This is a genomic window from Streptomyces sp. NPDC002870 (genome assembly GCF_042888505.1).
Taxonomy (GTDB): Bacteria; Actinomycetota; Actinomycetes; order Streptomycetales; family Streptomycetaceae; genus Streptomyces.
Genome location: NZ_JBIAPW010000040.1, coordinates 1 through 56886, shown reverse-complemented (window position 1 = coordinate 56886; position 56886 = coordinate 1). Strand labels below are relative to the sequence as shown.

Sequence of the window (56886 nt, the reverse complement as noted above, 5' to 3'; positions counted from 1 at the left end):
CGAGCAACATCGATCTCTCGGCCGCGGAAGTGCAGTTGGTGAGCGAGGTCGCGCGCGAGTCGACGCTGCAGCGCGCCCTCAAGCCGCTGATGTCGGACTACGACTACATCGTGATCGACTGTCAGCCGTCGCTGGGCCTGCTCACGGTGAACGCGCTGACCGCCGCGCACAAGGTGATCGTGCCGCTCGAGTGCGAGTTCTTCGCGCTGCGCGGGGTGGCGCTGCTGACCGAGACGATCGAGAAGGTCCAGGAGCGGCTCAACCCCGACCTGGAGCTCGACGGCATCCTCGCCACGATGTACGACTCGCGCACGGTGCACAGCCGTGAGGTGCTGGCGCGGGTGGTCGAGGCCTTCGACGATCACGTCTACCACACGGTGATCGGGCGGACTGTGCGCTTCCCGGAGACGACGGTCGCCGGTGAGCCCATCACCACGTACGCATCGAACTCCGTCGGCGCCGCCGCGTACCGTCAGCTCGCCAGGGAGGTGCTCGCCCGGTGTCACGCCGAGTGAGTCTGCCCGGGGCCGACGAGCTGTTCCGTACGACCGGGGGCATGGCGCTGCAGGCTTCCTCCCCTGCGTCGCAGCGCCGCAAGGCGAACGGCGAGCCGAGGGTGCCGGCGCCCGCGGGGGAGAGCGATCCGGTCGGCGACGGCGCGGCCGAGCCGTCGGCGTCCGCCTCTTCCTCCACCACGTCGTCGGAGGAACACTCCGCGGCGGACGCGGACTCCTCCGCGGAGGGGCGCAGCCGGGGGGCGGAGGCCGAGGCCGCGGCGAAGGCCCGCCGCACGCAGGAGGCGGCCTCCTCGGGAGCCGCCGCCGTGTCGCCGACCGGCCAGACGCGCCGCCGGGGGCGTGGCGCGAACCGACGGCCCAGCGGCCGCGAACGGCACGACGAGAAGATCACCGTCTATGTCTCGGCCGAGGAACTGATGGACCTCGAGCATGCGCGGCTGGTGCTGCGCGGCGAGCACGGGCTGGCCGTCGACCGCGGGAGAATCGTCCGCGAGGCGGTGGCGGTGGTACTGGCGGATCTTGAGCAGCGCGGCGAGGCGAGCATCCTCGTACGACGACTGCGCGGGCGCTGACGGTAGCCTGCGCGCTGCCCTGCCTGCTCCTTTTGCCCCTGGACCGCGATGCCCCCGACCGATGACTCCGCCATTCCCCCGCCTTCGGGCGGGGGCCCCGGCGCGCTCCGCTCACCGCGCCGCTCGCTGGGCCGCGGCCCGGGCGCGGGCACGCCGGACGCTCCCGGCGGGCCCGAGGCGGGCCTGTGGCCCGAAGCCCTGCGCGAGCCGGCGACGGGTGCGCCGGATGCTCCAGGCGCGACCGGGGCCACCGAGCAGACCGCCGTCGGCGAGCCCGAGGCGCGGTCGGAAGCGGCCGAGACCAGTCCGCCGGACGCGGCCGAGGCCGCACGGCCCGAAGTCCTGCGCGAGCCGGAGGGCCTGCCGGACGCTCCCGGCGAGGTCGAGCCCGCGGCCGTACAGCCGGCAGCCCCCAGCGAGCCGGAGGCTGACGCTCCGGACGCTCCAGGCGGGCCCGAGCCCGAGGCCGTACAGCCCGCAGCCAAGAGCGAGGCCGAGCCCGTCGAAGGCGTCCCCGCCGAGCAAGCCGTCGACGACGGTCGGTTCAAGGTGCGGCTGGCCAACTTCGAGGGGCCCTTCGATCTCCTGCTGCAGCTGATCTCCAAGCACAAGCTCGACGTCACCGAGGTCGCCCTCTCCAAGGTCACAGACGAGTTCATGGTGCACATCCGGGCCATGGGCGACGACTGGGACCTCGACCAGACCACCGAGTTCCTCGTCGTCGCCGCCACCCTGCTCGACCTCAAGGCGGCCCGGCTGCTGCCGACCGCCGAGGTGGAGGACGAGGCCGACCTCGCGCTGCTCGAAGCACGGGATCTGCTCTTCGCGCGACTGCTGCAGTACCGCGCGTACAAGCAGATCGCCGAGATCTTCAGCGCGCGGCTGGACGAAGAGAGCAGGCGGTATCCCCGTACCGTCGGACTCGAGGCCCAGTACGCCGAGCTGCTGCCCGAGGTCGTCATCAGCATCGGCGCAGAGGGCTTCGCCAAGCTCGCTGTGAAGGCGATGCAGCCCCGGCCCAAGCCGCAGGTGTACATCGACCACATCCACGCCCCCCTCGTGTCCGTGCGCGAACAGGCCGAGGTGGTCGTGTCGCGGCTGCGGGAGGCCGGTGAACTCAGCTTCCGGGAGCTCGCCGCGGACGCGCCCGACACCCTCACCGTCGTGGCGCGCTTCCTCGCGCTGCTGGAGCTGTACCGCGACAAGGCCGTGGTCCTTGAGCAGGACGACGCCCTGGGGGAACTCGTGGTCAAGTGGACCGGCGGCGAGTCGGGCGCGACCGTCACCGATGAATTCGATTCTGAGGTTCGCGAGAACCAGGAGGAGGAGAAGGCGTGAGCGATCTCAAGCCCGCGCTCGAAGCGGTCCTCATGGTCGTCGACGAGCCGGCCACCGAAGAGCACCTCGCCAAGGTCCTGGAGCAGCCGCGCCGGGCCGTCGCCGACGCGCTGCGGGAGCTGGCGGACGAGTACACCGTCCAGGGCCGCGGCTTCGAGCTGCGGCTCGTCGCGGGCGGCTGGCGGTTCTACTCGCGGGCCGAGCACGCCGACGCCGTGGAGCGCTTCGTACTCGACGGGCAGCACGCCCGGCTCACCCAGGCCGCCCTGGAGACCCTCGCGGTCGTCGCGTACCGCCAGCCGGTCAGCCGATCGCGCGTCTCGGCCGTGCGCGGAGTGAACTGTGACGGCGTCATGCGCACCCTCCTCCAGCGCGGTCTGGTCGAGGAGGCGGGCGCGGAACCTGAAACAGGTGCGATCCTGTACAGGACGACGAACTACTTTCTGGAGCGGATGGGCCTGCGCGGCCTGGACGAGCTCCCGGAGCTCGCGCCCTTTCTCCCTGAGGCGGAGGCGATCGAGGCCGAGACGCAAGAGGGTGTGCCGTCGTTCGATCCGGACGCACCGGACACCGACGCAGACGACAAGACGGAATTTTGATGCGAAGCAGCGGCAGGAACAGCGGAAGCGGCAACCGGGACTCCCGGGGCGCCGGCGGCAACCGGGACTCCCGGGGCGCCGGCGGGAACCGGGATTCCCGGGGCGCCGGCGGGAAGGGGCGCGACGACAAGCAGGGGCAGCGCCCCCGCCACCCCCGCCCCGAGGAGCGCCGCTACGACGTGGGCGGTTCCACCGAGGAAGGCGGCGGCCCCCGCAAGGGCCGTGGCGCGTCCGCGCGCGGCGGCGCCAAGGGCGGCCCGAAGCCTGCGCAGAAGCCTCAGGGTTCCCGGCGCAGCGCACCGGCCCGCCCCCGTGAGCTCGACGCCAAGATCGAGCAGCGCAACCGGGACAGGTACGCAGAGAAGCCGCAGATCAAGACCCCCAAGACCTTCCCCGGCGCCGAGCAGGAGGGCGAGCGGCTGCAGAAGGTGCTGGCCAGGGCCGGCATGGGCTCCCGCCGCGCCTGTGAGGAGCTGATCGAGCAGGCTCGTGTCGAGGTCAACGGCAAGATCGTCGTTGAGCAGGGCCTGCGGGTGGACCCGGACAAGGACGAGATCAAGGTCGACGGGCTGACCGTCGCCACCCAGTCGCACCTCTTCTTCGCGCTGAACAAGCCCGCCGGTGTCGTGTCGACGATGGAAGACCCGGACGGGCGCCAGTGCCTCGGTGACTACGTCACCAACCGCGAGACCCGTCTCTTCCACGTCGGCCGGCTCGACACCGAGACCGAGGGCATCATCCTGCTCACCAACCACGGCGAGCTGGCCCACCGGCTGACCCACCCCAAGTACGGCGTGAAGAAGACCTACCTCGCCGCCATCCAGGGTCCGCTCCCGCGCGAGCTGGGCAAGCGGCTCAAGGACGGCATCCAGCTCGACGACGGCTATGCCCGTGCCGACCACTTCCGGGTGGTCGAGAACACCGGCAAGAACTACCTGGTCGAGGTGACGCTGCACGAGGGCCGCAAGCACATCGTGCGCCGGATGCTGGCCGAGGCCGGCTTCCCGGTCGACAAGCTCGTACGGACCTCCTTCGGGCCCATCCCACTGGGCGACCAGAAGTCGGGCTGGCTGCGCCGCCTGACCAACACCGAGGTCGGCATGCTGATGAAGGAAGTCGGCCTGTAGTCACACCACTTCTCGCACGAAGCCCGCGGTCACCTTCGGCCGCGGGCTTCTCGCGTCTTGTAGGACAGGCCTGTTCGTATTATAGTCAACATGACTATTAAGGGGGTGGGCGTGAGCCTCTCGGACATCGTCGAACCCCTCCTCGCCCGCCCGCACATCGCCACCCCCGCCGTGTCCGGCTGGTGGACCTGGACCCACGGGGGTGGACCAGGCTCCGACGCCCCGCTCGCGGCGGGGGTGGTGGGGACCCTCGCGCCCCCCGTTCCGGAGAACCGATGATGCAGGGCTACGACCCCGGCGCCTTCCCGCCCTTCGCGGTCACCGTCGACCTCGCCGTCTTCACCGTCCGCGAGGGACGGTTGCACGTCCTGCTCGTGGAGCGGGGGGAGGACCCGTACAAGGGCGCCTGGGCGCTGCCGGGCGGCTTCGTACGGCCCAGGGAGTCCGCCGGGCAGGCCGCGCGCCGCGAACTGGCCGAGGAGACCGGCCTGTCGCGGGAGACCGTCGCCGACCTTCACCTGGAGCAGCTGCGGACCTACAGCGACCCCGACCGCGACCCGCGCATGCGGGTCGTGTCCGTCGCGTACACCGCGCTGCTGCCGGATCTCCCCGAGCCGCGCGGCGGCGGGGACGCGGCGCAGGCCCAGTGGATGCCGCTCACCGCCGCCCGGCTCGCCTTCGACCACGACCGGATCCTCGCCGACGCGCACGAGCGGATCGGCGCCAAGCTCGAATACACCTGCCTGGCCACCAGCTTCTGCCCGCGCGAGTTCACGCTCGGCGAGCTGCAGCAGGTGTACGAAACGGTCTGGGGCGTCGACCTCGACCGGCCCAACTTCCGGCGCAAAGTCCTCACCACACCCGGCTTCGTCGAGGCGGTCGAGGGCCCGCCGCGCCGCACCGGCGGCCGCGGGAAACCGGCCGCACTGTACCGGGCGGGCTCCGCCTCGGCCCTGCACCCTCCACTCCTGCGACCGGAAGGACGCCAGGCATGACCGCCATGTGGACCACGAGGACCATCACCAAGCAAGCGGCCACCGGCTCGCTGATCGGGCTCGCACTCGGGGACGCGCTGGGCTTCCCGACCGAGTTCAACGACGTGCCCCAGATCCTCGCCAAGTGCGGTCCGTGGCGGGAGACGGACCTGCCCAGGCCCGCGATCGTCACGGACGACACCCAGATGACGCTCGCCCTGGCGCGCGGCATACGCACCGCGATGGACCGCGGACTGCTCGTCGCCTCCCGGCTGACCCCACCGGTGCGCGAGGAGTTCGTCGGCTGGTACCACTCCCCGGAGAACAACCGCGCCCCCGGCCGCACCTGCATGTCCGCCTGCCGGATCCTCGACAGCGAACGGCCCTGGCAGGAGGCCAGCCAGATCGGCTCCAAGGGCTGCGGCGCCAATATGCGGGTCGCGCCGATCGGTCTCGTACCGGGGCTGAGCGAGGAACAGCGGGCGGGCGCCGCGCAGTTGCAGGCTGCGCTCACCCACGGCCATCCGACGGCGCTCGCGGCGAGCGACCTCACGGCGCGCGCGGTGTTCCTGCTGGCGCAGGGCGCGGAGCCGATGGGTCTGGTCGGCCAGCTGCGTTCGTACGCGTACGAGATGCGCAGCCACTACTACCACCACTGGCTGGGCAATCTGTGGACCTACTCCCACGACCCGACGCCCGAGGCCTTTATCGCACGGGGGTGGGACGAGTGCCTGCAGGTCCTGGAGCGGCTGGCGACCGCGGTGCGCACGGCCAACCCGGAGACCGACCCGTGCCTGGCCACGGGCGACGGCTGGATCGCAGAAGAGGCCCTCGCCACCGCCCTGCTGTGCTTCCTGCTCTTCCCCGAGGAACCGGTCATGGCACTGCGCCGGGCCGCCTGCACCAGAGGCGACTCGGACTCGATCGCCTGCATCGCGGGCGCGCTCGCCGGCGCGCATCTGGGGGCGGGCGCCTGGCCCAAGGAATGGTCCGAGCGGATCGAGTACCGCAGCGATCTTATGTCGCTCGGCGCCCTCTGGGACTCTTGATCCATGAGTGACCCGCTGACTCACCCACCGACTCACCCGCTTAACGATCCGCTGGACATGGAGCTCGGCTCCATCGTCGACGAACAGTCCGACCCGCTGCTCTTCGTCACCGTCTCAGGGGCGCATCTGTACGGATTCCCGTCCCGGGACTCGGACGTGGACCTGCGCGGAGTCCATCTGCTGCCCGTAGAGGAGCTGCTGGGGCTGAGCGAGCCGGACGAGACCCGGTCCCGGATGTGGGACCGGGACGGCGTCGAGATGGACCTGGTCACACACGACGTACGCAAGTTCGTACGGCTGATGCTGCGGCGCAACGGCTATGTGCTGGAACAGCTGCTCTCACCCCTGGTGGTGCACACCTCGGACGCGCACGCGGAGCTGGCCGCGCTCGCCCCGGGCGTGCTCACCAGCCACCATGCACACCACTACCGGGGGTTCGCGAACACCCAGTGGCGGCTCTTCGAGAAGACCGGGGAGCTCAAACCGCTGCTGTACACCTTCCGTGCGCTGCTCACCGGCATCCATCTGATGCGCAGCGGCGAAGTGCAGGCTCATCTGCCCACCCTCCTCGGAGAGGTCGACGCCCCAGGTCATCTGCCGCAGCTGATCGAGGCCAAGGCGGACGCCGAACACGGCCCCGCATCCGGCGTCGACCGGGGTCGGATGCGCGCCGAGGCCGAAGCGCTGCACGGGGTCCTGGAGGAGGCGCGGCTGAACTCGCGGCTACCCGACGAGCCCTCCGCGTACCACGCCCTGCGCGACTTCGTGGTCCGCGTACGCCTGGAGCGCTGACGCCCGGCGGGCGCGGAACAGGAAGTCCTCGACCCGCGCCCGGTCGGGCTCGGCCGGCAGCGGTGAGCCCGGCGCCGCCGCGTCGGCCTCGTCCGCGAGGCGCGTCATCCATGCCTCGACCCGCGGCCACGGCACTTCGCCCCGCTTGACCGTGAGCAGCCGCTCCCGGTCGGCGCCGACGTCGATGACCAGCTCGCCCGTACGCAGCAGATCGCGGCAGCAGCCGAGTAGCCGCAGCAGATGCATGGCGTGCTTCCAGCGCGGGGCGCCGTGCTGACGGAAGTCCGCCTCCAGTTTCTTGCGCTGGCCCACCGCGTACCGCACGAACGTCTGGTGGGCCTGCCGGGACAGGAACGCATCGCGCAGAGCGAGCAGTTCCCGGCCGGTGTCGTCGACGCGCTCGACGAGGGGGGAGTGCAGGCACTCCAGGACATTGGGGTTGGCGCGCAGCGCGAGCTCCAGGAAGCGCTCCAGCTCCCAGGAGAACTGCTCGTGGGCCGGGCCGTCGAGATGCGTCGGAGGCTTGTCGAAGCGCCAGTAGAGCGGGGCAGGGGCGAGGAAGACCCCGCGACGGTCGGTGTCGCTGCCGTCCGTGGCCAGCCCGAAGGCGCGCGAGCCCATCACACAGGAGTAGACCGTGTGGTCTCGGACGAGTGCTTCGGGCGTCGCCTCGGGCGTCATGCGCGAGAGGGTACGTGAGGGGGTCAGACCAGCCGGATGGTGTCCCCGGAGACGGTGATCTGCTTCTCGGGCAGCGGCTTGGTGGCGGGGCCCTCGGCGACCGAGCCGTCCGTGATGCGGAACTTGCTGCCGTGGCACGGGCAGTCGATGGTGCCGGCCGCGATCGTCCTGACGAGGCAATTCTGGTGGGTGCAGAGGGCTGAGAACGCCTTGAACTCACCTGCGTTCGGCTGGGTCACGACGACCTTCTGGTCCACGAAGACCCTGCCTCCGTCGACCGGGATGTCGGCGGTCTTGGCGAGCTCATCACCGGCCGGTGCGCTGGTCGTGCCCGCGGTCGAGGTCGGCTGCTCGGACGCGGAGTCGCCCCCGCCCCCGTCGCCGCAGCCCGACACCAGAGCGGCGGCGCCCGCCGCGCCCGCCGCCAGAAGCGTCCTTCGTCGCGCGTCCATGGCTGTCTCCCTGTTGTCGTGATCTTCAGCCGGATCACCGAGCATCTTGGCGCTCAAAGCGCCGAAGGCGAAGCAAGCCGGGCAGCGTGTGCCGGATCAGGCGCGCGCTGTACGTCCGACAGCCCAGTCCGCGCGGGACCCAGGCCCGGCACCCGGCCCTGGGTCCAGCCGGCCGGCCGTCAGGCCCACCGGAACGACATGAAAGAGCATGCCGCCAGTTGTAGCGCGGGGCCGCCCCGCGCCGGGCCGTCCAATTGGCAGCACTGTCCGCTCTGACTGGCATTGGGGGTATTTGCCGACCGGGCCGGCTCGGAGGGTGGTCGCCGCAGCCGTGCGCCCCGGTGTCTGACTACGCTGAACGGAGCACTCGCACAGTTAAGGAGCACGACGTGGCGGTACGAGCGGTCCGGGGAGCTGTCCAGCTGGAGCGGGACGAGGCCGGACACATGGACGAGCAGGTCAGCGAACTGCTCACCGCCATCCTGGAGCGGAACGGGTTGGTCACGGACGATCTGATCAGCGTCTGGTTCACGGCCACGCCGGATCTGCACAGCGACTTCCCCGCGGCGGCCGCGCGCAAGCTGGGCATCGTCGACGTGCCGCTGATCTGCGCGCAGGAGCTGGACATCGTCGGGGCGATGCCCCGTGTCGTACGGATCCTCGCGCACGTCGAGTCGGATCTGCCCAAGTCGGAGATCGCGCACGTGTACCTCGGTGCCGCGGCCGCCCTGCGCAAGGACATCGCCCAGTGAGATCCGCCGTCGTCATCGGAACCGGCCTGATCGGCACGTCCGCGGCCCTCTCCCTCGCGGGGCGCGGAGTCGTCGTGCACCTCGTCGACCACGACCCGGAGCGGGCCCGTACCGCCGCCGCGCTCGGCGCGGGGACGGACGAGCCGCCCGAGGGCCGGGTCGACCTCGCGATCGTCGCCGTGCCGCCGGCGCATGTCGCCACCGCGCTGGCCGACGCGATGCGCGCCGGGACCGCGCGCGGCTACCTCGACGTGGCGAGCGTCAAGGGCGGGCCGCGGCGCGAGCTGGAGGCGCTGGGCCTGGACCTGAGCGCGTACATCGGCACGCATCCGATGGCGGGCAAGGAGCTCTCGGGTCCGCTGGCAGCGACCGCGGACCTCTTCGAGGGCCGCCCATGGGTGCTGACGCCCACGCGTGACACGGACACCGAGGTGCTCAACCTCGCCCTCGAACTGGTCGCGCTCTGCCGGGCCGTCCCGGTGGTCATGGACGCCGACGCCCACGACCGGGCGGTGGCCCTCGTCTCCCACACCCCGCAGCTGATCTCCTCGATGGTCGCGGCCCGGCTGGAGGACGCGGACGACACCGCGGTACGGCTCTGCGGCCAGGGCATCCGTGACGTCACCCGGATCGCGGCGTCCGACCCCCGGATGTGGGTCGAGATCCTCTCCGCGAACCCGGGCCCGGTGGCCGACGTGCTGGCCGGGGTGGCGGCGGACCTGGACGAGACGGTCCAGGCGCTGCGGTCCCTGCAGTCCTCCGACGAGTCCAAGCGCCAGGACGGCGCGGAGGGCATCGAGGACGTCCTGCGCCGGGGAAACGCGGGGCGCGTCCGCGTCCCGGGCAAGCACGGCGCTGCCCCGACGTCATACGAGATCGTGGCAGTCCTGATCAGCGACCAGCCGGGCGAGCTGGCGCGCATCTTCGCGGATGCGGGCCGCGCGGGTGTGAACATCGAGGACGTCCGCATCGAACACGCGACGGGCCAGCAGGCGGGCCTGGTCCAGCTGATGGTGGAGCCGGCGGCGGCGACGGTGCTGACGGCGTCATTGCGGGAGCGCGGCTGGTCGATCCGGCAGTGACCCCGCGTCGGCGGACGGAGTCCGGCGCAGCCGTCCCGAAGCGCGGGAGGCCCCCTGGGGCCGAGCGGTGCGAGGGCGGCGTCGGGGGATCGGTGCGGGGCTGGTCGATCCGGCAGTGACCCCGGCGTCGCCGGACGGGCTGAAAATCAGCCCGTCCGGCGTTTGAGGACCGGGGTCTGGGGCGCTGCCCCAGTGGCGCCGCCATCCGTGTGTAAAGGCGGGCCCGAGTACTCGGTAACCTTGTTCAGGGCCCACCGGCAATTCCGCCTGCCCTCTTCGCGTACCAGGAAGGTGTCCGACACCGTGGAATCCGTGATCGTCGCCATCGACGGCCCCTCCGGCACGGGCAAGTCGAGCACCTCCAAGGCGGTCGCCGCAGCGCTGGGGCTGAGCTATCTCGACACCGGCGCCCAGTACCGCGCGATCACCTGGTGGATGATCAGCAACGGCGTCGACGTCCACGACCCGGCCGCGATCGCCACCGCCGCCGCCAAGCCCGCCATAGTCTCCGGCACCGACCCGGCCAACCCCACCATCACGGTGGACGGCGTGGACGCCACCGGGCCGATCCGCACGCACGAGGTCACCTCCAAGGTCAGCGCGGTCAGCGCCGTCCCCGAGGTGCGGGCCCGGATCACCGAGCTGCAGCGCTCCATCGCCTCGGCCGCCGTGACCGGCATCGTCGTCGAGGGGCGCGACATCGGCACCACCGTCCTGCCGGACGCGGACCTGAAGATCTTCCTGACCGCCTCGTCCGAGGCCCGCGCCGCCCGCCGCAGCGGGGAGCTGAAGGGCACCGACGTCGCGGCCACCAGGGAAGCCCTGATCAAGCGGGACGCGGCCGACTCCAGCCGTAAGACGTCCCCGCTCGCCAAGGCTGACGACGCGGTCGAGGTGGACACCACCGAACTGACTCTGCAGCAGGTCATCGAGTGCGTCGTCACCCTCGTCGAGGAGCGGCGCAGCGCGACCGACACCACGGGGGAGCGAGCCGCTCAGTGACCGTACCCTCGAAGAAGGGCGCGGCGGTCGGTCGGGGCATCGGCATCGGGCTCATGTACGGACTGTTCAAGCCGCGGGTGCTCGGCGCCTGGCGGGTTCCGGCGACCGGACCCGTGATCCTCGCGGTGAACCACTCGCACAACATCGACGGGCCGATGCTGATGGGCACCGCGCCCCGTCCCGTGCACTTCCTGATCAAGAAGGAGGCGTTCGTCGGTCCCCTCGAACCGTTCCTGCTGGGAATGGGTCAGGTGAAGGTGGACCGTACGAGCACCGACCGGACCGCCATAACCAGTGCGCTCGGCGTGCTGGAGAACGGCGGCGTCCTCGGGATCTTCCCCGAGGGCACCCGGGGCGAGGGAGACTTCGCCTCGCTGCGCGCCGGGCTCGCGTACTTCGCCCTGCGTTCCGGCGCCCCGATCGTCCCGGTGGCGGTGCTGGGAAGCACGGAGCGCCGTGGACGGTTGATTCGGGCGCTGCCTCCGCTGCGCAGCCGGGTCGACGTCGTCTTCGGTGACGCCTTCGAGGCGGGCGACGGCAGCGGCCGTCGTACGCGCAAGGCGCTGGACGACGCGACCGTACGCATCCAGGAGCGGCTGACCGCCCACCTGGAAAACGCCAAGCGCCTCACCGGGCGCTAGGTAAGACTTGAGTAGTGGACCGCGCGACAAGCGGTCCATCGATGATGCAACGTAACGAGGTAAGCACTTCATGAACGACCAGACCCAGTCCGGCGACGAGCACGAGCACGGAGCGCTTGGCGACGCCGAGTACGCGGAGTTCATGGAGCTCGCCGCGGAAGAGGGCTTCGACGTCCTGGACGTCGAGCACGCGATCGACGAGGCCGGTCACGGCCCGCTGCCCGTCCTCGCCGTCGTCGGCCGCCCCAATGTCGGCAAATCGACCCTGGTGAACCGCATCATCGGCCGCCGTGAGGCCGTCGTCGAGGACAAGCCCGGCGTCACCCGCGACCGCGTCACCTACGAGGCCGAGTGGGCCGGCCGCCGCTTCAAGGTCGTCGACACCGGCGGCTGGGAGCAGGACGTCCTCGGCATCGACGCCTCCGTCGCCGCCCAGGCCGAGTACGCGATCGAGGCCGCCGACGCGGTCGTCTTCGTCGTGGACTCCACGGTCGGCGCCACCGACACCGACGAGGCCGTCGTCAAGCTGCTGCGCCGGGCCGGCAAGCCCGTCGTGCTCTGCGCCAACAAGGTCGACGGACCGAGCGGCGAGGCGGACGCCACCGCCCTGTGGTCGCTCGGCCTCGGCCAGCCGCACCCCGTCTCCTCGCTGCACGGCCGCGGTACGGGCGACATGCTCGACGCCGTCCTGGAGGCGCTGCCCGACGCCCCGGCCCAGACCTTCGGCAACGCCGTCGGCGGCCCGCGCCGCATCGCCCTGATCGGCCGCCCGAACGTCGGCAAGTCCTCGCTGCTCAACAAGGTGGCGAACGAGGACCGGGTCGTCGTCAACGAGGTCGCCGGCACCACCCGCGACCCGGTCGACGAGCTGATCGAACTCGGCGGTGTCACCTGGAAGTTCATCGACACGGCCGGCATCCGGCGCCGGGTCCACCTCCAGGAGGGCGCGGACTACTACGCCTCCCTGCGTACCGCCGCCGCCGTGGAGAAGGCGGAGGTCGCGGTCATCCTGATCGACGCGACGGAGTCCATCAGCGTCCAGGACCAGCGGATCATCACCATGGCCGTCGAGGCCGGGCGTGCGATGGTCGTCGCGTTCAACAAGTGGGACAACCTCGACGAGGAGCGCCGCTACTACCTGGAGCGCGAGATCGAGACGGAGCTCGCGCAGATCGCCTGGGCGCCGCGGGTCAATGTGTCCGCCCGTACCGGCCGCCACATGGAGAAGCTGGTCCCGGCGATCGAGACGGCTCTGAGGGGCTGGGAGACGCGTATCCCCACGGGTCGGCTGAACGCCTTCCTCGGTGAGATCGTCGCCTCCCACCCGCACCCGATCCGCGGCGGCAAGCAGCCCCGCATCCTCTTCGGCACCCAGGCCGGCACCACGCCGCCGCGGTTCGTGCTCTTCGCCTCCGGCTTCCTGGAGCACGGCTACCGCCGCTTCGTCGAGCGCCGGCTGCGCGAGGAGTTCGGCTTCGAGGGCACCCCGATCCACATCTCCGTACGGGTGCGCGAGAAGCGCGGCCGCAAGAAGTGATGGGAACGCGTGGCAATGGCGCTGCCCCGGACCGTCGAACGGTCCGGGGCAGCGCCATGTCGTGCTGGGGTCAAAGCCCCCGGCGGGGACCGGGCGGCAGCGCCGCCGGGACATGAGTCCCGTTGTGCGGCCGGCTGAGCGGGTACGGCTGCCAGCCCGCCCCCGGGTGGCCCGGGTGGCCCGATGACCCGCCACGGCTGGTGTGCAGCCCGGTGCCGAAGGCCCTGAAGTCGAGATCCTCCTCGCCGCTCCGGTCGCCCGGCAGCGCCCTGAACGCCCTGCGGTACTCGGAGTACAGCGTGTCGTAGATGGGCGTGGGCGAGTGGCCGGCCGTCGCGTCACGCGCTGGGCGCATGGCGGGGATCTGACTCTGGTACGGCTGGCGGGAGGGGTCGTATGAGTGCACGTACCTGCAACGACCCCCGCCACCGGACGGATGCGGGCTGGGCGGAGCTGCATTATTCCGAGGGACGTACGAAGGGACGTACGAAGGGACGTACGACACGTGCCCCGGGGCACGGTTCCGCACCCATGGCGTCGTCACGTGCCCGCGAGCGGCATCGCCGCGGCCACCAGGCGGCCGCCCGCCGCGGCCTTCTCCAGCGCCTCGCGCAGCAGGTCCTCGCGCGGCTGCTGGCCGATCGAGCCGACCGGGGCGGCGAAGACGAGCACCGTGTGCGACTTGTTGGCGGCCGCCCGCCATCCGTCGGTGACCTGGAGCGGCTGATGGGCCTGCCACCAGGCGACCGGGCTGCCGCCGCCGGTGCCGGGCTGGAGCACGGCGTGCAGCTGTCCCATGGCGACCAGGACGGACCAGCCGGGCAGCCGGCCGGGCAGCCGGTTCACGTCGGAGACCGGCTGGAAGCCCTGCTCGATGAGGAGCGGGAGGAAGTCGTCGCCGCCGTAGCCGGTGGTGCCGGGGCGGGCGATGGGTGCGGTCGGCTCGACGACCAGGGCGGGGTGCAGATCGCCGTTGATCAGTACGAGACCGCTGGTGATGCCGAGGACGGCCTGCTGTGGACCGGCGCCGGGGATCTGTGACTCGTCGCCGGTGATGGACCGGACGGCGCCCTGCAGTTGGTCCTCGGCGACCTGGACGACCTGCGAGGGGATGCAGGTGGCGTGGGCGAAGGCGAGAACGGCGGTCTCCTCGCCGACGAACAGCACGGTGCTGGTGCGTTCCTGCTCGGAGTCGCCCGGGGTGCGGCAGGAAGTGCAGTCGTAGCTGCCCGGGGCGTTCTCGCCGGCGAGCAGCCGGTCGGCTTCTTCGTCGCCGATCTCGGCGCGTACGTCCTCGCTGACGTCGAGCATGCGCGGCACGGGTGCTCCTCGGAACTTGTTGCGTGCGCCGGGCGGTTCCCGGCTGTTAAAGAGTTCAACGGGTGATCTGTGGCCGGAGTCACGCGTGAAAGGGAACGGAATCGCATCATCCGACGCAAGCAGTGAAACTGCGGGCCGAATCGGTTACTCCGTGTCAACTGCTGCTGATTGCACGGAAGTTGATTCGGTGAAGCCGGTCACAGATCCCTTGGCCGACAGGTCGACAAATCATGAAATCAGCGAATCAAGTGGGTGGCCGGATTTAGCCGATACTGCGAGTAACAGGCAACTGGCCTGGAACGACAGGGGATTGGTTGATACGGCGGCCTCGTGCTGCCTAGATTCCTCCGCCGTGTGCAGAGAGCACCGCCCGGGACAGCCCGCAGGCCGTACAGCCAGTACGGCGCAGCAGCAGCACAGAACGACTGCCTCAGGTGGGCGAGGCGGAGCGGACGAACGGCGCCGGATGCGCCGAAGTCGGCACCGCCAGGGGGACCCCGGGTCCTTCGAGAGGGATTTGATGTTCACGAGTTCCCGTTCCATACGCAGGCGTGACACGGCGGCGCTGGTGAGCGCCGCACTGGTGGCGCCGCTGGCTCTGCTCGCCGCGACGACGGGCGAGGCCCGGGCAGCGGACGAAGGGGTATGGGACCGCATCGCAGCGTGCGAGAGCGGCGGAAACTGGCACATCAACACGGGCAACGGCTACTACGGCGGGCTGCAGTTCTCCGCCGGGACCTGGCGCGCCTACGGCGGCGGGGCGTACGCGTCCACCGCGGACCGGGCGAGCAAGGGGCAGCAGATCGCTGTCGCCGCGAAGGTCCAGCGGGCGCAGGGATGGGGCGCATGGCCCACCTGCGCGGCGCGGGCCGGGGCGTACGGCAAGGCGCCGGCGGCGCAGAAGGCGGAAGCTCCCAAGTCCACGGCCCACAAGGCCAAAGCGAAGGGCACGTCCGCGGCTGAGGCGAAGACGCCGAAGCGAGCAGCTGCCCACACCGAACGCGGCAGCGCCCGGGGCGGCATCTACACCGTCCGGCTCGGCGACACCCTGAGCGGGATCGCGACAGCGCACGGCAGCGACTGGCGCGCCCTGTTCGCCGCCAACAAGGCTGTCATCGGCGGTGATCCGAACCTCATCGTGCCCGGGCAGCGGCTCGCGCTCTGAGGCGCCCTTCGGCAGCCCCGCCCGGGTCGGGTCCGACCGGGTGGGGCTGCCTGCCGCCCTCGCGCGTCACCGGCCCTCGCGGGGCCGCGCTGCCTAGCGTGACCCGATGTCGAAGATCCGCTTCTGGCCGACGGCGACGGCTGCCGCACTGCTGCTGGCACTGGTGCCCCTGAGCGGCGCGTACGCCGCGCCCCCGCTTCCGCCGCCGCCCGCCCCCGGAAGCCCCGGCGTCGCCGGCTCCGGATCGGCCGCCTGTGCCGCGAGGGGATGGCCGTGGAACTGTCTCGCCACATGCGAGAGCGGCGGTCTGTGGAACGCCAACACCGGCAACGGCTTCTACGGCGGACTGCAGTTCTGGCAGCCCACCTGGGAGGGGCACGGCGGCCTCGCCTACGCGGCGCGCGCCGACCTCGCCACCCGCGAGCAGCAGATCAAGGTCGCGGAGGAGGTGCTGCGTACGCAGGGATGGGAAGCGTGGCCCGTCTGCGCCAAGAAGTACGGCCTCAGCCGCCGCGCCCACACGGTCCAGCCCGGCGACACCCTCTCCGCGATCGCCGAGCGCTTCGGCGTCAAGGGCGGCTGGCAGGCGCTGTACGCGGCGAACAAGGCCACGATCGGCAGCTCTCCGCATTCGCTGCAGGTGGGCATGATGCTGGTCATTCCGGACTGAGCGCGGCGGGCTGCTCGCCGCAGAAGACCCGCGCCGCACCTGTCTGTCCGTCGCCGGCTGACAGGACGACAGGATGACGGGGGCCGGGTGACGCAGGGCGGCGAGATGACCGACAAATGCCGAGACGTGTCCCAGCTCCCCTGTCGGCCGTAACGGCCAAGTACAGTCCATTCCTGCACACATGAAGACTGGGGGACGCTGCGGCGCATGCACATCTCTTTTCTGCTCCACAACGTGTACGGCATCGGCGGCACGATCCGGACGACGTTCAACCTCGCCCATGCCCTGGCCGAGCGGCACGACGTCGAGATCGTCTCCGTCTTCCGCCACCGTGACGAACCCGCCATGGGCGCGCCCGCCGGCGTCACCATGAAGCACCTCGTCGATCTGCGGACGAGCAGCCCCGGCTACGACGGCGACCATCCGGACCATCAGCGGCCCGCCAAGGTCTTCCCTCGCGGCGACGGCCGCCACAAGCAGTACAGCCGCCTCACCGACGCCCGGATCGCCGCCCACCTGGGGTCCCTTGAGGCCGATGTCGTCGTCGGCACCCGCCACGGTCTCAATGTGCACATCGCCCGTCAGACCCGGCGCGGCCCGGTCCGCGTCGGGCAGGAACACCTCACGCTGGACAGCCACGGCTACCGGCTGCGCCGCGAGATCGGGTATCGCTACCCCCTCCTCGACGCGATCACCACCGTCACAGAGGCGGACGCCCGGTCCTACCGCTCCGAGCTGAAACTGCCGGGAGTACGGATCGATTCGGTGCCCAACAGCGTGCCCGCCCCGGCCCTCCGGCCCGCCGACTCCTCCAGCAAATGGATCGTCGCGGCCGGCCGGCTGACCGGGGTCAAGCGGTACGACCTGCTGGTCAAGGCCTTCTCCAAGGTGGTCGCCGCGCGTCCCGACTGGCGGCTGCGGATCTACGGCAGCGGAGACGCGACAGGCAACGAGAAGAACGCGCTGCGCGCCCTCATCGAAGAGCGCGGGCTGTACAACCACGTCTTCCTGATGGGGCCCGCCCACCCCCTCGAACCGGAGTGGGTCAAGGGCTCGATCGCCGCTGTCACCTCCAGCATGGAGTCGTTCGGCATGACCATCGTCGAGGCGATGCGCTGCGGCCTGCCCGTCGTCTCCACCGACTGCCCGCTCGGGCCCCGCGAGATCATCGAGGACGGCGTCGACGGCCGTCTGGTGCCGGTCGGCGACGTGGACGCGATCGCCGACGCGCTGCTCGGGCTGATCGAGGACGACGAACTGCGCAGGCGCACCGGGCAGGCGGCGCTCGCCGCCTCGGCCCGCTTCGACCCGGTGCGGATCGCCGAGCGCCACGAGGTGCTGTTCACCGAACTGGTCGCGAGCGGAGTGGGCCTCTCGCGCAATGGGCTGCGGGACGCCGCGCACCGCGCCCTGAGCTCGCTGTACGACGGGGCCTACGCCCTGCGCCAGCTGGCCGCCGACGTGATCCGGAAAGGGAAGAAGTCCTCATGACCACGTCCACCCAGCGGCGGGTGCCGCGGGCCGACTGCATCGCCGACTCCGCGGGGGGCATCACCTTCGACATCGCGGGTGCCGGTGCGCCGGACGCCGTGCTGGTGCTGAAGCGGCGCGGCGGCGCGGGCCCACAGGACGAGACGCGGCTGCCGCTGACCCCCACGGGGGAGGGCACCTCGCGCGCCGTACTTCCCAGCACGGTCGAGATGGCAGAGGGTCGCTGGGAGGCGTATGTCGGTGACGAGGCCGTCGAGCCGGGCATCCGGGACCTGCGCACGCTGGTCGACCGCACGCCCGACGCCGACCGGATCTCCGTGCGCCTGCCGTACCCGACGCCGGACGGACGGCTGGCGGTGCGCTGCTGGGTGCGGGCACCGCACGCAGAGGCAGGTGAGATCGGCCTCGCGCCGGAGCGCGGCGAGATGGTGGTGGAGGGGGTGCTGTACGGAGTCGAACTGGGCGAAGGGGCCGTCGCGGAGGCTCGGCTGCGCGGCTCCGACAAGGCGCATCGGGTGCCGGTGACGGGCGGCGACGGCGGAGCCTTCGGCTTCACCCTGCCGTACGGCCCCCTGGCGGAGCAGCACCTCGGCGAGCAGGAGCTCTGGGACATGTGGCTGCGGCCCACGGCGGACGCCGCCTGGATACGGCTCGCCCGCATCCTCGACGACGTCTGGAACCGGAGGAACGTCTTCCTGTACCCCAAGCTGCCGTCCGGCAACTGGCTGGCCGCCCCCTGCTACACGAGCGACAACGAACTCTGCGTACGCCTCACCGCGGCGCCCTGACGCCCGGCATTTAAGGACGGTATTCGAGGACATTGGCTGTCCTCAATCGCTGGCAGACTCGGCACCATGTTGGAGACCTCGGCAAGACTGCTACGCCTGCTCTCGCTGCTCCAGGCGCACCGCGAGTGGTCCGGCGCCGATCTGGCCGACCGCCTCGGCGTCACGCCGCGTACGGTCCGGCGCGACGTCGACCGGCTGCGCGAGCTCGGCTACCCGGTCAACGCCAGCCCAGGCACGGGCGGCGGCTACCAGCTCGGCGCCGGGGCCGAGCTGCCGCCGCTGCTGCTCGACGACGAAGAGGCGGTGGCCGTCGCGGTGGGCCTGCGCACCGCCGCGGGCCATGGCATCGAGGGCATCGGCGAGACTTCCGTACGCGCCCTGGCCAAGCTGGAGCAGGTGCTGCCGAACCGGCTGCGCCGCCGGGTCGGCGCGCTCAACGCCTTCACCGTGCCGATGCTGCGCGGCCCGCAGAGCTCCACGGTCGACGCGAGCGTGCTGACGGAACTGGCCAACGCCTGCCGGGACAGCGAGCGGCTGCGCTTCGAATACCGCGACCACGGCGGCTCCGCCACCCGACGCAGCGTAGAGCCGCACCGTCTGGTGTGCACCGAGCGGCGCTGGTATCTCGTCGCCTGGGATCTGGACCGCGGCGACTGGCGTACGTTCCGTGCCGACCGGATCACCCCGAAGCCGCCGCACGGCCCGCGCTTCGCTCCTCGCACCCCGCCGGCCGAGGACCTGGCCGCGTACGTATCGCAGGGCGTCTCCACACACGCCTACGCCGCCCAGGCTGTCATCCGGCTGCGCACCTCGGCCGAACGGGCAGCCCAGTTCGTCGGTCCGGCGGACGGCGCCCTCGAAGCGGTCGACGAGCGGACGTGTCTGCTGCGTACCGGGGCCGCCAGCCTGGATGTGCTGGTGATCCACGTGATGCTCATGGGCGTGGACTTCGAGGTGATCGAGCCGCAGGAGCTGACCGAGCACATCAGGACGGTCCGGGACCGGCTTTCCCGGGCCCTGGACTGACGCCAAGACTGTTCGGACGCGCGGGGGGATTCTGTAATGAACCGGTGAATTGTCACCGTCCGTCAATTCACCCTCCGGCGCCTGACCCCGGACAATTCAGCGGGCGGAATTAAGCGTGATCGACAAGGCTGGTGGAATTACCGCGGAGGCTGCGTTGAACTGCCCGTTCGAGTGACTGGGTATGGGCTAAACGCGTGTCGTGATCCTGTGACAGAAGCGTGACCGGTGAGGTACGTGGGACTGCTGCAGCATCCACTCGCCCCGGCTTCCGTCACCGTCCGCGGCCGCTTACGGTGGGTGTCATGGCACCCATACCGACCCCTCCCGCACAGCCCGACGACGCCCCCGACGCGTATGTCGGCCTCGCCGCAGAAGGCGCCGAGCAGCTGGCTCGTGAGCGTGGCTGGAGCACCGTCAGATCGCTGCCGCCGGGCGCGATCATCACCATGGAGTACCTGGCAGGCCGCCTCAACTTCGAGGTGGAGGGCGGCACCGTCATCCGCTGCTGGCCGGGCTGACAGGCCCCGCGCGTACGGCGAAGGCCCCGACCGTCATGGCCGGGGCCTTCGCCGTACGCGGGGCCGCGGGGTTTCCCGCGGCCCGATGACTCAACCGCCCGTCACCGGCCGTGAGGTCGGCGGACGGCGGCTGCCGGACGGGGTCACGGGCGTCCGCTCGGAGCGCACCGTGTGCGGCCTCGGCTGGGCGAGCTGCGCCGTGGTCCTGCCGTTCGAAGCCGGCCGGCCACCGGCGGCCACCGGCTTGCGTGCGGGCGGATTCTGCTCTCCCGAAGGCTCACGCTGCGGGAATATCCCGGGCCTTGGGCCACCGGCCGCGACCGGCAGCGAGGGAGCGAGCCGGCGGCGCGCACGCAACTGGTCGCGCAGCGAGAGGATCCAGGCCTCCGCGCGGCCGATCAGCGGCTCGCACCACGGCAGTGCGAGCAGGATCAGCAGCCCGGCCGCCCAGCCGAGCAGCACATCGCTCAGCCAGTGCGTACCGAGGTACACGGTGGTCAGGCCGACGCCCAGGGAGACCACTGCCGACAGGGCCGACAGATAGCGTCTGGCCAGCGGAGTGGTGGCCAGATATGCCAGGATTCCCCAGGTCACGACCGCGTTCGCGGTGTGCCCGGAGGGAAATATATCGCCGCCGGCGAAGAGTTCGGCGGAGCCGATCTGCGTCGCGTAGTGGGGGCCGAGCCGGCCCAGTCCGATCTTGACGGCGCCCACCGTCGCGTTGAGCAGCAGCAGCGAGGCGCCGAGCACCAGCAGGGGTCGCAGGGTGTGCTGACGCCAGGAGCGCCAGCCCAGCCAGGCCGCGACCATCACGGCTGTAGGTCCGCGCTGGCCGAGAACCACGAAGTAGTCGAGGAAGGCGTGCAGTTCCGGCCACTGCTGGTAGGGCCGGAAGAGCATGACCTTCCAGTCGATGATCACCAGCCAGGTCGAGGCCAGCACGGCCACGACGATGGCGAGATAGAAGGCCGACGTCCCGCCGAAGAGGGCGAGACGGATGCGGCTCATCCGCGGGATCTCTATCTTCGGCGGTTCCGGCTCCCGGTCCAGGCGGGCAAAGATGTCGGTACGCACCCAATCGACGTTACAGCGAGTGAGTGTCCGCCCAGGTCGTTCCCACGGGTTTGTGATGACGATGTGATGTGGACTATGTCTCAGATCGAGTTTTACTCCGGGCCAATTCGGAAATCCCGGTGACCTTGCGCTCTATTGTCCGGGAGCCCGTCACCATGGGTTCTATCCGGGGCGCAAATAATAGTTCACCACTTCCCCGTGCGGAATTTCCCCCGGGTTGGCGGAAGCCCAGGATCCCCTCCGGTTCCGGGCGCGGCGTGGCGTACGCCACACGGGCATGCCCGACCTGGTGAGAGATGGACCACGCGCCACACGAGGGAACTCGCGTACGCTGGCGGCTCACTCGCCCGTCGATGCCGGACCGCCCTGTGGGACAGCAGCACCGTCCCCGGCTGGCCCGCCGAGCGCGAGGGACTCACTGGGAGGTACGTACATGTCCGTGACGACCACGGCCGGAGCACGACTGCGTGCGGCCGGCGGCGGTGCGAACCGCTGGGTCGTCCTCGTCGTCCTCTGTATAAGCCTGCTGCTCGTCGCGCTCGACGCGACCGTGCTGCACGTCGCCGTACCCGCCGTCACGGAGGACCTCCGCCCCAGCGGGGTCGAGCTGCTGTGGATCGTGGACGCGTACCCCCTCATCTGCGCGGCGCTGCTGATCCTCTTCGGCACGCTCGGCGACCGGGTCGGCCGTCGCCGAGTGCTCCTGATCGGTTACGGCATCTTCGGCGTCGCCTCCCTGGTCGCCGCGTTCGCCACCACCCCGGAAGTGCTGATCGGGGCGCGCGCCCTGCTCGGCGTCGGCGGCGCGATGATCATGCCCGCGACGCTCTCGATCCTCCGCGCGGTCTTCCCCGACCGGCGGGAGAGGGCGACGGCGATCGGCATATGGACCGCGGTCGCCGCGGTCGGCGCCGCCACCGGACCGGTCCTCGGCGGCTTTCTCGTCGAACACTTCTGGTGGGGCTCGGTCTTCCTGATCAACATCCCGCTGATGGCGCTGATCCTCCCCGTCGGCCGGTGGCTGCTGCCCGAGTCCAGGGGCGGTTCCGACGGGCCCTGGGACGTACTCGGCGCGCTGATGGCCGCGGCCGCCGTGCTCGGCGCGGTCTTCGGCATCAAGCGGCTGGGCGCAGGCGACAGCGTCTTCGACATCAGGACGGCAGGGCCGCTGCTGGTGGGCGCCGTGCTGCTCGCCCTGTTCGTACGGCGGCAGAAGCGCCGCGAGCATCCGCTGGTCGATATGCGGATGTTCGCCAGGCCCGCCTTCTCCACCTCGGTCGGCTGCATCATTCTCGCCATGCTGGCGCTCGTCGGCCTGGAGCTGATAGCCGTCCAGTACCTCCAGCTCGTCCTCGGGCTGAGCCCGCTGGAGACCGGTCTGCGGCTGCTGCCGCTGACCTTCGCCGCGATGGCCGCGGGCGCCACCGGCTCGTACACCCTGCATCGCATCGGCCCGCGCCGGATGGTCGGCTGGGGCTTCGTCCTTACCGCCGCGGCCGTGCTGCTGCTGACCCTGATGGGACAGCAGGACCGGCCCTGGCTGCTCACCACGGGCTTCGTGCTGCTCGGCTTCGGACTGCAGACCACGCTGTTCGCCGCGTACGAGTCGATGCTCAGCGAGGCCCCGCCGGACCAGGCGGGCGGGGCTGCGGCGATCGGCGAGACCTCCTACCAGCTGGGTGCCGGGATGGGCATCGCGTTGCTCGGCAGCGTCATGAACGCGGCGTACGCGCCCGCGCTCGCCTCGCTCACCGGCGTCCCGGGGACGGCGGGCTCGGCCGCCTCGCATTCGCTGGGCGAGGCCTATCAGGTGGCGGACCGGCTCGGCGGACCGGCGGGCGCGATGGTGCGCAGCACGGCGCGCCACTCCTTCGTCAACGGCCTCCATATAACGCTCCTGGTCAGCGCGGGCCTGCTGCTTCTCGGCGCGCTCGCCGCACTGCGGCTGCCCAAGGTCATGGAGTGCGCGACTGCCGCCGCCGAAGAGTGTCCGAGGCGCAGGCGTCCGGAAGTCTCGCTCCCGGCGAGCCGCAAACATGCCGAGGCAACCGGGTCTGGACGCGCGGCACACTGAGCCGTAACGTCAGCCGGAGCTGTAACTAACACTGCTAGTTTTCTGTGTTCCGCTGTGAGCGCCCGCCGGAGGCCACGCCCATGTCCGCACCCTCGAAGCTGCCGCCCTTCGACCCCAGCGACCCCCTCGGCATCGACGATCTGCTCGACCCCGAGGACCTCGCGATCCGCGACACCGTCCGCAGCTGGGCCGCCGACCGCGTCCTGCCGCACATCGCCGACTGGTACGAGCGCGGCGAGCTCCCCGGTATCCGTGACCTGGCCCGCGAACTCGGCTCGATCGGCGCGCTCGGCATGTCCCTGAAGGGATACGGCTGCGCGGGCGCCACCGCCGTCCAGTACGGCCTCGCCTGCCTGGAGCTCGAAGCCGCCGACTCCGGCATCCGCTCGCTCGTCTCCGTCCAGGGCTCACTCGCCATGTACGCGATCCACCGCTTCGGCTCCGAGGAGCAGAAGCAGCGGTGGCTGCCCGGCATGGCGTCCGGCGAGATCATCGGCTGCTTCGGCCTCACCGAGCCCGACCACGGCTCCGACCCGGCGGGCATGCGGACCTTCGCCAAGCGGGACGGCTCGGACTGGGTGCTCACCGGCCGCAAGATGTGGATCACCAATGGTTCGGTGGCCGGGGTCGCCGTGGTGTGGGCCCAGACCGATGAAGGCATCCGCGGCTTCGCCGTGCCGACCGACCTCCCCGGCTTCTCCGCCCCCGAGATCAAGCACAAGTGGTCGCTGCGCGCCAGCGTCACCAGCGAGCTGGTCCTGGACGAGGTACGGCTGCCCGCCGACGCCGTACTGCCGGGCGTCACCGGTCTGAAGGGCCCGCTGGGCTGCCTCACGCACGCCCGCTACGGAATCGTGTGGGGCTCGATGGGGGCGGCGCGGTCCAGCTTCGAGTCCGCCGTGGAGTACGCGAAGACGCGCGAGCAGTTCGGCAGGCCGATCGGCGGTTTCCAGCTCACCCAGGCCAAGCTCGCCGACATGGCCGTGGAACTGCACAAGGGGATCCTGCTCGCCCACCATCTGGGCCGCCGCATGGACGCGGGCAAGCTCCGCCCGGAGCAGGTCAGCTTCGGGAAGCTCAACAATGTGCGGGAGGCGATCGAGATCTGCCGCACCTCGCGCACCATCCTCGGTGCGAACGGGATTTCGCTGGAGTACCCCGTGATGCGTCATGCGACCAACCTCGAGTCGGTGCTCACCTACGAGGGCACCGTCGAGATGCACCAGCTGGTGCTGGGCAAGGCGCTCACCGGCCTGGATGCCTTCCGGTGACCCGGCGGCCTGTTGTCCTCGGGCTCCGGACGGGCTGGTGGTCGGCGAGCGCCCTGCTCAGCTCTGGTTGAAGAAACCGTCCTGGGCAGAACGGCTCGCGGCTTCCCCGCTGACGACCTGCGTGTCGGCGGGGCTCAGCAGGAAGACCCGGGTGGCGACGCGCTCGATCGAGCCGCGCAGCCCGAAGGTCAGCCCCGCGGCGAAGTCCACCACGCGCTTGGCGTCGGAGGGCTCCATGGACGTGAGGTTCACGATGACCGGGACGCCGTCCCGGAACAGCTCACCGATCCCGCGGGCGTCCCGGAAGCTGTCCGGGGAGACAGTGGCGATGCGGCGGCCCTGTTCCTGGGCGGACTCGGAGGCCACGCGCACCCGCGGGTCGGTGACCCACGCGTCACCCGTCTCAGCACCCTCGGCGTACTCCTCGTCGTAGTAACGCTCGTCACTGTCCTCGACGAGTCCCAGCCAGGCGCTTGCCTTGCGCACAGATCCCATGGACGCCTCCTTCCGCTCCAGTCCGCTCATTGCGGTCTTTTCTCGTTCCGCGTCCCTATGGTCGTCCATGATGCGGATCGCGCGCCAAGTAGATAGTCGCCGCGCAGGGGATTCGTGACGGTACTGGTGCAGAAGATGTGGCGATTCGTCAATATTCTTCCTGTGTACGGGGGGTGGCAGGCCCAAAATATGAAAGTCGTGTCACGCGGGTGACGGTGGGCGCGTCCGGGTGAACGGATCACTCGATACGATGCGTGCCGCACTGTGGAACGACTCTCGGGGGACCGTCGTGTTCGGAATCGTCAGGCCATGCACTCATCGCCTCACCGACGGCCTCAAGACCGAGTGGATGGCCCATCTGTGCGGACTCTGTCTGGCACTTCGTGCCGACCACGGCCAGTTCGCCCGGGTCGTGACCAACTACGACGGCCTGATCGTCTCGGTTCTGACGGAGGCTCAGACCGAGCGCACCCCCGCCTCCCGGCGCACCGCCGGCCCCTGCCCGCTGCGCGCCATGCGCACGGCGCCCGTCGCCCAGGGCGAAGGAGCGCGCCTGGCGGCCGCCGTCTCCCTGGTGCTGGCGTCGGCGAAGATACGGGACCACGTCGCCGACCGGGACGGCGTGTTGGCCCGCAGACCGATGGCCGCCCCAGCCCTCCGCGTCGCCGCGGGCTGGGACCGGGCCGGGGCGCGCACCGGCGCGGAGCTCGGCTTCGACACCGCGGTGCTGCTCGACGCCGTCGAGAGGCAGAGCGGGATCGAGGCGCTGGCCGGGCCCGGCACCCCGCTGCTGACCGTCACAGAGCCGACCGAGACGGCGACCGCGGCCGCCTTCGCCCACACCGCCGTACTGGCCGGACGGCCGGAGAACATCGCGCCGCTGGCCGAGGCCGGGAGGCTCTTCGGACGGCTGGCACATCTGCTGGATGCCGTCGAGGACAAGGAAGCTGACACGGCGTCGGGTGCCTGGAACCCTCTCACCGCCACCGGCACCCCCCGGGCCGAGGCGCGACGGCTCGCCGACGACGCGGTGCACGGGGTGCGGCTCGCGCTGCGCGACACCCGCTTCGCCGACGACAAGCTGGTGCATGTGCTGCTGGCGCACGAGCTGCAGAACTCGGTGAACCGGGCGTTCGGGACGACGGCCTGCGCGCACCAGGGGCACGGGGGCCGGCCGCAGGGGCCGGACCAGGGACAGGGCGGTCCGTACAGCCAGGGTCCGTATGGCCAGGGACCGTACGACCAGGGCCCCTACGACGCCGGCAACCCCTACGACGCCGGCAACCCCTACGGCGGGGGCAACCCCTACGGCGGGGGCGGCCCCAGCGGCCCTGGCGGGCCCGGCGGTATGCCGCCCGGCTTCCACCAGGGACCCCAGCGGCCCGGCAGACGCGGCTTCTGGGCCGGCTGCGCCGCATTCATCGGGCTGTGCTGCACCTGCAAGCTGTGCTGCGCCGAAGAGTACGAAGGCCCCTGGTCCCGCAAAAAGCGCGAGGGCTGCTGCCACAAGTGCGACTGCGACTGCTGCGAGTGCTGCGGCTGCGACTGCTGACCGGGCGTCAGATCACTTGAGCTCGGGCGGCGAGATCTGCGACTTCTCGATCGCCGACTCGGTCGTGCCCGAAGGCGACGGCGTGGCGTGTCCTGCTCATGATGGCGTGGTCTCCGGGTGCTTCTCGAACGGCAGCGGGCCGATCGACTCCGGATCTGCGGACAGGGGGGACTGGCGCGAGCACCGCACCGCAACGGTCTCTGCGCCGTACGGACCGTTGTCCCTCACCGGAACGCACTGGCTCTCGGACTACTCGGAAGGTCGAATTCCGGCCGTGCCGGGCCAGTGGAACGAGGTCGGCGACGAAATGGTGCCGACCGCTGCCGCCGAGGGCGGTCTGACCGTCCTCGGACGGCTGCTGACCGGCGACGTCCGGCTCACGGCCGCCCGCGGCGCGATCCCCGGCGCTCGGGTCACGCACAGCGATCGGCGCCTAGTCGTGCTGCGCTGCGAAGGCCTGTGGGCGGTACGGAACTTCGACCCGAACTCGTCGGCTCGCAAGGCCTTCCGGGGCATCGAGGCGACCGCGTACGACGCCCGCCGGCCGCTGCCGGGGCGCTTTCGTCCGTACCAGGAACACCGGAGCATACGGGTCGAGCATGCCGACGAACGCGAGTGCGGGTTCAGCCTCGGCGGCGAGATCGACTTCGAGATCGACGGCGCGGAGCGCACCCTGCGGGTCGCCGTCGAACCGGACGGCCCACTGTGGGCCGTCTTCGCCGATGCCACCAGCGGAAACAGCAGTTACCGCTTCCGGTTTCCGCGGCCCGCCGCACCGGTCGCGGACGGCGCGGTGACCGTCGACTTCAACCGTTCGCTGCTGCCGTCGTGTGCCTTCGCGGATCACTTCATCTGCCCCTTCCCGCCCCCTGGCAACACCCCTGGAGTCCGGCGTCCCGGCGGGCGAACGGAACCTCCTGGGCGATTGACCCGTCCTACCGGCCGGACAAGTACGGCACAGCCCCGGCGGCCCCCGCGCCGTCGGGGGCATGTGTCGTGGGCACGCCAAGCGGCCGAAAGGCGCCCTTGCGCGGCAAGTTGACGCCCCGAATACTCCCGAACAGCGCCTGTCAGGAGCACGGCTTGTCCGGAAAACGAACGTGTTTCATCGAACGTGCTTCATGGCTGCGCCTCACGGGCCCCGAACCCCACAACGGGCCCCCGATTCCCCTATGGAGGAACGACAAGTGAGGATCAAGCGCACCACCCCCCGCAGTGGCACGGCGAGACGTACGCGTCTGCTCGCCGTCACCACTGGCCTGATCGCCGCCGCCGCGCTGGCTGTCCCCGCAGCCAACGCAAACCAGGCCCAGACCTTCAGCGCCAACCAGCTCACCGCCGCGAGCGACGCCGTACTCGACGCGGATGTGGCAGGCACCGCCTGGCACATCGACAAGGCGGCCGGCACCCTGGTTGTCACGGCCGACAGCACCGTCTCCCAGGCCGAGATAGCCAAGATCAAGCAGGAGGCCGGGTCCAACTCCGGTGCGCTGCGCATCGAGCGCACCCCCGGCACCTTCTCCAAGCTCATCTCCGGCGGCGACGCCATCTATGCCACCAGCTGGCGCTGCTCCCTCGGCTTCAACGTCCGCAGCGGCAGCACCTACTACCTGCTGACCGCCGGCCACTGCACCGACGGCAACCCGCCCTGGTACACCAACTCCTCGCGCACCACGAGCATCGGCCCGACGGCCGGATCCAGCTTCCCGGGCAACGACTACGGCATCGTGAGGTACTCCAACACCTCGCTCTCCCACCCGGGCACCGTCGGCAGCCAGGACATCACCAGCGCGGCCAACGCCACGGTCGGCATGTCCGTCACCCGCCGCGGCTCGACCACCGGCACTCACAGCGGCTCGGTCACCGGCCTCAACGCCACGGTCAACTACGGTGGCGGTGACATCGTCTACGGCATGATCCGCACCAACGTCTGTGCCGAGCCCGGCGACAGCGGCGGCCCGCTCTACTCCGGCAGCAGGGCCATCGGCCTGACCTCCGGCGGAAGCGGCAACTGCTCCTCCGGCGGCACCACGTTCTTCCAGCCGGTCACCGAGGCGCTCAGCGCCTATGGAGTCAGCGTCTACTGACGCACCACCTTCGCGGTCGACACCAGTCGAGCCCTCGTCCGTTTGACAGGACGGGGGCTCGACGTCGCGTCCCCATTTGAGAGGATGTCAGAGCGGTCGGGCGCGGAGGGACGGGGGGGTACGGTCAGTGAAACGCATTGGAGTGACCGGCCACAGAGGGATCCCTCCCGAGGCCTACGCCCATATCCGCGCCGGAATGCACGCCGTGCTCCGCGGCCACGACGGCTCGATGGAGGCCCTGTCCAGCCTCGCGGCCGGAGCCGATCAGCTCTTCGCGGACATCGCCCTGGCCTGCGGTGCGGAACTGACCGTGGTCATCCCCAGCGGGGATTACGAGGACGGCTTCACGGCCCCCGGCGAGCTGGCCCGCTACCAGCGCCTCAGGAGCCGCGCCACCCGGGAGGTCCAGCTCGCCTTCCCGTACTCCACCGACGAGGCCTACTACGCGGCAGGCGCCTATATCGCCGACAACTGCGACCGCCTTCTCGCGGTCTGGGACGGTCGCCCCGCCCGGGGCTATGGCGGCACGGCCGACATCGTCAGCTACGCACGCGATCTCGGAAAGCCAGTGACCGTCATCTGGCGCGACGGCCTTGAGCGGCACTGGATCTGATGAGCCCTCAACTCCGATGCCTGACCAGCCAGTCGGTGTGCTGAGGCGACACAATGCGCTCGGTCTCGTACACCGCTGACGGCCACTCCACATCGCTCACCGAGGTCTCCATCGCCGTATGCATGGCCGCGAGGTCCTCCTCCACCAACGCGTGGGCCGCTATGAGGGGTTGATGGCGGCGGATCTCGCTCCACGCCAGACACGCGGCCGCCGCGGAGGACAACAGGCCTGTCATCTCCGCGGATTCGGCGAGCGAGAAGGTACGAAGCAGCGCGAAGAACAGCGCGAGCAGCGTGAGCAGCCCGATCGAGGCGGACCACAGGACGGTCGCCCGGCGGGATATCTCCGTGCGGCGGTGGTACCAGTTGCGCTGCTCGATCAGCCGGTCCCTGACATACGTCTCCTTGCGTACGCTGAAGGCCTTGGCGCGCAGCCGCCGCATGGGTGTGGTGATCAGCTCCCCGGCCGCCACCTCCGGCACGCTCGGCCGCGGGTCCTGCCAGCCGACTTTGGTCAGTTCCCGCAGTCCCTCCTCCAGCCGCACGGTGAACAGCTCGTCCGCATCAGTGGAGTTGGAGTCGAAGGGTGCTCCATGGACCGCGTAGCGCCAGCACATCGACTTGATGAACTCGGCTGCGGAGCGGTTGAGTTGCCATTGCGACTTTGCTTTGCGCCTCGATGAGCGGTAGCTGAGGATCAGTACCCCGGCGTACGCCAACGCGCTGAGTGCGCTGGGTAGTTGGAAGGTGTCGCCGAGCTCCAGGGACGACGGCAGCGCCCCCAGGGCCGCGCCGGCGACCAGTAGCAGCAGTTGGTAGCGGGTGGCACCGACGGCCTCGCGCTGGCGCGAGATGGCGATGGCGTCCGTGTGATGGAAGAGAACTGGCAGATCAGTGTTTCGGAAGACCATGCTTTGCAGTGGGCCGGGAAAGCCGGTCATGCGCACCCCTGTCTGCAGTTTTGTCTTCACTCTTTAGGCGGAATGGCTTGTTCCGTACTCTCCTGCGAGAATGCGGTGAACTCTTTTGTTCCGTCTCCACGTGCTGAGTTGCTGCGAGTGGGCATGAGAGTAAAGTCGTGCCGCCGGCATCGCAACGGTGCGTGGTATCTGCGCTGGACACAACATCAAGGACGGCCCCCATGACGTTTCAGACCTCCGCGTCCTTCGCGGCTGCGAAGAAGAACCGCGTTCCGCTGGCTCAGATCGATGTCCGTAGCACCGACACTGCAAGGAAGCTGGCCCGCGTCCTTCCGGCCGCAGCCGGCCGCACTCTGCGTGCTTCCACGTTCAACTCGGCGCTCTAGACTGGCGGAATGACTGGACCCCTGGTCCCATTCCGCGAGATCGTATTGAAGGTTCACAGCAGATGTGATCTCGCTTGTGACCATTGCTATATCTATGAACACGCTGATCAGAGCTGGCGTACCCGCCCAAAGGCAATCTCTGACGATGCGATTTCCTGGACAGCTCTGCGACTGGCCGAGCATGCCAAGAGTCATGCCCTGCCCTCCGTGTCAGTGATCCTGCACGGAGGGGAGCCTCTTCTTGCGGGACCCGCGCGTCTGCGGCGCGTCTGCGAGGAGCTCACCGGAGCCCTCGACGGAGTGGCCGATCTCGACCTCCGGATCCATACGAACGGCTTACAGCTCTCCGCGCGCTACCTGGACCTCTTCAGCGAGTACAACGTCCGGGTCGGGATCTCCCTCGACGGCGACCGCAGCGCGAACGACCGCCATCGCCGCTTCGCAGACGGACGCACCAGCCATCCGCTGGTCCTCAGGGCCGTCGAACTGCTCCGGCAGGAGCGCTACCGCCACCTCTACCTCGGCCTTCTCTGCACGATCGACGTGGCCAACGACCCGATCGACGTGTACGACGCGCTGGCCGAGCTCGACCCTCCCCTCATCGACTTCCTGCTCCCGCACGCCACCTGGGACGATCCGCCGGCCCGCCCCGACGGCTCACCCACCGCGTACGCCGACTGGATCCTCGCGGTCTTCGACCGCTGGGAGGCGCAGGGCAGAACCGTGCCGGTACGGCTCTTCGAATCCGTGCTCTCCACGCTCGGCGGCGGCCCCAGCCTCACCGAATCACTCGGCCTGGCCCCCACCGACCTCGTCGTCGTCGAGACCGACGGCACCCTGGAGCAGGTCGACTCGCTGAAAAGCGCCTACGAAGGCGCGGCAGCCACCGGATTCGACGTCTTCACGCACGCCTTCGACGACGTCGCGGCCCACCCCGGCGTCAGGGCGCGCCAGCTGGGCCTCGAGGGAGTCAGCGAGACGTGCCGGCAGTGTCCCGTCGTACGGTCGTGCGGCGGCGGGCTCTACACCCACCGCTACAGCTCCGGCAACGCCTTCGACAACACCTCCGTGTACTGCACCGACCTCGAGGCGCTGATCCGCGGCATCGAGCAGCGCACGGCGGCCTTTACGGTGTCCCCCGCGGTCACGGACCCGGGCGTGCTGATGGCCGAGCACCAGGACCTGACCCGCACACTGCTCGCCGAGCTGCATCAGGAGCTCGACGGGCGGGGCGGCGAGAAGTGGGACGAGGCCTGGCAGCTGGCAGGTGCTCTGGAGGGGCACGCCGATGCGCTCGATGTGGTGTACGGCCACCCGTACACCTACACCTGGCTGCGGGACACGCTGTCCGCGCTGCGTACGGGGCGGCCGGAGGCGGTCCCACTCGCGCTCCGGCTGGCGTCGTACCTCGCCGCAGCGGTCGTAAGAGGCAGGCTCGGCCTCGCCGTCCGGATGCCGTACCGGGACGGCAGGCTCTGGCTCCCCACGCTCGGCGAACTGCGGCTGGGGCCCGGGGAGCCGGGCGAGGCCGAAGTGCGCCCGGCCGAGAAGGGCTTCCAGGTGCGGGTGGAGGGACGTGCGCCGGTGCACGTGCGCACCGAAGAGGAGAGCGACGGCTGGCGGCCCGTGCGCACGCTCGTCGGCGACGGGGCGCCCGCTCTGCGGCTCGACGACCTCGATCCGTACCGCAACTGCTTCGGCGTTCCCGCGCGGGAGCGGCTCGGCGCGGGCGAGGTGGCCGACTGGAGCGAGCGGCTCACCGGGGCATGGGAGCTGCTGCGGCAGGCCGCACCCGAACAGGCTTCGGAGGCCGCGGACTGTCTGACCACCCTGACGCCGCTGGTCCCGGGGGAGCCGTCACTGGGCCGGCACGGCTTCGGTGCGCTGGGCATCGCGCCGGCCGGCAGCCCCGAAGAGCTGGCGCCCGCGCTGCTGCGCGGATTCAGGCGGGCGAAGCTGCACGCGCTGGTCGAGGTCACGGATCTGTACGCACAGGACGGCTGGTGGCGCCACCCGGCGCCCTGGCAGGACGAGCCCGCATCGGTGTCCGAGTTGCTGGCCGGGGCGTACGAACGAGTGGGCCTCGTCGCCTTCGAACCGGCCGGCGCCGACCAGGCCGAGCGCGCCCTGGAAACCCTGGAACGCGCGGCGGAGCTGACCGTCAGCGGGCGGCGGCTGCTGGACGAGCTCTGGAAGGAGGCCGGCCGTGGCTGAGGCCGGGCTCGTAAGCGGGCTGGCCCACACGCTGCGCGGGCTGGGCGTGCAGGACGGCATGACGCTGCTCGTCCATGCCTCGCTGCGCGCCACGGGGCTGCATGCCGACACCGTCCGCGACGCGCTGCTGAACGTGCTGGGCGCGGACGGCACGCTGGTGGTGCCCGCGTTCACCATGGAGAACTCCGACACGTCCCACTCCTACCTGGCCCGGGTGCGCGGGATGACACCCGGGCAGGCGGCGGCCTTCCGGGCGGAAATGCCGGCCTTCGACGCCGCCGCCACCCGGAGTCAGGGGATGGGCCGGTTGGCCGAGTCCGTGCGGACCGCCGAGGGGGCCGTGCGCAGCGCCCATCCGCAGACCTCTTTCGCGGCGCTGGGGCGGCGCGCCGCGGAACTCCTCTCCCGGCATCCGCTGACTTCTCACCTCGGTGAGGACTCGCCGCTCGGAGCTCTCTACCGGGCGCGGGCACAGGTGTTGATGATCAATGTGGATTTCGACGTCTGCACCGCATTCCATCTCGCCGAATACCGCACCGGATCGCCCCGGCGCACCTACCGTTGTGTGATGCAGCGACCCGGCGGGGGTAAGGAATGGACGGAGTACGAGGACGTCGCTCTGGACGACAGCGATTTCGACGCGATCGGCGCCGCCTTCCCATGGGGTATGGAACAGAAGGGACAAGTAGGAGGAAGGCCCGCAAGGTTGTTCTCGATCAAGGACGCGGTCGACCATGCGAAGAGCTGGATGACCGAAAAGCGGTGTTGACTGACTGAACGTCGGGGGGATGGAGTGTGTCGGGCTCCGGAATGATTAATTCGCTCGTATCCCTCATCGATGCTGGGTGTGGGGGCGGGCGTTCGCACAGGACGGGGGTCGTGTGGCAGATTTAGCGCAGCGAGCGGCTGACCATCGGCCGTACTTCTTTCTGAGTTATGCGCACACGCCGCGGTACGGGGCAGGCGGCCCCGATCCGGACATGTGGGTGGAGCGGCTCTTCCGCGATCTGTGCGGCCATGTGATGGCCATGACCGATCTGCCGGCCGGTGCTCCGGCCGGGTTCATGGACCGGGAGATCCGGTCGGGGGAGGGCTGGTCGGAGCGGCTGGGTGAAGTACTGGCCACCTGCAGGGTGTTCGTGCCGCTGTTCTCGCCGCGGTACTTCGCCAGCGAGATGTGCGGCAAGGAGTGGTACGCCTTCGCCCAGCGGGCGATCTACCACCAGGCCAAGAGCAACAGGCCGGCGGAGGCGATCGTGCCCGCGCTGTGGGTGCCGATGCCGCCGGAGCAACTGCCGGGTCCTGCCGAGCGGTTGCAGTTCAACCACCGGGCCTTCGGCGACCGCTATTTCACCGACGGCCTCTATGGGCTGATCAAACTCCGGATATTCGCAGAGGAGTACGAGGCCGCCGTCTATGAACTCGCCAAACGCATCGTCAGCGTCGCCGACACTACGCGCGTCGGCTCGGGCAGCCCCGTCGACTACCGGCAGGCGCCCAGCGCCTTCGGCAAGCCCACCGGCGGTCCCCGGCCGATGCATGTGACCGTCGCCGCGCCCACGAGTCACGAGTTGCCCGAAGGCCGCACACCCGACTACTACGGCAAGCAGTCCCAGGACTGGAATCCGTACCACCCGGACTCGGCACGGCCGTTGGCGTACGTTGCCCAGGACCTGGTGCGCTCGCTCAACTACCAGGCGACGGTCTCCTCGTTCGACCATGAGACGCCGCCCGACGTGAGCCAGCCGCCCACCCGCCCCGAGATACTTCTCGTCGACCGCTGGGCACTGGAGGACGAGGACCGGCGCGCGCGGCTCGCCGCGTTCGACGCGGAGCCGCGCCCCTGGGTGAGCGTCGTCGTCCCCTGGAACCGCGACGACCCGCAGAGCCGGGCGTCCGAGGCCGAGCTGGTCGAGAAGCTGGAGCGCACGATGCCCCACCAGATGCGCCAGGGCCGGGCCGCCTGCCGTGCCGCCGCCAGAGGCGTGCTCAGCATGGAGGCCTTCGGCCAGATCCTGCCCCAGGTGGTGGAGTCGGCGGCCCAGGAGTATCTGCGGCACGCCGAGGTCTTCCCACCCGCGGCGCCCGCCGGAGCGGCCCCCGTCGAACGGCCCAGGCTGCGCGGCCCGATGGCCGAATACGGCACCACCCACTACGTCCCGAACACGCGTGACATCGCCCCCGATGCGGAGGACACGGATGACGGCAGGTCGTGACGGACGCATCGTCACCTTCTATTCGTACAAGGGAGGTACGGGCCGCACGATGGCCCTGGCCAACACGGCCTGGATACTTGCCGCGAACGGCAAGCGGGTCCTGGCGGTCGACTGGGACCTGGAAGCGCCCGGCCTGCACCGCTTCTTCCACCCCTTCCTCGACCCTTCCACGCTCGGCGCCACCACCGGGGTCATCGACCTGATCACCGAGTACGCCTGGGCCGCGACCAGCCCCGAGCCGCGCCGCGACGACTGGCATCTCGACTACGCGCGCATCCAGCCGCACGCCGTCTCGCTCACGCCCGAGAGCCTCGGCTGGGAGTTCCCCGACGGCGGCACACTCGACTTCGTCTCCGCGGGCAAGCAGAACCGCGAGTACTCGGCGACCGTCTCCACCTTCGACTGGGACAACTTCTACGACCGGCTCGGCGGCGGCCACTTCTTCGACGCGCTGCGCGAGGACATGAAGGCCAACTACGACTACGTCCTCATCGACAGCCGTACCGGCCTGAGCGACATCGCCGACATCTGCACCGTCCATCTGCCCGACATCCTCGTCGACTGCTTCACCCTCAGCGACCAGTCCATCGACGGCGCCGCCGCGGTGGCCCGGCAGATAGACGAGCGGTACGGCGGCCGGGGCATCCGTATCTTCCCGGTCCCGATGCGGATCGACGAGGGAGAGAAGGAGAAGGCGGACGCCGGACGCGCGCTGGCCCGGCTGAAGTTCGACCGCTTCCCCACCGGCCTCGCCGGGGAGGACCTCACCGCCTACTGGGGCGCGGTGGAGATTCCGTACCGGCCCTACTACGCCTACGAGGAGACCCTCGCCACCTTCGGCGACGAAGCGGGCCTGACCAACTCCCTGCTCTCCGCCTTCGAACGGCTCACCGCCGTCATCACCGACCAGCGGATCACCTCGATGCCCGCCATCGGGGAAGACGTCAGGCTCCGGATCAGGGACGCCTTCACCCGCCGCCGGCCCGCCCTGCCCGCCGACCTCTTCCTCAGCTATGTCGCCGAGAACCGTATGTGGGCCGACTGGGTGGAGTCTCTGCTCACCAGGGCCGGCTTCCGGGTCGTGCCGCGCGATGTCTCGGTCGAACGGGACCCGGCCGATCCGGACGAACTCGCCGCGGAGAACGCTGCCCGCACCGTGGTGCTGCTGTCCAGCGCATACCTCAAGTCCGCCCGGGCGGTGGAGCTGTGGTCGCGGGCCGCGGCCGAGGACCCCGGGGGCGGAAGGCACCATCTGCTGCCGATCCGGGTCGGCGACGTCCGGCTCACCACCCCGTACATCGACCGCAACCCGGTGGACCTCTTCAGGCTCGACGAGGTGCACGCCACCACCGCTCTGCTGCGCGCGCTGGACCGCCCGGTCCAGCTCAGCGACAGCGCCTCGCCGGGGCCGCGCTTCCCCGGCACCGTGCCGAAGATCTGGAACGCGCCGCCCCGCAACCCCGGCTTCACCGGACGCTCGGTGGTGCTGGAGCGGATGCGCGACCAGCTCGGCGGCGGAATGACGGTGGCCGCGGTGCTGCCCCAGCCGCAGACCCTGTACGGGCTCGGCGGCGTCGGCAAGACCCAGGTCGCCCTGGAGTACGTCCACCGCTTCATGGCCGACTACGACCTGGTGTGGTGGATCTCCTCCGAGCAGCCCGACGACGTGGTCGCCGGACTCGCCGAACTCGCCGTCCGGCTCGGCGCGCAGGGCAGCGAGGACATGGCGGCCGCCTCGCAGGAGGCCATCGACCTGCTGCGGCGCGGAGTGCCGTCCTCCCGCTGGCTGCTGGTCTTCGACAACGCCGACGACCCCGAGCAGCTCAAGCGGTTCTTCCCGCCGCAGGGGCCCGGGCACATTCTGGTCACCTCCAGGAACCAGACCTGGTCGCAGTACGGGGACGCGCTGCCCGTCGACGTATTCCTGCGCGAGGAGTCCATCGAGCACCTCCAGCGGCGGGCCCGCGGGCTGAGCATCGAGGACGCCGACCAGGTCGCCACTGCCGTCGGAGACCTGCCGCTCGCCGTCGAACAGGCCGCGGCCTGGATCGCGGAGACCGCCACACCCGTCGCCGCGTATCTGGAACAGCTCAGGGAACAGGCCGCGAGCGTCCTCGCGCTCAACCAGCCCGCCGGCTATCCCGAGCCGGTCGCCGCGACCTGGAACGTCTCCATCGAACGGCTCAAGGAGCGCTCGCCCGCCGCGGTGCGCCTCCTCCAGCTCTGCGCCTTCTTCGCCCCGGAGCCGATTTCCGCCAACCTCCTCTACAGCAAGGAGATGATCGACGCGCTCAAGCCGTACGACTCCTCGCTGCAGGAGAAGCTGGTGCTCGGCCGGGTCATCCGGGAGATCGGCCGGTTCGCGCTGGCCAAGGTCGACCAGGTCTCCAACAGCATCCAGGTGCACCGACTGGTGCAGGCGGTCATCCGGGCCCAGCTCACCGAACAGGAGCAGCAGGACGCGCGGCACGCCGTCCACCGGGTCCTCGCGGGCGCGCGGCCCGACGACGACGAGCCGATCGACAACCCCGAGACCTGGCCGCGGTTCGCCAGCATCTGGCCGCACCTCGGCACCTCAGAGGCCAGATTCTGCAAGGAGCCCGAGACGCGCCGGCTGATGATCGACCGGGTGCGCTATCTGTGGAAGCGCGGTGACCTGAACGCGGCGTACACGCTCGCCGACGAACTGCGCGAGATCTGGCGCGAGATGCTGGGCAACGACGATCTGCAGTATCTCTATCTCCGCTTCCACCTCTCCAACATCCTTCGCTCGCAAGGCCGTTACGTGGAGGCCAAGGAGCTGGACGAGGTGACCCTGGAGCGTCAGCAGGCGGTGCTGGGTACCTCCCACCCGCATACGTACATGACCACCAGCGGTCTCGCGATGGACCTGGGCACCCTCGGCCAGTACGGCAGGGCGATGGAGCTGGCGACCGAGGCGCACGAGGGTTTCAGCCAGATCTTCCACGAGTCCCATCCGCGTACCCTCGCGGCCGCCAACAACCTGGCGCTGAATCTGCGCATGGTCGGCCAGTACGCACGGGCCCGCGAGATCGACCAGGAGGTCTTCGACCGGCGCACCGAAGTACTCGGCCCGGAGCATCCGTACACCCTCTCCTCGGCCATGAACCTCTCCCGTGACCTGCGGGAAGTCGGCCGGTACGAGGACTCGGTCTCGCTGCTCAGCCGGACGTACGAGCTCTACAAGCAGCAGCTTGGCCGGGCCTTCCCGGGCACGCTGGCGGCGGCCAAGAGCCTCGCCGTCTCGCTGCGCAGGGCCGGGCGGATCGAGGACGCGCGGCGGCTGACGACGGCCACCCGCAACCGCTATCGCGCCAAGTACACATCGGCCAACCCCGACTCGCTCGCCTGCGATCTGAATCTGGCCGCCGACCTGTTCGCGGCCGGGGAGCCGGTCGCGGCGCGGGACCTGGCGCAGGAAGTCGTCGACCAGTACATGAGGGTGCCGGGGGAGCGGCACCCGTACACCCTCGCCGCCCTCAACAACCTGGGCATCTTCCAGTGGGGCTGTGGCGCTCCGGAGGCCGCGGAACAGCTGCTGGTGAAGGCGTCCAGGACGATGCGGGAGGTCCTGGGCGAGAACCATCCGCACGCCCTGTACAGCACCATCAACCTCGCCAACGCGCTTGCGGATCTGGGCGGTCTGGAGGAAGCGCTGGAGATCGAGCAACGGACCGTGGGCCGGCTGCGGGAGGTACTGGGCTCGCACCATCCCGAGGTGCTCGGCATCGTCTCCAACATGTCCGTCACGCTCGGCCTGCTCGGCCGCAAGGACGAGGCGGCGCATGTGCGGGCGGAGACTGTGGTGGAGCTGCAGCGGCTGCTCGGTGAGGAGCATGCGCTGACCAGGATCGCGCGGGACGAGCGCAGGGTGCACCGCGATCTGGAGCCGCTCTCCGTCTGACCCCGGGGCTCCGCCCCGGACCCCGCTCCTCAATCGCCGGAGGGGCTTGATTTTCAAGCCCGTCCGGCGATTGAGGACAAAACCGGCTGCCGGGCGGCCCCGGTCACCTCTCCAGCAGCCACGTCAGGATCCGCGGCAGCGCATGCAGCGCGTCGAAGTGCGCGGCCGTCGGTTCGAGTACGGCCGTCGCGCCGGGGATGCGCTGCGCCAGCCAGCGGGAGTGTCCCACGGGCGAGAAGACGTCCTTCTCGCCGTGCCAGAGCATCACCGGGCCCTTGATGTCGGCCGGGTCGAAACCCCAGGGGCTGCAGAAGGCGAGTGCGTCGTCGATCCAGCCGTACGCGGAAGTACGCAGCGCCTCTTGGTAGTTGCGAAGCAGCATGGATCTGACCCCCGCGTCCGACACCACTATCCGGTCGGATTCGGTCAGCTCTCTGCGCAGATCGTCGAGCAGCCGGATCGGGTCCTTCCTGATCTCGGCGGAGCGCAGGATGAACCGCGCGGTCAGCCCTGCCGGGTCGTCCGACGCGCTGGTGTACTCCAGGACATTGGACGCGGCCATGCCCTCGAACCAGTCGAGTCCGTCGGCGTCCCTGGGCGCGAGCGTCACCAGGGCGGCGGTACGGGTGATCCGCTCCGGCATCAGGGCCGCGCAGGCCAGCGCGTGCGGTGCGCCGCCCGAGCGGCCCACCACGGCGAACCGCTCCAGGCCGAGCTCGTCGGCGATCGCCAGTACGTCCTGGGCGACATCGGCGACGCTGCGTCCCGCCAGCCGGTCCGAACCGCCGTAGCCGGGGCGGTCGTACGCGATCAGCTGCATGCCGCGCTGGTACAGCACCATGCCGCGCGGCGCCGGGCCCAGCCTGCTGCCGGGGGTGCCGTGCAGCAGGAACACCGGTCTGCCGCGCGGATCGCCCAGCCGTTCCACCATCAGATGCCGCCCGTCCGCCGCGCGCACCCGACGTCGCACTCCCGAGCCCCCTTCGTCGTAAGTGCCCCGTGCAGGCATGGTGAGCCTGGCATTCCCCACCGGTTCGATGATTACCCATCAGGGCCCTGACCGGGACTGCCTTTGTAGTCATTTGGGGGTTACCGTCGAAGAGGTACGTGCAGACGCGTCCACATCGCACCCCAGGGGGCCGTGATGATTGAGGCACTGGTGACGGCCGGCGTGGCCGTCGCGTCCGCGGGCGTCGTCTATGTGATGGCGGCGGGCCGGGTGGTCAAGCAGTACGAGCGAGGGGTGGTCTTCCGGCTCGGAAGGCTCAAGTCCTCAGTACGCGGCCCTGGTTTCACGCTCATCGTGCCGTTCGTGGACCGGCTTCGTAAGGTCAATCTGCAGATCGTGACGATGCCGGTGCCCGCGCAGGACGGGATCACGCGGGACAACGTGACGGTGCGGGTCGACGCGGTGATCTATTTCAAGGTCGTCGACGCCGCCGATGCCGTGGTGCAGGTGGAGGATTACCGGTTCGCGGTCTCGCAGATGGCGCAGACGTCGTTGCGGTCGATCATCGGCAAGAGCGATCTGGACGATCTGCTGTCGAACCGCGAGAAGCTCAATCAGGGACTGGAGTTGATGATCGACAGCCCGGCGATCGGCTGGGGCGTGCAGATCGACCGGGTGGAGATCAAGGACGTCTCACTGCCGGAGACGATGAAGCGGTCGATGGCGCGGCAGGCGGAGGCGGACCGTGAGCGGCGGGCCCGGGTCATCAACGCGGACGCCGAGCTCCAGGCATCCAAGAAGCTGGCAGAGGCGGCCGGCGTGATGTCGGAACAGCCCGCAGCGCTCCAGCTGCGGCTGCTCCAGACCGTGGTCGCCGTCGCCGCGGAGAAGAACTCCACCCTGGTACTGCCCTTCCCGGTGGAGCTGCTGCGCTTCCTGGAACGGGCCCAGCAGCCGCTGCAACCCGCGGAATCCGGTCCCGCGGAGACGAAAACAGGACAGGACTAGTCCTTACGCGTTGCCCATGGCCTGGTTGCACGCGGTGTTCGCAAACGAAACCGACCAGTGGGGACGCTTCCTGTGAAGGCACTGTGAACGCAACCGCGTTGTCGTGTGCGCGTCCTGAAGTCGACCTTGTGTGCTACCGATCGGTATCGGAATAGTGGGCGGCCCATCCTCCGTGTCCTGGCACCCCACTTGTCCGGACGCGGCCCCCACAGGAGGTCGATGTTGAAGCACCGACGCATGCCCAAGAGGAAAGCGGCGATCGCAGGCGGCGCGGTCGTCGCACTGGTAGCCGCTGGCGTCACCTTGCAGAGTGCGAACGCCAGTGACGACACTGACCAGTTCGTCGCCAAGACGCTGTCCGCGGTAGCGGCCGGAAACCTTGCTTCCACCCTCAGCAAGGACCTGGGCACCGACGCGGCCGGCACGTACTACGACGCCGAGGCCAAGTCCCTCGTGGTGAACGTCGTCGACGAGACGGCCGCCGAGACCGTGCGCAAGGCGGGCGGCAAGGCCAGAATCGTGGAGAACACCCTCGCCGAGCTGAAGACCGCCCGGCAGACCCTCACCACCAAGGCGACCATCCCCGGCACCTCCTGGGCCGTCGACCCGGTCACCAACAGGGTCATGGTCACCGCCGACCGTACGGTCAAGGGCGCGGCCTGGGACAAGCTCAGCCAGGTCGTCAAGGGCCTGGGCGGCATGGCCGAACTGAAGAAGTCCGCCGGGGAGTTCAAGCCCCTGATCGCGGGCGGCGACGCCATCCACTCCGGCGGCGGACGCTGTTCGCTCGGCTTCAACGTGGTCAAGGACGGCGAGCCGCACTTCATCACCGCCGGACACTGCGGCCAGGCCGGCAGCGAGTGGTCTGACTCCGCGGGCGGCGCGGCGATCGGCTCGATGGTCGACTCGCAGTTCCCCGAGAACGACTTCGCGCTCGTCAAGTACAGCGGCAGCACCGAGCACCCGAGCGAGGTCAACCTCTACAACGGCAGCTCGCAGGCGATCACCAAGGCGGGTGAGGCGACTGTCGGCATGCAGGTGCAGCGCAGCGGCTCCACCACCCAGGTGCACGACGGTGAGGTCACCGGGCTCGACGCCACCGTGAACTACGGCAACGGCGACATCGTCAACGGTCTCATCCAGACCACGGTCTGCGCCGAGCCGGGCGACAGCGGCGGCTCGCTCTTCGCGGGCGACACCGCGATCGGTCTGACCTCGGGCGGCAGCGGTGACTGCTCCTCGGGCGGCGAGACCTTCTTCCAGCCGGTGCCGGAGGCGCTGAGCGCGTTCGGAGCCGAGATCGGCTGACGGCTCCCTCATCTCTGCCTGGTCCGGCCCGCCACTGGCGGGCCGGACCTCTTTTTTGGCGGTCCGGACCAGCACGGTGCACGCCCCGCACGCCCCCTGGTTGCAACCCTTCGCGCTCGGGTGCGTCCCGGCAGATCCGCAACTCTTCGGGCTCTGGCGGCACCAGGGGTCTTCTCTGTCGGTGGTGGACGGGTGAGGGACCTCTCAATCGGGTTGACGAGTGGCGCGAGGGCGCCGGGGGGAGCTATCGTCGGGGTAGAACGACCGGTCTTTCTGTCAGGCCCTTGCGTCCACGGGACCTCACCGCACATTGCCCCTTCACGCCGACACGATCGACCCTCCGCACTCCCCGACAAGGGCATCTACATGACCACCAGCACCGCGCACCGCACAGCCCGGCACTGCCGTCTCTACAAGCCGCCGCAGGAGCCGAACGACTACACCCTGTTCCTGCGGCAGTGGGTGCGCTCACCGGCCCGCATGGGGGCCGTCGCCCCCAGCTCGCGGCATATGGCCGAGGCGGTCTGCGCCGCGGTGCCCGAACGCGGCGAGCCCGTCGTGGTGGAACTGGGTGCCGGCACCGGACCGTTCACCGCCGAGATCCAGCGCCGGCTCGGCGGGCGCGGCCGCCACCTGGCCGTCGAGATCGATCCACTCCTCGCCCAGCGCCTGCGCCACCGCCACCCGGGGGCGGAGGTGATCCAGCACGACGCCGTACACCTGCGCAACCTGCTGGATGAGCGCGGCATCGAGAGCGCCGACGTGGTGGTCAGCGGCCTGCCCTGGGCACTCTTTCCCTCCGCCACCCAACACCGGCTCATGGAGGCGACAGCCGCGGTGCTCGGCCCGGCGGGTGCCTTCACCGCGTTCACCTATCTCCACGCCGTTCCCCTCACCCCCGCCCGTCGGTTCCGCGAGCTGCTGGCCAACCACTTCGAAGAAGTCGTCCCCAGCCGCACCATATGGCGCAACACACCCCCAGCCTTCGTCCTCCACGCACGCAGACCCCGCGGCCTCCGGCGAGGCCGAGGCTGAGGCGATCAAGGGTGGGCGCGACGCCACACGGCAGGTCGGCGTTACGCGGTGTCGGGGTTGACCAGGACGATCTTGCCGATGTGGTGGGCGTCCAGGATCCGGTGCGCCTCGGCAGCCTCGGTCATGGGCAGGGTCCGGTCGATGACCACCTGTACGGTCGGTGCGGTAGTTGATCGCGAGGTCGGCGCCGAGGTCATCGTGCCGATGCCGCCGGCTCCACCGTGCATGAGGAAGGTTTCGCCCGCCTTCAGAACACCGGTCATGAAGACGTTCGACCACACCGTGGCGGCGGCTTCTGGCAGGGCCGCCGCTTCGACAAGACTGATGCCCTTGGGCACCCTGAGCAGCTGCCCGGCAGGGACGGCGACCTTCTGCGCGTATCCGCCCCCTGCAAGCAACGCGCACACTTCGTCACCCGATTGCCAGTGGGTCACGCCCTCGCCGATGGCGCTGATCCGGCCCGAGACCTCCAGTCGCATGATGCGGTCTCCTAGTGCCGGGTCTATCGGGTGACGCCCCGCAGATGCGGGCGCCCCAGGTTTCTGTACTGGTTACTCGGTCTCGGCCAAGGCACCGAGAATCAAGTCGCTGACGGCCTTCGTGGACACCGGGTTCTGGCCCGTGATCAGGCGGCCGTCGCGCACGGCATGCGGCGTCATCGGGACGGTGGAGCGCACATACTTGGCTCCCTTCGCGCGCAGTTCGTCCTCCAGCAGGAACGGCACCCTGCCCTTCACGCCGGCCAGTTTTTCCTCGACCGTCGCGAAGCCTGTGACGGTGCGGTTCTGGACGAGCGGGTTCCCGTCGGCGTCCTGGAGGTTGATGAGGGCGCAGGCGCCGTGGCAGACCGAGGAGACGATGCCGCCCCCGGCGTAGATGGCCTCGGCTGTTCCCCGCAGGTCGGCACTGTCGGGAAAGTCCCACATAGTGCCGTGCCCACCCGTGAAGAAGATCGTGGAGTAGTCGTCCGGATCTGCGTCGGCAACGGAAGCGGTGGACTTCAGGGAGGCCATGAAGGCCGGGTCGGCTCGATAATTGCGAACCGTCCGGTCGGCGAACAAGCGGCCGAGGCTTCGAGGGTCGAGTGGCACCTCGCCGCCGACCGGGCTGACCACGTCCACGGTGTGGCCGTCCTTGACCGCCTTGTCGTAGAAATGGACGAGTTCACCCAGCCAGAGGCCGGTCGGGTGTTTGCTCGCCCCGTAGGTGGCCTGATTTGTCACCACCGCCAGAATCTTTTTCCGTCTCACTTTTCCTACGTCTCCTATGTAGGCCGACGACACATTCGGGGCCGGGCGCCGCCGGCTGGAGGTCCCGCCGATCAACACCGCCTACCTCGTCCATCGGTCGGGCAGTTCCACCGACCCGCACGTGACACCCCCCCGGGTCCGGTGCCTCAGGCAGGGGCCGCCACTCGTCTGGATCTGAGTGCGGTGGAGTGCGCCCAGACGATGACGATCGGGAGGATGAGCTCCAGGAGGGCGGAGGCGAGGAAGTTTCCCGCCGGGCTGGGCATGCCGTCCCGGGCGAAGGAGACCAGCCGCCCGACGCCACCGAGGAAGATCGGGACGGCCAGGAAGTAGACGAGTACTCCCTGCCGGCGGATCGTTGCCGCCGCCCAGGCGAACAGGGGAGCCCAGCCGATGTAGACGCCTGCCAGGAAGCGGTGCGCGTTGTCCGCGTCCGCCGCGCCCGCCGGAGCTCCCTGCGCCAGTTGCTGCAGGCCGTCTCCGAGCGCGATGGCAGTGGCCAGCAGCAGGCAGACACGGACGACGGTGCCGGCCGGCGTGAGAGGGCTGTGAGCCGCCATCACACCTCCTCGCCTGTCTCGGAGTTGGCTACGGGGATGGTGCTCAGGCCTGTTCGGTGGGGCGTACGAGCAGTTCGGCGACGGCCACGTGCCGGGGGCGGGTGACGATGTAGCCGACGGTGTCGGCGATGTCCTGGCTCTGCAGCCGCTCGATGTCGCCCAGGGCGGAGATGATGTGCTGCTGGATGACGTCGGGGTTGTGTGTGCGCAGTTCGGTGTCGACGCTGCCCGGCTCGACGACGGACACGCGGACGTGCTGGCGTGCCAGTTCCTGGCGCAGCGCCTCGCTGAAGGCGCCGACGCCGAACTTGGTGGCGCTGTACACGGCGGACATGGCGTAGGCGTTGCGGCCGGCGAGCGAGCCGATGTTGACGATGTCGGCGACCTGACGCGGCTCCTCGGCGGCGGCCTTGACCAGGTGGGGGACGGCCGCGTGGGCGGTGTACATCAGGCCCATGAGGTTGATGTCGATCATGCGCCGCCAGTCGTTCAGGTCCGCACCGGGGGCGGGCCCGAGCAGCATGAGGCCGGCGTTGTTGACCAGGATGTCCAGGCGGCCCAGGTTCTCGACGGTCCGCTCGACCGCTTCCGCGGCGGCCTGGGCGGTGGTGATGTCGGCGGGCACGACCAGTGCCTTGCCGCCGGCGTTGGAGATTTCCGCAGCGAGGTCGGTGAGCCGGTCCTCACGCCGGCCGACCAAGGCCACGGAGGCGCCCTCGCGGGCAAGCTCCAGGGCGGTGGCGTGGCCGATGCCGCTGGATGCTCCGGTGACCAGGGCGGCGGTTCCTTCAAGACGACGAGTCATGGTTCAAGCCTTTCGATGAGCGGCCACGTTGCTGCGGGCCGTGCGGGATAGGGGGAATTCGGCCCTGCTGGCGAGGGCCGTACGGGGGTGGAGGCCGCTCAAGGCCGGGCCACGGGCACAATGGGGAAGTGAGCATCACTGGGCAGAAGACCGACGCCGCACGTCAGGGGACCAAGACGGAGGGAGACCTGCCGCCTCGCGAACGCCTGGTGCGGGCCGCGTCGCGGCTGTTCTATTACGAGGGCGTGCGCGCGATCGGCGTGGAGCGGCTGATCGCCGAGGCCGGGGTGACGAAGGCGACCTTCTACCGGCACTTCGCCTCCAAGGACGACCTGGTCGTGGCCTATCTGCTGACCAAGGACGCTTACTACAAGGAGGTGGCCGAACCGCTGGCCGCCGGGCACCCGCCCGCGGAGGCGATCGACCTGATCTTCGAGGCGATCGCCGAGCACGCCCGCGAGCGCGGCTTTCGCGGCTCGCCGTTCATGAACGCGGCCGCCGAGTTCCCGGACGCCGGCCATCCGGTCCGCGGCCTGGTGGCGTCCCACCGGGACTGGATCCGCACCCTCTTCCAGGAACTGCTCACCCGGCTCGGCCACGCCGATGCGGAGTCGGCCGCCGGTGCGCTGCTGATGCTGTACGACGGCGCGATGGCAGCCGGCTACCTGGACGACTCGACGGCCGCGCACAAGACCCTGCTGGACGCGGTCCGGCTGATCCGGTCGGCAGGCTGACCCCAACGGGGCCGCGCGAAACACCGGCCCTCTGCTGGACCCCGGGCAAGCCGGGGCGCGGATTGGCTTCATGGAGCTTTTCATCTCTGTTTCGACGTGCACCGGGACCCACTGGCAGTTGCTTGCCTGGTTGGCAGTCCCGCCCGGAAGGCCGAGACGCCGCCCCTAAGAGGCAGGAAGACCGGTCGTTCTCCCTGTCGACGATAACCCCCCTGGCGTCCACGCGCCAGCGGGTGGCTCGTTTGTGGGATCCCTCACGGGCTGCTGCTGCCCTCGGAGGGACTTCCCGGCTTGCGCGGCCGAACTCGCCTGCTCCCTGATCTCCCGGCGTCACCATCGAACCTGTCACAGCGGCGAAGCGAAGACCCAGCCGTGCAGTGACGGAGCCCGGTCCGTTCGGGTTCATATGGATTTTCTACAGGCACTCTCAGCCGCACGACCAGGCGAAACGTCATGCATTTCCGGACCGATTGCGCCCGTATCGACTTGCGCATTTCCGCAGGCAGAGGCGATTTCTGGCCGAAATAGGGGCACAACCCTGCCCGGATCCGCTCGGAGCATGCCCTTTCTCCTGCCCGCGTCCCCTTCTTCTGCCCAACGGGCGAACGTGGGTACCCATTCCTGTCCAAGCTCGCCGACGCCTTCATCGGTCTCGCATTCGACCGCCACTCTCGGGTCGCCGGATCACCGATCGGCAGCGTTCTTGCGCGGCCCGTACGCAGCACCAACCTCCGGTCCGCCGACCGACCGGGGTCAGCTTGGCCCCGGCACACGGTTATGCGTTGATCGGCGTGGAGGTCGAATCGGAGGTTGGTCAGCACCTCCTCTACCTGACGGTCGCGCTCCGTTGGCTCCGTGTTAGCGAGGGACGTGCAAATCCGGCAAGTAGCGGATCTCTCCACGCACAGCGGCAGGAAGCTCGGGATCGTCGACCAGTTGCGCTCCCGTCAGCCGGCTCTTCCTTCCTGGCTTTGCTTGGCTCGGCGAAGACCAGGGTCCGGTGCTCCTGCTGCAGCCGGTATTTCGTTGACGTGCGCGGGGTCGCGACGGAGGCGGTCGACGAGCGTTTCCAGGCGGCGGCCTTGTTGGGTGCGGGGAGATCAGTTCGGCAGGCCGACCGAACTGATCTCCCGCCCCGTCGCACGCGCGGGATTATCTCGCCGGCGTTCCTCACTCGGGGATGGGGACTGCATCGGAAGCCGCGCGCTGTGTGGCGTTCTGGTGGGCGCGGATGACCTCGGCGTAGCGGTGGCCACTGTCCTTGACCGTGCGTGTCTGGGTCTCGTAGTCGACATGGACGATCCCGAACCGCTGGGAGTAGCCGTAGGCCCATTCGAAGTTGTCCAGCAGCGACCAGGTGAAGTAGCCGTCGAGCGGGACGCCGCGGCGGGAGGCCCGCGCGCAGGCCACAATGTGAGATTCCAGGTAGGCGATGCGGTCGGTGTCGTGGATGCCACCGTCAGGTGCCACCTGGTCGGGATAGGCAGAGCCGTTTTCGGTAACGAGGATCGATCGCGGTGCATAGTCCTCGGTGACCCGGACGAGCACCTGCTCCAGCCGGTCCGGGTGCACCTCCCAGTCCATCCCGGTACGGAGTGTGCCCGGCGGTGTGACGGGACGGGCGAACGGTGCGGGCCCCTGCGGATCGTCGACGGTGACTGACCGCTTGTAGTAGTTGACGCCCAGCCAGTCCAGCGGCGCCGCGATCGTCTCCAGATCTCCGCGCTCGACCGGCGGCTCGTTCCCGTACACCTCGATCATGTCGGCCGGGTAGCCGCGGCCGTGGATGGGATCGAGCCACCAGCGGTTGTTGTGCCCGTCGTCGCGGCGCGCGGCGGCGACGTCCTCGGGCCGGTCGCTCGCGGGCTCGGACTGCGTGAGGATGTTGACGATGCCGACTCGCGCTCGTGGGACCGTGAACCGGAGTGCTTCGACGCCGAGCCCGTGGGCGAGCAGCAGATGGTGTGAGGCACGTACGGCGGCGGTCAGGTCGGTGCGGCCCGGGGCCATGACCCCTTGGAGGTGACCGAGCCACGCGGAGCAGTATGGCTCGTTCAGCGTCGCCCAGTTGGTGACGCGGTCACCGAGCCTCTCGGCCACGACGGTGGCGTAGTCGGCGAATCGTAGGGCGGTGTCGCGGGCGGGCCAGCCGCCGCGGTCCTCGAGGGCCTGCGGCAGGTCCCAGTGGTAGAGGGTCGCATGAGGAGCAAGGCCCGCTTCCAGCAGTGCATCGACCAGTTGGTCGTAGAAGGCCAATCCTGCCGGGTTTACGTGGCTGTCCCCGTCCGGCATGACGCGGGGCCATGAGATGGAGAAGCGGTAGGCGTTGAGGCCGAGGCGCTTCATCAACGCTACGTCCTCGGGCCAGCGGTGGTAGTGGTTGCAGGCGATGTCACCGGTGTCCCCGCCGGCGACGGTGCCGGGCTGCTTGCAGAAGGTGTCCCAGATCGATGGTGCTCGGCCGTCCTCGGCGACCGCGCCTTCGATCTGGTAGGCGGAGGTGGCCGCTCCCCAGGCAAAGCCGGGGTGGAAGGCGGTCAGGTCGTCAAGGGGCACAGCTTTCCTCGCTTCGTGGTCGGGAGGGTCCGGACATCGCGGATGGCTCGCGGATGGATCAAGGTGCTGTTTGGCGGGCGCCCGCAGTGAGGCCGGTCGCGGTCGTCACGTCCGCGACCGGCCTACGTGTGAGTCCGGGGATTACTGCTTAGCTGGTCTGCCACTTCTGGTTGTCGCCGCCCCAGCAGGCCCAGAGCTGGACCTTGTTGGTGGCCAGGTCCTTGTCCAGGCACAGACCGGACTGCTTTCCGCGGATCGTGCCGTCGGAGTAGACCATCCACTTCTGGTTGGCCTGGCCGTTGCAGTCATAGGTGCCGACCACGGTGCTGTTGGTCGTACCCTCACCGTAGGCGTCCAGGCACTTCGTGCCGTTGTAGACGGTGATCTCCCCGGAGGGCGTCCTGGTCCACTTCTGGTTGTCACCACCCCAGCAGTCATGGACCTGGACCGCGATGTTGTCGTGACTGTGCCAGGGGACGTCGAGGCAGAGGTTGGCGCCGACGTTGCGCAGGGCGCTCGTGTGCGAGTCGGGGTCGATGCCCCAGGCGTGCTTGAGGCGGTCGATGCCGCTGATGTTGCGGGTGCCCAGCGCCAGGTTGGTGCCGCTGCCCTTGAGGTCGAAGAGGGAGTAAAAGTCGTAGTCGGGGTGTTCATTGTGTTTGCCGCCGAGGGCCGGCCAGTAGACCGCGCCCATGCCGAGGGAACGCACGCTGTCGGTGTCGGCGCGCAGGTACCGGACGTAGTTGTCGGTGCTGGCGGCGTCGTTGTAGTCCTTGCCAGCCTCCACGACCACCGGCCGTATGCCCTTGTCCATCGGTGAGCCGAACTCGTCCAGGATGGTGCGCGTGCCGCAGGTGCCGACCTTGTCCTTGAAGTCGGTGACCCACTCGCCGTAGGTCCTCGCCGGCTTACTGAAAGCGTAGTGGTGGAGCGAGAGGTAGGTCCCGTCGAGGCGGGAGTCGGCGCACACGGTCGTGACGTAGTCGTTGTAGCCGGGGCCGCTCACGATGATCCGGTTCTTGGGGACCGAGGGGCGGTCGTTGATCCACTTGGCGGCGAGGTTCGCCCAGTCGGTGGCGCTGTAGCCGTGGGGCTCGTTCATCGGCTCGAAGTAGACCAGGCTGTTGGAGTCGTATCTGCCGATGACCGAGTTCCACATCGAGTTGAAGGCGGCCATATTGGTGATCCTGCCGCTCTGGGCCGCTTCGTCCTCCCAGTAGGAGAGGATGACCTTGAAGCCCTTGGCGGTTGCGGCGTCGATGGCGCCGGTGTACTTGTCGCCCCACGTCGTGCCGGGGACGGAGTGGGTGTTGATCGGCAGCCGGACGGTGTTGGCGCCGAGCGTGCTCTGGAATCCACTGAGGATGGCGTTGGCCTTGACTTTGACGGTGTCGTAGCTGTCGGAGCTGTCCAGGCCCTCGGGGACGACGTCGCCGTGGACGAAGTTGTCCAGCGGGCGGGCCCAGTTCACGCCCTTGAACTTGCTGGCGTCCGTCGGGTTGGTTTCCGCAGCCGCCGGCGACGTCGTGGTCAGCACGGTGATCGGCACGGCGATCAGCGCGGCCGCGAGGCAGGCCAGCGCGCGGCGGAGGAAGCGGGTACGGGCGGGGGGGAGTACGGCGGAGTGCGGACCTGGCCGGGTGCGTTGGGAGTTGGGCATGTCGTGTTCCTTTTCTGCATGCGGCTCTGTGCAGGCGGTCGTTGCCGCCTTGGGCGCCACGAAGCGATCTGCCGCGGTGGGCGGTTGTGATGCGGTGGTGGCGCCTGGGTGTGTTCCGGAGAGGGCACGGCGCGAGGTGGTGATGGGCGCCGGGCAGCCGGGGAACGTGGGGTCGGCTGAGTTGACGTGCTCGCTGGGGGCTGGCGGGCACGGCCTTTGTTCGGGCACGGCCTTTGTTGTGGAGAAGAAGCCGCTGCGGGTGGGGCCCGCTACGGCGTTGTCACCGCCCGCTGAGTGTCCTTGCTCGGGGCGGCGGGCGCGGGATGCTGTTGGCGGCTGCGCGGCCGGCCGCGGATCGTGACCGGTGCCCGAATCCGCGCGGGCGGTGGCCTGGGCAGGATGCTGGGCGAGCGTCCGTGCATCCGGGTTACTCCTTCGGGTATGGGGCGGCTCAGGGCATGGGGGAGGGAGGCCGCGTGTGGCTCGGTGAGCCCGGGGTGGGACCCCGGCGGCCTGTCAGGTGGCCGGCGGGGCGATGGTGGGGGCGGGTCGCGTAGGTCGTCGTCAGCGGCGTCCGGTGGCGGGCCGGTCGGTGCGACCTCGTGCCCTCAGGGTGGAGGTGCGAAGAAGTGCCGTTGGACGGTCCTGCTGTCCAGCCAACAGGCGGGCGGGACACGGGCTGGGGGCGTGTTACTTGACGGTGAAGCCTTGTTCCTGGCCGTACTTGGTGGAGGCGTCCTGCCAGGCTTTGAGGCCGTCCTGGAGGGTGGTGTCGCTGACGTAGGTCTTGCCGACGGTGTCGTTGAAGATGCTGTTGGCGTAGACCTGGAAGGGCAGGTACGACCATCCGGGGACGACCTGGCCGGCCGACGGGGCGAGCACCTGGTTGATCTGCTGGCCGCCGAAGTAGGGGTCCTTCTTATTCTGGAAGTCCGGGGAGTTCAGCTGCTTGGTGGTGGAGGGGAACGCGCCGGCGTCGACGCGGCTCTGCGCGCCCTCGTCGACGGTGGCGTACTTGAGGAAGGCGTAGGCGAGCTTCTTGTTGGTGCTGGCCTGCGTGATGGCCAGCGAGCTGCCGCCGTTCTCGGCGGTGGCCTTGGCCCCGCTCTCCCACTGCGGCATGGGCGCGACGCGCCACTTGCCGGCAGCGGCCTTGACGCCGGACTTGAGGGGGGCGGGCATCCAGGCACCCGTGACGAGCGTGGCGATAGTGCCGTCGCCGAGGCCCTTGTACCAGGCGTCGCTCCAGCCGGTGACCGGGGCGACGAGCTTGCCGCTGATGAGCTGCTGCCAGGCAGTGGTGAACTTCTTGGTGCCGGGATCATTGAAGTTCACGCCGACCTTGGTGCCATCGACGGTGTAGGGCTTGCCCCCGGCCTGCCAGATCATGCTGGTGGTGAAGCCCGCGTCGCCGGTGTCGGCGGTGATGTACGCCTTGGGGTCTGCGGCGTGCAGCTTCTTGGCTGCGGCGATGTACTCCTCCCAGGTGGCCGGCACCTTGATCTTGTGCTTGTCGAAGACCTCCTTGTTGTAGAACAACGCCATCGGGCCGGAATCCATTGGCAGGCCGTAAACGCCGCTGCCGCCGGCGCGGACCGCGTTCCACGGGCCAGGAGTGAAGGCGTTGTTGAGCTTGTCCGCACCCAGGGCGCTCAGGTCGGTAATGGACTTGGCGAGCGTGAACTGCGGCAGCGCGTAGTACTCGATCATGGCGACGTCAGGGACGCCCGATCCGGCCTTGACCGCGTTCTGCAGGGCGGTGTACTGCTCATTGTTGGTGCCGGCGTTGACCAAGTTGACCTTGACCTTGGGGTACTTGGCCTCGAAATCGCTGACGACCTTCTTAAGAGTCGGTTCCCAGGCCCAAACCGTGATCTTGCCGCCGGCATCCAGGGCGGCCTGGACGTCGGCGTCGGACGCAGGCTTGGCGGTGCCCGCGTCCTGCTTGTCGGAGGAGCTGCAGGCGGTGGCGGTGAGCGTCACCGAGAGGGCGGCCGCGCCCAGCAGGAGGGCGTGACGACGGATTATCGCCATGGGTGTTCCCTTTCATCGGAATGTTGGAAGAGCAGTCGGGCCGGGCGTCGGTCACTCCTTGACGCTTCCGGCGGCAAGGCCGGACTGCCAGTACCGCTGGAGCAGCAGGAATGCCGCGATCAGGGGGACGATGGTGAGGAGTGATCCGGTGATCACGAGGTTGAAGACCGCTTCGCCGCCGACGGTGGCAGCCTGGGCGTTCCAGCTGTTCAGGCCGAGGGTCAGCGGGTACCAGTCGGGGTCCTTCAGCATGATCAGCGGCAGGAAGTAGTTGTTCCAGGTCGCGACCACGTTGAAGAGAAGAACCGTGACCATGCCGGGCGCCAGCATCGGCATGCTGATGGTGAAGAACGTGCGGAACTCGCCGGCGCCGTCGACCCGCGCCGACTCGAGGAGCTCGTTCGGGATGGCGTCGGTGGCGAAGGTCCACATGAGGTAGAGGCCGAACGGTGAGACCAGCGACGGGATGATGATCGCCCACGGGGTGTTGGTCAGCCCCATCTCGGAGAACATCAGGAAAGTGGGGACCGCCAGTGCGGTGCCGGGCACCGCGACCGCTCCGATGACGGTCGCGAATACGGCCTTCTTGCCGGGGAAGTCGAACTTGGCCAGCCCGTACCCCGCGAGCGTCGCGAGCAGGGTGGATCCGCCCGCGCCCACCACCACATAGAGCAGGGTGTTGATAAGCCAGCGGGTGAAGATCCCGTCGTTGTAGCTGAAGGTGTCGGCGATATTGCCGAACAGGGCGAAGTCTCCGTCGAGCCACAGGCCAAAGGAGTCGAGCAGCCCTTCCTGCGTCTTGGTGGCGTTGATCGCCAGCCAGGCCAGCGGAAGGAGTGTGTACATCAGCATGATCGCTGTCAGGGCGGTCAGCGTGGTGCTCCGCCTGTTCCTGCGGGACGCACGCCGGGTCGGGCGGACCACCAGCGGGCCCGAAGACACACTCAAGTGCCGTGCCGTGCGCGGCTTCTGAGTCGTGGTGGCCATGATCAGGATTCCTTCCGCATGCCGCGCAGCTGGACGACGTAGGCGATGATCATCGTCATCAGCCCCATGACGATGGCGATCGTCGCCGCGTAGTTGAACTGCTGCCCTGCGAAGGACAGTGAGTAGGCGTAGAGGTTCGGCGTGAAGGAGGACGTGATCGCATTCGGCGCCAGGTTCTTGAGGATGCTCGGTTCGTTGAACAGCTGGAAACTGCCGATGATCGAGAAGATCGTCGCGATGATCAGCGCCCCACGCAGCGCCGGGAGCTTGATCGCCCGGATGATCTGCAGCTGACCCGCACCGTCGATCTCCGCGGCCTCATACAGCGTCGGATTGACCACCTTCAGCGCCGAGTAGAGGATCAGCATGTTGTAGCCCACGAACTGCCAGGTCACGATGTTGCCGATCGATGCAAGGATCAGGTCGGGTGACAGCGGGTTCGGAAGCGAGATCCCGAACGCCTCGTTGAGGTTGCCGACCAGACCGAACCGGGTTCCGTACATGAAGCCCCACATGAGCGTCGCGACGACGGCGGGCACCGCGTAGGGCAGGAACACCGAGATCCGGAAGAAGCTCGCTCCGTACAGGCGACCGCTGTCGATCGCCAGGGCGAGCAGGAGGGCGAGGAACAACATGATCGGAACCTGCACGGCCAGGAAGACCGCCACCCGGCCGAAAGCCGACCAGAACTGCGCGTCGCTGAAGGCCTGGGTGTAGTTGTCGGCGCCGACGAAGGTCGTTCCGCCGATCAGCTGGGTGCGGAACAGGCTCAAGTAGATCGAGTAGCCGATCGGCGCGAGGAAGACCAGCGCGAACACCGCCATGAACGGCCCGACGAACCGCCAGCCGACCAATGATCGCCAACTCGAGGCCGACGGCCTCCCGGCACGTAGAACCCCTGTCTGTGGTACTGCGACCACGGTTCGCTCCTCGCTACTCAAGCACTGACCGGAAACTTCGTGGTTACGTAAACGTCATGCCCGGCTGGCCACGCCGACCGCCCTCTCGGGCCCAGCGGCGCGATCTGGCCTGCGATAGGATGTTTACGTAAACTTGTGCGGTAGCGTGGCAGCCGTCACAGCGATCGGTCAAGGTTTCGAAGGCGTTAAATTCCGCTTGGGCCGTCCGTCGACGGCCCAGGACGGGCAGACAGGAGTCAAGGGCGATGGACCTGAGTGAGCGGGGACAGCAGGATCCTGTTCCTGGAGGTGGTGCTCAGCGGGGCGGTTCGGGAATACCGGGTGGGCGCCGCAAGCAGCGGGTGTCGATGGCCGACGTCGCCAAGCTTGCGGGCGTTTCGTCTCAGACGGTGTCGAGGGTTTCCAACGGCCATCCCGGTGTGATCGTTTCGACCCGGGAGCAGGTGCTCGCGGCGATGCGCGAACTGGGATACCGGCCCAACAGTGCGGCGCGTGCTCTGCGGTACGGGCAGTTCAACACCATCGGCGTGATCCTGCACAGCCTGTCCGCCACCGGCAACAGCAACACCGTGGAAGCGATCGCGACCCAGGCCGCGGCCGAGGGGTACGCGATCACGCTGATCCCTGTCGACATCCCGACCCAGGACAATGTGCTGGGCGCCTTCACAAGAATGGGCGAACTGGCCGTCGACGCCGTCATCGTCTTCATCGAGGTCCACCTGCTCGACGCGGGCACCGTGGCACTGCCGCCCGGTGTTCATGTGGTCGTCGTGGACTCCGACGCCGGGGACCGTTACCGGGTGGTCGATTCCGACCAGGCCGGCGGCACCCGACACGCCGTCAACCACCTGCTCGAACTCGGACATGAGACCGTCTGGCACGTGACCGGTCCCCAGACGTCGTACGCGAGCCAGCGCCGGACTCACGCATGGCGGACCGTGCTCGAGGAAGCCGGACGGCCGGTGCCGCCGCCACTGCACGGCGACTGGTCCGCCGAATCGGGCTACGCCGCCGGCCTCACGCTCGCAGAGGAGCCGGGCTGCACCGCGGTGTTCGCCGCCAACGACCAGATGGCACTCGGACTCCTGCGCGCCTTCCAAGAACGAGGCAGGGCGGTTCCCGGTGACATCAGCGTGGTCGGCTTCGACGACACCCCCGACGCCGCCTACTTCGTTCCGCCCCTGACCACGGTGCACCAGGACTTCGCCGACGTGGGGCGGAGAACCGTCCAAGAGGTCTTGCGTCAGATCCGCGAAGACGACATCCCGAGATCCGGCACGGACATCGTCTCGACGCGCCTGGTGGTCAGGAGCAGCACGGCATCGCCGCCCTTCAAACGGTGAGGGCGATCCGCTGGTAGGCAGAGCCCATGTAGGTGCTGGAGCGAAATGGTGGCTGTGGGCGTCTGTCGAAGGACGCCCTTGCCGATTGCGAGAGCGATGCCGCGTTGACGAGGCGGAGGACGCCGCCTGGGAATCAGGGTGTCGACCACTCCTGGGTGGCGGGGCCCGTGCAGCGGGCAACTCGGCAGCTGCCGCTGTGATTGCGTCCGCTTCGACCCATCCGAACCGGGCTCTTCGACGGCCGGTGACGACTGCCCCGCGCATCCTGATCCGAAGCGCGAAAAGACTTGCCAGCGACGATATGTTTACGCAAACATCATCGCGAGTCGGGGCGCGCTCAGCCCCCGCGCGTCCCGACCCGCCGCATGTCCCTTCAGCACAGGAGCAGCAGCACATGCCCGTTCTTGAGATCGATGACATCGGGTTCCGGCTCGACGGCGAACCCTTCCGGCTCCTGTCCGGAGGACTGCACTACTTCCGAGTCCACCCTGCGCAGTGGGCGGACCGTCTCCACAAGGCCCGCCTGATGGGCCTCAACACCGTCGAGACTTACGTCCCATGGAACCTCCACCAGTCGCGCCCCGGCCGGTTGCGGATGGACGGCGAACTCGACCTGCCCGCCTTCCTCGACCTCGCCTCGGCCGAGGGGCTCCACGTGCTGCTCCGCCCCGGCCCGTACATCTGCGCCGAGTGGGAGGGCGGCGGCCTTCCCTCCTGGCTCCTGGCCGAGCCGGACATCGCGCTGCGCACCCGCGACCCGCGGTTCCTGCGCGCGGTCGACGACTACTTCGCCCAGCTGCTAGCCCCGCTCCTGCCC

At 69.5% G+C, this 56886-nt stretch carries 51 protein-coding genes and 3 pseudogenes (1 of these 54 only partly in view); 37 read left to right on the top strand and 17 right to left on the bottom strand.

All coding sequences use genetic code 11. The features are described 5' to 3' along the window. The 9 genes and pseudogenes from ACFYWY_RS33110 to ACFYWY_RS33070 all read left to right on the top strand — a co-directional run. Nucleotides 1-515: the final stretch of a ParA family protein gene (locus tag ACFYWY_RS33110; RefSeq protein WP_389193495.1), read on the top strand. It extends 631 nt beyond the left edge of the window; only the last 515 of its 1146 coding nucleotides appear in the window; the start codon falls outside the window, past its left edge; its stop codon occupies nucleotides 513-515. Then, the gene (locus ACFYWY_RS33105) at nucleotides 500-1090 is read left to right on the top strand and encodes a hypothetical protein (RefSeq protein ID WP_389193492.1); all 591 of its coding nucleotides are present in this window, start codon (nucleotides 500-502) and stop codon (nucleotides 1088-1090) included. The genes ACFYWY_RS33110 and ACFYWY_RS33105 overlap by 16 nt, the downstream gene beginning before the upstream one ends. Before the next feature lie 48 nt (nucleotides 1091-1138). Continuing rightward, nucleotides 1139-2428: a segregation/condensation protein A gene (locus ACFYWY_RS33100; RefSeq protein ID WP_389193489.1), complete on the top strand. Its 1290-nt coding sequence runs from the start codon at nucleotides 1139-1141 to the stop codon at nucleotides 2426-2428. Next, nucleotides 2425-3027, top strand: a complete 603-nt coding sequence (gene scpB, locus ACFYWY_RS33095) for an SMC-Scp complex subunit ScpB (RefSeq protein WP_389193486.1) — start codon at nucleotides 2425-2427, stop codon at nucleotides 3025-3027. Before ACFYWY_RS33100 ends, scpB begins: the two co-directional genes overlap by 4 nt. After that, a complete protein-coding gene (locus ACFYWY_RS33090) occupies nucleotides 3027-4154 on the top strand; it encodes a pseudouridine synthase (RefSeq protein ID WP_389193484.1) in 1128 nt (375 codons plus the stop codon). The genes scpB and ACFYWY_RS33090 overlap by 1 nt, the downstream gene beginning before the upstream one ends. A gap of 162 nt (nucleotides 4155-4316) precedes the next feature. Next, nucleotides 4317-4403 (top strand): annotated as a pseudogene (locus tag ACFYWY_RS33085) (nicotinamide riboside transporter PnuC); the annotation flags it as partial. 26 nt (nucleotides 4404-4429) lie between these two features. Further along, nucleotides 4430-5149 carry an NUDIX domain-containing protein gene (locus ACFYWY_RS33080; RefSeq protein WP_389193481.1) on the top strand — a complete coding sequence of 240 codons (720 nt, stop codon included), beginning with the start codon at nucleotides 4430-4432 and terminating at the stop codon, nucleotides 5147-5149. 5 nt (nucleotides 5150-5154) lie between these two features. After that, on the top strand, nucleotides 5155-6177 hold the full coding sequence (locus tag ACFYWY_RS33075) for an ADP-ribosylglycohydrolase family protein (protein WP_389193552.1): 1023 nt from the start codon (nucleotides 5155-5157) through the stop codon (nucleotides 6175-6177). 3 nt (nucleotides 6178-6180) lie between these two features. Further along, nucleotides 6181-6969: a DNA polymerase beta superfamily protein gene (locus ACFYWY_RS33070; protein ID WP_389193478.1), complete on the top strand. Its 789-nt coding sequence runs from the start codon at nucleotides 6181-6183 to the stop codon at nucleotides 6967-6969. Here the strand turns inward: ACFYWY_RS33070 and ACFYWY_RS33065 are convergent. Then, nucleotides 6901-7650, bottom strand: coding sequence for a DNA polymerase beta superfamily protein (locus ACFYWY_RS33065; RefSeq protein WP_389193475.1), 750 nt, complete (start codon nucleotides 7648-7650; stop codon nucleotides 6901-6903). The genes ACFYWY_RS33070 and ACFYWY_RS33065 overlap by 69 nt on opposite strands. Before the next feature lie 23 nt (nucleotides 7651-7673). Continuing rightward, nucleotides 7674-8102, bottom strand: coding sequence for a Rieske (2Fe-2S) protein (locus tag ACFYWY_RS33060; RefSeq protein ID WP_389193472.1), 429 nt, complete (start codon nucleotides 8100-8102; stop codon nucleotides 7674-7676). Between the two features lie 389 nt (nucleotides 8103-8491). Here ACFYWY_RS33060 and aroH point away from each other — a divergent pair, with 389 nt between their 5' ends. The 5 genes from aroH to der all read left to right on the top strand — a co-directional run bounded on the left by aroH (nucleotide 8492) and on the right by der (nucleotide 13116). After that, on the top strand, nucleotides 8492-8854 hold the full coding sequence (aroH, locus tag ACFYWY_RS33055) for a chorismate mutase (protein WP_389193469.1): 363 nt from the start codon (nucleotides 8492-8494) through the stop codon (nucleotides 8852-8854). Then, complete coding sequence (locus tag ACFYWY_RS33050; protein WP_389193466.1) at nucleotides 8851-9936, top strand: prephenate dehydrogenase; 1086 nt, start codon at nucleotides 8851-8853, stop codon at nucleotides 9934-9936. Before aroH ends, ACFYWY_RS33050 begins: the two co-directional genes overlap by 4 nt. A gap of 291 nt (nucleotides 9937-10227) precedes the next feature. Beyond that, complete coding sequence (gene cmk / locus ACFYWY_RS33045; RefSeq protein WP_389193463.1) at nucleotides 10228-10938, top strand: (d)CMP kinase; 711 nt, start codon at nucleotides 10228-10230, stop codon at nucleotides 10936-10938. Next, on the top strand, nucleotides 10869-11579 hold the full coding sequence (locus ACFYWY_RS33040; protein ID WP_389193460.1) for a lysophospholipid acyltransferase family protein: 711 nt from the start codon (nucleotides 10869-10871) through the stop codon (nucleotides 11577-11579). Before cmk ends, ACFYWY_RS33040 begins: the two co-directional genes overlap by 70 nt. 70 nt (nucleotides 11580-11649) lie before the next feature. Next, nucleotides 11650-13116 carry a ribosome biogenesis GTPase Der gene (gene der / locus ACFYWY_RS33035; RefSeq protein WP_389193457.1) on the top strand — a complete coding sequence of 489 codons (1467 nt, stop codon included), beginning with the start codon at nucleotides 11650-11652 and terminating at the stop codon, nucleotides 13114-13116. A gap of 70 nt (nucleotides 13117-13186) precedes the next feature. Here der and ACFYWY_RS33030 read toward each other — a convergent pair whose 3' ends face one another. Both ACFYWY_RS33030 and ACFYWY_RS33025 read right to left on the bottom strand, forming a co-directional pair. Continuing rightward, complete coding sequence (locus ACFYWY_RS33030; protein WP_389193454.1) at nucleotides 13187-13471, bottom strand: hypothetical protein; 285 nt, start codon at nucleotides 13469-13471, stop codon at nucleotides 13187-13189. A gap of 185 nt (nucleotides 13472-13656) precedes the next feature. Beyond that, nucleotides 13657-14436 (bottom strand): hypothetical protein, encoded by a 780-nt coding sequence (locus tag ACFYWY_RS33025; RefSeq protein WP_389193451.1) that lies wholly within the window; start codon nucleotides 14434-14436, stop codon nucleotides 13657-13659. Nucleotides 14437-14956: 520 nt separating this feature from the next. Between ACFYWY_RS33025 and ACFYWY_RS33020 the strand changes: the two genes are divergently transcribed. The 6 genes from ACFYWY_RS33020 (at nucleotide 14957) to ACFYWY_RS32995 (ending at nucleotide 20094) form a co-directional block, all read left to right on the top strand. After that, entirely contained in the window at nucleotides 14957-15601 is a 645-nt protein-coding gene (locus tag ACFYWY_RS33020; RefSeq protein ID WP_389193448.1) for a transglycosylase family protein, read from the top strand. A gap of 106 nt (nucleotides 15602-15707) precedes the next feature. Next, on the top strand, nucleotides 15708-16271 hold the full coding sequence (locus ACFYWY_RS33015; RefSeq protein WP_389193445.1) for a transglycosylase family protein: 564 nt from the start codon (nucleotides 15708-15710) through the stop codon (nucleotides 16269-16271). 207 nt (nucleotides 16272-16478) lie between these two features. Continuing rightward, entirely contained in the window at nucleotides 16479-17762 is a 1284-nt protein-coding gene (locus ACFYWY_RS33010; protein WP_389193443.1) for a glycosyltransferase family 4 protein, read from the top strand. Further along, nucleotides 17759-18550, top strand: a complete 792-nt coding sequence (locus ACFYWY_RS33005) for a hypothetical protein (protein WP_389193440.1) — start codon at nucleotides 17759-17761, stop codon at nucleotides 18548-18550. Before ACFYWY_RS33010 ends, ACFYWY_RS33005 begins: the two co-directional genes overlap by 4 nt. Nucleotides 18551-18616: 66 nt before the next feature. After that, on the top strand, nucleotides 18617-19576 hold the full coding sequence (locus ACFYWY_RS33000) for a helix-turn-helix transcriptional regulator (protein ID WP_389193438.1): 960 nt from the start codon (nucleotides 18617-18619) through the stop codon (nucleotides 19574-19576). A 302-nt stretch (nucleotides 19577-19878) separates the two neighbouring features. After that, nucleotides 19879-20094 carry an I78 family peptidase inhibitor gene (locus ACFYWY_RS32995; protein ID WP_389193435.1) on the top strand — a complete coding sequence of 72 codons (216 nt, stop codon included), beginning with the start codon at nucleotides 19879-19881 and terminating at the stop codon, nucleotides 20092-20094. Nucleotides 20095-20184: 90 nt separating this feature from the next. Here ACFYWY_RS32995 and ACFYWY_RS32990 read toward each other — a convergent pair whose 3' ends face one another. Beyond that, a complete protein-coding gene (locus ACFYWY_RS32990; protein WP_389193433.1) occupies nucleotides 20185-21168 on the bottom strand; it encodes a phosphatase PAP2 family protein in 984 nt (327 codons plus the stop codon). Nucleotides 21169-21601: 433 nt separating this feature from the next. Here ACFYWY_RS32990 and ACFYWY_RS32985 point away from each other — a divergent pair, with 433 nt between their 5' ends. Together ACFYWY_RS32985 and ACFYWY_RS32980 are read left to right on the top strand one after the other, a co-directional pair. Continuing rightward, complete coding sequence (locus ACFYWY_RS32985; RefSeq protein ID WP_389193430.1) at nucleotides 21602-23242, top strand: MFS transporter; 1641 nt, start codon at nucleotides 21602-21604, stop codon at nucleotides 23240-23242. Between the two features lie 80 nt (nucleotides 23243-23322). Then, nucleotides 23323-24513 (top strand): acyl-CoA dehydrogenase family protein, encoded by a 1191-nt coding sequence (locus ACFYWY_RS32980; RefSeq protein WP_389193427.1) that lies wholly within the window; start codon nucleotides 23323-23325, stop codon nucleotides 24511-24513. A gap of 57 nt (nucleotides 24514-24570) precedes the next feature. Here ACFYWY_RS32980 and ACFYWY_RS32975 read toward each other — a convergent pair whose 3' ends face one another. Then, entirely contained in the window at nucleotides 24571-25008 is a 438-nt protein-coding gene (locus ACFYWY_RS32975; RefSeq protein ID WP_389193424.1) for a cell division protein SepF, read from the bottom strand. A gap of 289 nt (nucleotides 25009-25297) precedes the next feature. Here ACFYWY_RS32975 and ACFYWY_RS32970 point away from each other — a divergent pair, with 289 nt between their 5' ends. The 4 genes and pseudogenes from ACFYWY_RS32970 (at nucleotide 25298) to ACFYWY_RS32955 (ending at nucleotide 29260) form a co-directional block, all read left to right on the top strand. Next, nucleotides 25298-26560 (top strand): DUF5685 family protein, encoded by a 1263-nt coding sequence (locus ACFYWY_RS32970; RefSeq protein WP_389193549.1) that lies wholly within the window; start codon nucleotides 25298-25300, stop codon nucleotides 26558-26560. Between the two features lie 142 nt (nucleotides 26561-26702). Beyond that, nucleotides 26703-27489: pseudogene (locus ACFYWY_RS32965) on the top strand (DUF1684 domain-containing protein). Nucleotides 27490-27747: 258 nt separating this feature from the next. Next, on the top strand, nucleotides 27748-28647 hold the full coding sequence (locus tag ACFYWY_RS32960; protein ID WP_389193422.1) for a S1 family peptidase: 900 nt from the start codon (nucleotides 27748-27750) through the stop codon (nucleotides 28645-28647). Nucleotides 28648-28774: 127 nt separating this feature from the next. Further along, on the top strand, nucleotides 28775-29260 hold the full coding sequence (locus ACFYWY_RS32955) for a hypothetical protein (RefSeq protein WP_389193420.1): 486 nt from the start codon (nucleotides 28775-28777) through the stop codon (nucleotides 29258-29260). Between the two features lie 7 nt (nucleotides 29261-29267). Here the strand turns inward: ACFYWY_RS32955 and ACFYWY_RS32950 are convergent, their stop codons facing one another. Further along, the gene (locus ACFYWY_RS32950) at nucleotides 29268-30170 is read right to left on the bottom strand and encodes a DUF4231 domain-containing protein (protein WP_389193418.1); all 903 of its coding nucleotides are present in this window, start codon (nucleotides 30168-30170) and stop codon (nucleotides 29268-29270) included. Nucleotides 30171-30400: 230 nt separating this feature from the next. Here ACFYWY_RS32950 and fxsA point away from each other — a divergent pair, with 230 nt between their 5' ends. The 5 genes from fxsA to fxsT all read left to right on the top strand — a co-directional run bounded on the left by fxsA (nucleotide 30401) and on the right by fxsT (nucleotide 38920). Then, nucleotides 30401-30565: an FxSxx-COOH cyclophane-containing RiPP peptide gene (gene fxsA, locus ACFYWY_RS32945; RefSeq protein ID WP_389193415.1), complete on the top strand. Its 165-nt coding sequence runs from the start codon at nucleotides 30401-30403 to the stop codon at nucleotides 30563-30565. Nucleotides 30566-30574: 9 nt separating this feature from the next. Then, entirely contained in the window at nucleotides 30575-32779 is a 2205-nt protein-coding gene (gene fxsBH, locus ACFYWY_RS32940; protein ID WP_389193412.1) for a radical SAM/SPASM protein FxsBH, inactivated beta-hydroxylase extension form, read from the top strand. Between the two features lie 58 nt (nucleotides 32780-32837). Further along, nucleotides 32838-33548, top strand: a complete 711-nt coding sequence (locus tag ACFYWY_RS32935; RefSeq protein WP_389193546.1) for an AAC(3) family N-acetyltransferase — start codon at nucleotides 32838-32840, stop codon at nucleotides 33546-33548. Between the two features lie 112 nt (nucleotides 33549-33660). Further along, complete coding sequence (locus ACFYWY_RS32930) at nucleotides 33661-34995, top strand: TIR-like protein FxsC (RefSeq protein ID WP_389193409.1); 1335 nt, start codon at nucleotides 33661-33663, stop codon at nucleotides 34993-34995. Then, complete coding sequence (gene fxsT / locus ACFYWY_RS32925; RefSeq protein ID WP_389193406.1) at nucleotides 34979-38920, top strand: FxSxx-COOH system tetratricopeptide repeat protein; 3942 nt, start codon at nucleotides 34979-34981, stop codon at nucleotides 38918-38920. The genes ACFYWY_RS32930 and fxsT overlap by 17 nt, the downstream gene beginning before the upstream one ends. A gap of 103 nt (nucleotides 38921-39023) precedes the next feature. Here the strand turns inward: fxsT and ACFYWY_RS32920 are convergent, their stop codons facing one another. Next, entirely contained in the window at nucleotides 39024-39890 is an 867-nt protein-coding gene (locus ACFYWY_RS32920) for an alpha/beta fold hydrolase (protein ID WP_389193404.1), read from the bottom strand. A 174-nt stretch (nucleotides 39891-40064) separates the two neighbouring features. Here ACFYWY_RS32920 and ACFYWY_RS32915 point away from each other — a divergent pair, with 174 nt between their 5' ends. The 3 genes from ACFYWY_RS32915 (at nucleotide 40065) to ACFYWY_RS32905 (ending at nucleotide 43220) form a co-directional block, all read left to right on the top strand. After that, complete coding sequence (locus ACFYWY_RS32915) at nucleotides 40065-40877, top strand: slipin family protein (protein ID WP_389193402.1); 813 nt, start codon at nucleotides 40065-40067, stop codon at nucleotides 40875-40877. Between the two features lie 222 nt (nucleotides 40878-41099). After that, nucleotides 41100-42185: a S1 family peptidase gene (locus ACFYWY_RS32910; protein WP_389193543.1), complete on the top strand. Its 1086-nt coding sequence runs from the start codon at nucleotides 41100-41102 to the stop codon at nucleotides 42183-42185. Nucleotides 42186-42551: 366 nt separating this feature from the next. After that, nucleotides 42552-43220, top strand: a complete 669-nt coding sequence (locus ACFYWY_RS32905; RefSeq protein WP_389193400.1) for a class I SAM-dependent methyltransferase — start codon at nucleotides 42552-42554, stop codon at nucleotides 43218-43220. Between the two features lie 41 nt (nucleotides 43221-43261). Here the strand turns inward: ACFYWY_RS32905 and ACFYWY_RS32900 are convergent. From ACFYWY_RS32900 to ACFYWY_RS32885, 4 genes and pseudogenes are all read right to left on the bottom strand, one after another. After that, nucleotides 43262-43693, bottom strand: a pseudogene (locus ACFYWY_RS32900) (zinc-binding dehydrogenase); the annotation flags it as partial. A 78-nt stretch (nucleotides 43694-43771) separates the two neighbouring features. After that, nucleotides 43772-44470 carry a type 1 glutamine amidotransferase domain-containing protein gene (locus tag ACFYWY_RS32895; RefSeq protein ID WP_389193397.1) on the bottom strand — a complete coding sequence of 233 codons (699 nt, stop codon included), beginning with the start codon at nucleotides 44468-44470 and terminating at the stop codon, nucleotides 43772-43774. A gap of 146 nt (nucleotides 44471-44616) precedes the next feature. Next, nucleotides 44617-45030: a DUF4345 domain-containing protein gene (locus ACFYWY_RS32890; protein ID WP_389193394.1), complete on the bottom strand. Its 414-nt coding sequence runs from the start codon at nucleotides 45028-45030 to the stop codon at nucleotides 44617-44619. Nucleotides 45031-45073: 43 nt separating this feature from the next. Continuing rightward, on the bottom strand, nucleotides 45074-45835 hold the full coding sequence (locus ACFYWY_RS32885; RefSeq protein WP_389193392.1) for an SDR family NAD(P)-dependent oxidoreductase: 762 nt from the start codon (nucleotides 45833-45835) through the stop codon (nucleotides 45074-45076). A gap of 128 nt (nucleotides 45836-45963) precedes the next feature. Between ACFYWY_RS32885 and ACFYWY_RS32880 the strand changes: the two genes are divergently transcribed. Then, complete coding sequence (locus tag ACFYWY_RS32880; RefSeq protein WP_389193389.1) at nucleotides 45964-46569, top strand: TetR/AcrR family transcriptional regulator; 606 nt, start codon at nucleotides 45964-45966, stop codon at nucleotides 46567-46569. A gap of 1170 nt (nucleotides 46570-47739) precedes the next feature. On the opposite strand, the gene ACFYWY_RS32875 is transcribed toward ACFYWY_RS32880, so the two are convergent. The 5 genes from ACFYWY_RS32875 to ACFYWY_RS32855 form a co-directional block, all read right to left on the bottom strand. Next, the gene (locus tag ACFYWY_RS32875) at nucleotides 47740-49125 is read right to left on the bottom strand and encodes a GH1 family beta-glucosidase (RefSeq protein ID WP_389193386.1); all 1386 of its coding nucleotides are present in this window, start codon (nucleotides 49123-49125) and stop codon (nucleotides 47740-47742) included. A gap of 148 nt (nucleotides 49126-49273) precedes the next feature. Next, on the bottom strand, nucleotides 49274-50785 hold the full coding sequence (locus ACFYWY_RS32870) for a ricin-type beta-trefoil lectin domain protein (protein WP_389193383.1): 1512 nt from the start codon (nucleotides 50783-50785) through the stop codon (nucleotides 49274-49276). A gap of 690 nt (nucleotides 50786-51475) precedes the next feature. Further along, nucleotides 51476-52819 (bottom strand): ABC transporter substrate-binding protein, encoded by a 1344-nt coding sequence (locus ACFYWY_RS32865; RefSeq protein ID WP_389193380.1) that lies wholly within the window; start codon nucleotides 52817-52819, stop codon nucleotides 51476-51478. A gap of 51 nt (nucleotides 52820-52870) precedes the next feature. After that, entirely contained in the window at nucleotides 52871-53806 is a 936-nt protein-coding gene (locus tag ACFYWY_RS32860; protein ID WP_389193377.1) for a carbohydrate ABC transporter permease, read from the bottom strand. 2 nt (nucleotides 53807-53808) lie between these two features. Continuing rightward, nucleotides 53809-54726, bottom strand: coding sequence for a carbohydrate ABC transporter permease (locus ACFYWY_RS32855; RefSeq protein WP_389193374.1), 918 nt, complete (start codon nucleotides 54724-54726; stop codon nucleotides 53809-53811). A gap of 245 nt (nucleotides 54727-54971) precedes the next feature. On the opposite strand from ACFYWY_RS32855, the gene ACFYWY_RS32850 reads away from it, so the two are divergent. Together ACFYWY_RS32850 and ACFYWY_RS32845 are read left to right on the top strand one after the other, a co-directional pair. Then, nucleotides 54972-56069: a LacI family DNA-binding transcriptional regulator gene (locus ACFYWY_RS32850; protein WP_389193371.1), complete on the top strand. Its 1098-nt coding sequence runs from the start codon at nucleotides 54972-54974 to the stop codon at nucleotides 56067-56069. A 394-nt stretch (nucleotides 56070-56463) separates the two neighbouring features. Next, the coding region (locus tag ACFYWY_RS32845; RefSeq protein ID WP_389193369.1) for a beta-galactosidase at nucleotides 56464-56886 on the top strand (423 nt) is incomplete at its 3' end.

Bases quoted from the DNA above. Each gene is read 5' to 3' on its own strand.
- ACFYWY_RS33100 (WP_389193489.1), top strand. From the start codon at position 1,139: ATGCCCCCGACCGATGACTCCGCCATTCCCCCGCCTTCGGGCGGGGGC.
- ACFYWY_RS33090 (WP_389193484.1), top strand. From the start codon at position 3,027: ATGCGAAGCAGCGGCAGGAACAGCGGAAGCGGCAACCGGGACTCCCGG.
- ACFYWY_RS33080 (WP_389193481.1), top strand. From the start codon at position 4,430: ATGATGCAGGGCTACGACCCCGGCGCCTTCCCGCCCTTCGCGGTCACC.
- ACFYWY_RS33075 (WP_389193552.1), top strand. From the start codon at position 5,155: ATGTGGACCACGAGGACCATCACCAAGCAAGCGGCCACCGGCTCGCTG.
- ACFYWY_RS33070 (WP_389193478.1), top strand. From the start codon at position 6,181: ATGAGTGACCCGCTGACTCACCCACCGACTCACCCGCTTAACGATCCG.
- ACFYWY_RS33065 (WP_389193475.1), bottom strand. From the start codon at position 7,650: ATGACGCCCGAGGCGACGCCCGAAGCACTCGTCCGAGACCACACGGTC.
- ACFYWY_RS33060 (WP_389193472.1), bottom strand. From the start codon at position 8,102: ATGGACGCGCGACGAAGGACGCTTCTGGCGGCGGGCGCGGCGGGCGCC.
- der (WP_389193457.1), top strand. From the start codon at position 11,650: ATGAACGACCAGACCCAGTCCGGCGACGAGCACGAGCACGGAGCGCTT.
- ACFYWY_RS33030 (WP_389193454.1), bottom strand. From the start codon at position 13,471: ATGCGCCCAGCGCGTGACGCGACGGCCGGCCACTCGCCCACGCCCATC.
- ACFYWY_RS33020 (WP_389193448.1), top strand. From the start codon at position 14,957: ATGTTCACGAGTTCCCGTTCCATACGCAGGCGTGACACGGCGGCGCTG.
- ACFYWY_RS33015 (WP_389193445.1), top strand. From the start codon at position 15,708: ATGTCGAAGATCCGCTTCTGGCCGACGGCGACGGCTGCCGCACTGCTG.
- ACFYWY_RS33010 (WP_389193443.1), top strand. From the start codon at position 16,479: ATGCACATCTCTTTTCTGCTCCACAACGTGTACGGCATCGGCGGCACG.
- ACFYWY_RS33005 (WP_389193440.1), top strand. From the start codon at position 17,759: ATGACCACGTCCACCCAGCGGCGGGTGCCGCGGGCCGACTGCATCGCC.
- ACFYWY_RS33000 (WP_389193438.1), top strand. From the start codon at position 18,617: ATGTTGGAGACCTCGGCAAGACTGCTACGCCTGCTCTCGCTGCTCCAG.
- ACFYWY_RS32995 (WP_389193435.1), top strand. From the start codon at position 19,879: ATGGCACCCATACCGACCCCTCCCGCACAGCCCGACGACGCCCCCGAC.
- ACFYWY_RS32985 (WP_389193430.1), top strand. From the start codon at position 21,602: ATGTCCGTGACGACCACGGCCGGAGCACGACTGCGTGCGGCCGGCGGC.
- ACFYWY_RS32980 (WP_389193427.1), top strand. From the start codon at position 23,323: ATGTCCGCACCCTCGAAGCTGCCGCCCTTCGACCCCAGCGACCCCCTC.
- ACFYWY_RS32975 (WP_389193424.1), bottom strand. From the start codon at position 25,008: ATGGGATCTGTGCGCAAGGCAAGCGCCTGGCTGGGACTCGTCGAGGAC.
- ACFYWY_RS32950 (WP_389193418.1), bottom strand. From the start codon at position 30,170: ATGGTCTTCCGAAACACTGATCTGCCAGTTCTCTTCCATCACACGGAC.
- fxsA (WP_389193415.1), top strand. From the start codon at position 30,401: ATGACGTTTCAGACCTCCGCGTCCTTCGCGGCTGCGAAGAAGAACCGC.
- fxsBH (WP_389193412.1), top strand. From the start codon at position 30,575: ATGACTGGACCCCTGGTCCCATTCCGCGAGATCGTATTGAAGGTTCAC.
- ACFYWY_RS32935 (WP_389193546.1), top strand. From the start codon at position 32,838: ATGACGCTGCTCGTCCATGCCTCGCTGCGCGCCACGGGGCTGCATGCC.
- fxsT (WP_389193406.1), top strand. From the start codon at position 34,979: ATGACGGCAGGTCGTGACGGACGCATCGTCACCTTCTATTCGTACAAG.
- ACFYWY_RS32915 (WP_389193402.1), top strand. From the start codon at position 40,065: ATGATTGAGGCACTGGTGACGGCCGGCGTGGCCGTCGCGTCCGCGGGC.
- ACFYWY_RS32905 (WP_389193400.1), top strand. From the start codon at position 42,552: ATGACCACCAGCACCGCGCACCGCACAGCCCGGCACTGCCGTCTCTAC.
- ACFYWY_RS32890 (WP_389193394.1), bottom strand. From the start codon at position 45,030: ATGGCGGCTCACAGCCCTCTCACGCCGGCCGGCACCGTCGTCCGTGTC.
- ACFYWY_RS32885 (WP_389193392.1), bottom strand. From the start codon at position 45,835: ATGACTCGTCGTCTTGAAGGAACCGCCGCCCTGGTCACCGGAGCATCC.
- ACFYWY_RS32870 (WP_389193383.1), bottom strand. From the start codon at position 50,785: ATGCCCAACTCCCAACGCACCCGGCCAGGTCCGCACTCCGCCGTACTC.
- ACFYWY_RS32865 (WP_389193380.1), bottom strand. From the start codon at position 52,819: ATGGCGATAATCCGTCGTCACGCCCTCCTGCTGGGCGCGGCCGCCCTC.
- ACFYWY_RS32860 (WP_389193377.1), bottom strand. From the start codon at position 53,806: ATGGCCACCACGACTCAGAAGCCGCGCACGGCACGGCACTTGAGTGTG.
- ACFYWY_RS32850 (WP_389193371.1), top strand. From the start codon at position 54,972: ATGGACCTGAGTGAGCGGGGACAGCAGGATCCTGTTCCTGGAGGTGGT.